Source organism: Serratia sp. GW822-FHT06D09, from assembly GCF_058799515.1.
In genome coordinates, this window is sequence record NZ_JBXALO010000005.1 from 344,071 (window position 1) to 400,923 (window position 56,853).

Here is a 56,853-nt window from a genome sequence, read left to right on the forward strand (position 1 = left end):
CGGCCGTGATTTCGGCCCGGACTGGCTGGATGCTTATACCGAATCCAAATCGGTGTGCATTCGTTACTGAACCGCGCCTTAATGGCCAGTAGCGCCCTTCAGAGCACTACTGATACTGCTGATAAACATAAAATGTTTGTCAGCAGGCGCTAAAGGTTTTGAAAATAGATCAGGAAAATCAAATTATTGATTTTCGGCTGATAACTCAAAGGGGGAAAAACCACGCTTTTATCCCCCTTTGTCAATAATCTGAGTAGCGCCTTAAGGGCGCTACTGATACTGCTTGCGGTATTCGCTGGGCGAAACGCCAAAACGGCTTTTGAAGGCGGTGGAGAAATGGCTGTGATCGGCAAAACCCCAGTCATGGCCGATAGTGACCAACTTTTGCCGCTCAGGCGCCGTGCGTAGCGCCTGAGCGCACAAATCAAGACGGCGGTGCTTGATATATTGCGCCACCACCAGTCCCTGACGGGCAAACATTCGGTACAGGCTGCGTACCGAAACACCCAGTTCAGCGGCGATCCACTCAGGCCGCAACTGCGGCGACTGGATATGCGTATCGATAAACGCCAGCGTACGGGTGAAAGCCTGCGGGAAAACCTCCGCTCCCACTTCAGGTTCCACCAGCGCCGGGCGCAACAGAGTTGCCACGGCACTGAGTATCGCCTCGCTCTCCGGTGCGCTCATCTGCGCGTCCTGCATGCAGCCCAAGACCAGTTGCCGACTGAGGCGCGCTATGCTGCTTTGCCCATCCAGCCGTCGTGCGAATTGCAGATCGCTAAAACGTGCCGACCGTTCAAAATAGCTGCGCGGCATCAGTAATGAGATTTGGCGGGAGTCCTGTTGAAAGGTAAAACTGCTGGTACGTGAAGCGTCGATCAGCGTGACGTCACCGGCGGACAAGACTGCCTGTCGGTCCCCCTGCTCCATCAATGAACTGCCGCGCAGTTGAAAGACCGTGAAAAAATGCGAGCCGTCGCTGCGGTTAATTTCTTTTTGGGTTCGATACAGGCGGGTTTGCGTCGCATCCACCACGCTCATACGTAACGCATGGGCACGAAACTCCTGCATCGCGCCGCTAAATCCCGGCCCCAGAGTTCGGGCGCAGAACCGGCCGCAGGCGGAGTTGATTTTCGCCAACCACTCTTCGAAGCCAACCTCCCTGACCGGTACGGAAATTGCCATGGATCCCCCCTTCACACATCAGCGATGGACGCGTTCGAACCGCAAGCGGCAATGAACAGAAAATCAACATAACAATCCAGTAACATACAAGCAATGCCGACAGTGGGATCTGGCGCTGGGATCACAAATTGCGCCTTATGGCTCCAGACATGAAAAACCCGGCCGTAGCCGGGTTGATAAAAACGGGAAAATCGGGAGGATTAAGGCTGGCTATCCAGCAGATAACGCACCACGGCCGCGTATTCTTTTGCATAGCCGTCAACGCTTTGGCTCGCCATTCCGGCATTATCGATTTTGTACTTGCCGGAGACATAAAACGAGGGGGTTGCCCGTACGTCCAGCGCTTTCACCGCTTCATTCTGCTTGGCAATCAAGCCCTTCACCAACAGGCTGTGGCGCGCATTTTCATAGGCCGCGGCATCTACGCCGGCGGCGGCAAACACCCGCTGAATATCCTCTTCACTGTTGATGGCGCGCTTTTTTTGCAGCTCGTCAAACAGCAGGCCTTCGATTTTATCCTCGATGCCCATCACCATCGCGATCGACCAGGCTTCAGTCAGCTCATTGCCCAATTTGCCCATCAGGCCGACATGATATTTGGTCAGCTTGGTGCCCTCAGGCAGCGCCTGGCTGACGGTGCTGCCCACATGGTAGGTTTCGGCAAACTGATAACAAGGGCCGCAATAAAAAGAGAAAAACTCCACCACCGCAGGGGCTGACGCCACCGGTTTATCCAGGCGAGAATATTGCTCGCCAGCACGGTAATCCGCCGCCACGGCGACAGCAGGAAGCAATAGCGCCAGGAGCGCACCGGCGAACAGCCGATTAACTTTAGCCAACATAACTACTCCAATTCAGATGAGAACATTGTCCCTAACGGCGGTGTTTATAATCAAATTATCGGAACAAGACCAGTTTTTATTACCTTGTGTTTATGTGGGATTGGCTCACATCAAGGGGCTATGCGGGCCGTCAGTGGCGTTCTGCGCCCCAGACGTCATGCTACACAACCGCCTCAGAAGAGGCGGCAGCGAAATGAGTATGCCGTTAATTAATAACAACATTGGTGAGTATGGATTCACTGCGGACAAGAAGACTTATGCCAAGAATACGCTGCGTCAGCCTTCACTGACGCAGCGGGATCACACTCAGTTTTTTGGCAGTTGAATACGGACTACGCTTTCCGGTTTGCCGGCTTTGGTGCTGGCTCCGTCATTCTTCACCGTCACGAACAGCACGTTGTTGCTGGTGTCCAGCGCCAGGCTGTTAGGGTGCGGCGGCAGTTCTACGGTTTGCAGGCGCTTGAGGCTGTTTGAATCAAACACCGTCAACGTACCTGCGCCATGATCGACGCGGATCCCTTTGCGGTTGGCGACGTACACACGCTGGTTGCGATCGTCCAACAGCAGGCCAATTGGCACTTCATCGGTCAGTTCGCTGGCCAACACTTTGCCGCTGTCCGCATCCAGCGCAAACACCCGGTGACCGCTGCTGCGCTTCACGTAGTCGCGCTCAAGGTGGGTGTTGCGGTAGTTGTCGCGGTCGATCCCCTGATCCACCCCTAACAGACGGTTATTCTTCCCGTCGTACACCAGGTTCAGCAGCTGATCCGCTTGAATCTCTTTGGTGGAGGTGATCGCCAGGGTATCGGCATTCAGGGTAATCAGTTGCCCCTGCATGTTAGAGACAAATACGCGCCGTCCTTTCTCATCCAGAGTGATGCCCACCGCGTTGTAGCCGAAACCGGGGATCATTTTCTCCAGCTTTTGAGTCCGGGTGTTGACCACAAACAGCACGCTGTCTACCCCAAAACCCAACCCCGGCAAGAACAGGCGGCCGCTCTGCGCGTCATACTTCATTTCGCGGATGCGGTACTGGTAGTCTTCGGTGATCTTGAAGCGCTTAAGCTCCTTGAGCAGGAACTCCAGGCGCTTGCCGCTGATGCCGGCCTCTTTGTAGGTCTGTTCCAGCATCGTTTTTTCGGTCACTGGAATGCTGTCCAGCGCACGGTTGGTGGTGGTATCCACCACGCCGACCGAGCCATTGAACCCTTGAGTCAGATACAGCCGGTGGCCGGCATCATCCAGGGCTACGCCGAACCCCTTCACCTGCAGAGGGATCTCCGCCTGCACCGCCAACGTGGTCGGATCCAGACGCAACACGCGGGATTTCGCCTCTTCCTTCCAGTCCGGTGCGCTGACGAACAGCGACTTCTGGCTTGGGCTGTAGGCCATTTCCACCAGCGCCGACGACAACGGCTGGCGCTTGATATCCTGCTGAGTGATCCCTGCGTCACGGGCCTGCGCCGCACCGGCCACCACCAACGACGTTGCAATCAACAGCGACAGTAAAGCGCGGGGTGTTCCTATTGTTCCAGACATCCGTTTATCTCCATGAAAGTAATAAAGTCAGTTAGGGTGAACAACGTTATTGCTGTGGCGCCGGCGGCAAGGCCGACAGTGGCATGTCCCCACCAGCCTGTTGGGCAAAGTGAGAGAACACGTGCTGAATAGTTGCAGCGATCAACCCCGCCTGTTGCGCGGTGTAATGATCGGTACGGTAGGTCATCATCACGCGCAGGGATTTCACGCCGTCGAGGTTTTCTTCCATCACTTCAAACTGCAAACCGAGCAGCGATTCGGTTTTCTCCGGCTCCACCTGACGATAGGCCACCGTGCTGCCGTCCTGCAGGGTAAATGCCCCGTTCAGCTTGATACGGCTGTGGATCTGAATGAACACTTCGAACATGTGGTTCTTGCGGTCGGCATGAGCGCCAAACAGCCCTTCTTCCACCAGATCGATAGGAATATCGGTGTAAGGCATAGAACCGTTGATGGTGTTTTTCACCTGGTCAATCAGCCCAGCGACCGTCAGCTGTTCGGTGAAGCGCACCCGGTGCACCACCACCGTGGTGAAGTAGCCGATGGTGTCAAAGAACTCGGCGTCGTTACGGCCGGAGGTGGAAGTCCCCACCAGCAGATCCGTCGGACCGCCCAACAGGCGCAGCGCCGTAGTGATACCGGCGTAGACCACGTTGAACAGTGAAGCGTTGTTCTTCCTGGCCTGCGCGTACAACCCCTCAGCCACCGTTGGTTCGACGTCAAATTCCAGCCATCCGCCGTTGACGTCTGCATCGGCCGGGACTGCAGGATGGTGCGAAGGTTCCTGCTGGAACAGCGGCTGACCGACCGGCGCATCGCGCAGGTTATCGAGCCAATAGTCCAGGTGTTGCTGTGCGACGCCGCCGGCCTGCTGCTGCCGGGCAAAGGCATAAAACTGCGGCACTTCACCTTTCCACTGCGGCTTCTGCCCTGCCACACGGTGGCTGTAGGCGATGCCCAGCTCGTCCATCATCAGGTTCAGCGACCATTCATCCAGCACCACATGGTGGAACAGCAGCGAAAGCAGTTGCCGGCCGGTTGCCGCGTCACGCAGGAAGGTAGCGCGCAGCGGCAGCTCGCGGGTCAGATCAAAGCGGTGGTCGCCGGCCTTGGCCAACAGTTCGCTGGCGTTACCGGCCGGTGTTTCATGAGAGAAGTGGAACCACTCGAAATCGAGCAGCTCAGCCGCAGGCACGACCTGTTGGCGAACCTCCCCCTGATGTTCGATAAACAGTGAACGCAATACGCTGTGGCGCGTCATGACGTCGATAAACGCCTGACGCAGGGCCATTTCATCCACCGGATCGAGGAAATTGATGGCGAAAGGCAGATTGAAAATCTCGTCGTGACCGAAGGCCTCGTACACTTTCCACAGGGAGTGCTGGGCCAGCGACAGCGGTGCCTGGACCACCTCATCCCGCAGCGCTGTACTGGGCGCTTGCACTGCCGGTGCCGTAACCGCCTGACGTTTGGCGTAGGCCGACAGCCCTCGGGCCGTGGCGTGACTGAACAAGTCGTTAATGTTGAGTTCGATACGGTGCAGGCTTAACAAGCGACCGATGACGCGGGTCGCGACCAGCGAATGCCCGCCGCGATCGAAGAAATCTTCATCGACGGTCATGTCCGGCGCCACCAGGGCATCGCGGAATTCCGCCAGGATCAATTGGGCGATTTCATCATTTTCTTGTTGTTGTGCATCCTCTCCCGCCAGAACAGCTTCGGGCTGGGCCAACGGTTGCTCAGTGGCAGGCAGCAGGGCTGTCGTAATCGTCCGTCCGGCGAGATAAGCGACGAACTGCTCCAGCAGGAACGGCGCGACATGCGGGGTCAGGCGCGGATCCGCCACTAGCTCCAACACCATCGAGTCCGGCTCGGGCAGGCTCAAAGCCAGCATCAGTTCAAAAGGCGTATGCAGCGGCGGTAACAGCAGGCGTTCAGCGTTAACCCCATCCAACTGCAGCGCCACCGAAGGATCCGCCAGCCAGCTCACCAGAAGCTGAGCCAATTCTGGGTTGGGCGTTTCCGCCGTTTGCTGTGCCAGCAGTCGGCTTTCCGCCTCCTGATCCGCAGGCTGCAAGGTCAGGCGTTTCAATCGGCTAGCGCCCTGCCAGCCGTCCATGCCGTTTGCCTGTTGTGCGTCGTCAAGCGGCACGCACAACTGCACCGGTTGCCCGCCGGACTGAGCGGCGATAAAGCGGCCAAAGCGAACGGCGATCGCCGCCAGTAAGGTGGTTGGGTTATCGGTTACGGGCAAAATCTTGCGTGCCACGCGGGTCGCTATACGTACCCCGGCCTGCGCCAGACGCTCGTCCTGTGCTGCCAATTGTCGGTAGTCCCGCAGCGCTGTCGCATGGCGTGGCCACGGCAGAACCAGCTCCGTCGCTTCCGGCAATGGCGTATTCAGTACAACCGGCGACAGAGTGTCCGGGACTGGCAGGGGATCATGGCGATTATACAGCGCCGACAGCATCGTCAATAATTGTCGACACGACAGCCTTTCAGCCAAAATATCGTGGGCAACGACGCCCAGCACCGAACCGGCACCGGTAAACAGCAGAAAACGAAGCGGCGCTTCGCTTGCCAACTCAAGAGGCGTCGCCTGCGCCTGCAACAGATGGCTTACCGCCTGCTGTTCGTCCGCGACAGGCTGAATGCTCACCGGATTCAGCGTTGCGTTGCCGCGCAGTTTGCGTAAGCCTTGCTCATCGTCGAAATCGTAACGAACGTCCAGTTCCGGCATCAGCCGGGTCAGGGCTTCCAGCGCGCTGGCCAGTCTGCCGATATCCGGCTCGCCGCCCAGTCGCCAGGCCATCGCCTGCTGGCAACCGCCGTCGCCGCGCTGCTGGTGCATGAACCACGCCAGTTCTTCCGCTTCGCTCAATGGCTGTGAGGCATCCGCCGCCCGCTCGCCCAGCGTCTGAAACGCCAGGTCCAGACGCTGGGCCTCGTCATCGCTGAGAATATTGTCAAAATAACCGCTCACTGCTCTATCTCCTTGTGCCCGGCCATACCGGAACCTCGGGGGGAACGCGGGTCATAAACAGGGGCGTATCCACCACAGATCGCTGACAAACTCGCGCAAGCGCCAACAATCCAAGGCGTGAATACGCCCCTGCTGCAGACCGATTGCTATCGCATCAGAATGTCAGTTCCAGCGCCGCACCGATCATGCGTGGACGCTGCTGAGTCGCGGTGTAGACGTCGTTGCCGCTGACCATCACGCGACGTTCCGAGTCAAACAGGTTCTGCGCATACAGGGTGGCGCGGCCATAGGCGAAGGTGTACGCCAGTTGAGTATTCGCCGACCAGTAAGATCCGATGCGCCCGCGAGAGTCGTTGTCGTACTGCGAGTAGTAGGAGTCCGAGAACGCCACGTTGCCGCTCAGTTCCAACCCAGCCATCAACTGGTACTTGGCGCCCATGTTGGCGGTATAAGCCGGCGCACGCGCCAGTTCATGCCCATCTACGCCGCTGCCCGAGAACTTCTTGATCTTGGTCTTCAACAGACCGACGTTCGTGAACAGTTCGAAGTCCCAACGCGGCTGCCAGGTCGCCCCCATTTCCGCGCCGTAGGTTTCTACCTTGTCGGCATTGCGGATCACCGAGGAGTTCGGCCCCAGGGAATACGGCAGCTGCATGTCCTTGTAGTCGTTGTAGAAGATGTTGCTGGTCAGGATGACGTTGGCATCTTTCAGGTGGTGACGGGTGTACAACTCATAGTTCCAGACATATTCCGAACCATAGGTGTAATTGACTACCGGCGTGCCGATGGTGATGCCTGCGCCACCGGCGTTATAGCCGCGCGCCACCTTGGCGCCGTAGGTCTGGGTATCCGTCGGTTTCCAGGCCAGATCCAGCTTCGGCAGGAATACGTCGTAGGTTTCATCGAAATCGATACGCACGGCCTTGCTGCCGCCGGTACGCTGACGGTGCTCGCGCTCCAAACGGCTGGCGGCGGTGATATCCACCTTCGGCGTGATGGCGTAGGTCAGCTCGGCAAAGGCCGAGTTGGTGTCGGTTTTATCCTTGAAGGTCGAACCGCCGAAAATGTTAACGAACTCATCCTGCTTGGAGTGGAAATAACGCAACCCTGCCAGCCCGCGCAGGCGGCTGTCTGGCCCACCAAAACGCGCCACCGGCTCCACGTGCACCTCTTTTCCGCCGATATCGGCGTACGGCAAGGCATAAGCCGTAGGACGGTTAATATTGAAGTCGGTATAAATAACGCGGTTTTCCAGCGTCAGGCTGTCGGATTGCTCCCAGGACAGATCCCAAACGCCGCTGTTGGTGTTGCTTTTAAACACCGCTCGGCGCGGATCGTGGCGCAGGCTGGTCGGGTGAACCAGCGGGTTGAGGCTCTCGTTTTGCGGCGAGGTGCTGCCAAAGTGGTTAAAGGTCAGCTTGGTGGTCAGCTCGCGCAGGCCTGCCGGATTGAACAACAGTTTGGCACGAGCGGTAGTGGCTTCAACCTCACGCGGATCGCCCACCGGCTCATAAGCAGGAAGATCGACATCGCTGCGGCGACGCTGGCGATCGACGCTGACGCGGAACGCCAGTTGATCTTCCACCAGCGGGCCTGAAACCATAGCGGACAATTGCGAAGAGTGCTGGTTGCCCGCACCGCCCTTGAAGGCACTCTCCCAATCGAAAGTGGGATCCTTACTGGCCATCACGATCGCACCGGCAATGGCGTTACGCCCCTGAATATAGCTCTGCGGGCCGAGGAACACTTCGACGCGATCCAGATCCCACAGCGACTGCGGGCCATAGGCCTGCTCGTTATAGGTCAGGGAGCGACCATCCAGAGACAAATTGAGACGCGGACGGGTGCCGCTGAGGAAGGCGTTGGCGCCGGTGTTCGGGCCGGAACCGTCGATACCGCGCACGGTGGGCAGATCGTTACCGATGCCGACATCCATGACGTTGGCCGTCATGCGTAATAAATCGGGGATCTGCAACGCATTGGGCATAGCGGCGATCCGCTCACTGTCGAACACCTGCACGCTGGAGCCGGTGTCGAAAATGCTGCGTTTTATTTTTTCGCCGGTCACCAGCAGGCTTTCGGAGTCCTGCCAATTATCGTTACGTTTGCTGTCGGCGGCTTCCTGCACCTTGTCGTCCACTGCGGCGGCGTTAACACTGCCCACAGATAAAGAACAAAGACCCAGAAAGAGTGAGGAAAATGCCCCAATGGCCTGCAAGCCTGCTTTTTCCTTGTTTCCTACGATTTTATGCCTTTGAGCCGCTGAATGCTTGCTCATAGATGTATTCTCCTTTCATCCCAGATGCACAAAAATATGTTTTATTTCACATAGGTAACGACGCTGATTCTCACACTGACAATGGCATTGCGGCCTTCCTGACCTTGCTATTGCATATCCCTGCCGCAGACAGCCGCCCCACCCCAGATAAACCGGGGGCGGACGCAGATTTTTTGTCTGGAAACGTAAAGAAATGTTAATAATGATAATATTTTACATTTTTTAATGCAAATCATTATCAACTAAACAAATAAACAGGATACAGAACGGGTAAAGTGCTGAACGATAAAACGCAGTTATTGTGGGTTCTTTAAAACCAATAATTTCAATTAAAATGAATATAAAACATAATTATATCGGTATTAATATTTTCTATAAGCGAGCGAGAACCTCCCCTTTCCACATTACCCTTACGTTTTATACCAACAAATAAAAATAGTAATAATTTTCATTCCCATTAACATTGCAATATATTCTTACAGTCTCTCAATACTGATGGAAACCCGATGAAAGCGTTGACCACGATGCAGGCCGCCTACTGGGTAGGTCGGCAATCCGAAGCGCCGCTGGGGGGCGTATCCGCCCACCTGTATGCGGAATTTAACTGCTGCGACCTGGACGTCGAACGACTGAGACAGGCCGTTGCCGCCCTTTACCTGCATCACCCTATGTTGCGCCTGTGCATCACGGCCGATGGCCAGCAGACCATCAGCCCCTGCGGCCCTGAGCATGGCCTGCATCTGGACGATTTCAGCCAGTTCGATACCCCCGAAGCGAGCCACCGGCTCACAGCCAAACGGCAGCAAAAAAGCAGCCAAAAACTGCCGCTGGAACAAGGTATCCCCTGCGATATCAGCCTCAGCCTGCTGCCGGGCGGCCACAGCAGGCTGCATGTTGATCTGGATATGATCGCCGGCGATGCCATGGGTTTCCGCGTGTTGATGGAGGATTTGGCGCGGTTTTATCACCAATGTCCGGCATCCCCCGCCGACAATGGCGTACCCTACTTTGACTATCTGGATCGTCACTATGCCGATACCGCGCAGCAGTCACGTCGCACTCGCGCTCAGGCCTGGTGGCGTGAACGCCTGCCTCAGCTGCCGCCGGCACCACACCTGTTGCGCACGCCGGATATTTGCCGCAGCGATCGGCTGGCGCTGCACCTGAGCGCGAGCGAAACCAAAGCGCTGGAAGATGCCGCCAGAGCGCACGGCATCACGCTGTCATCCCTGTTTCTGGCGCTGTTTGCCGTTACCGTCGGCCATGGCTGGAACATGTCGCGCTTCAGGCTCAACGTGCCGCTGTTCCACCGGGATGAAGCCAACCTCGCCCCGATCATTGGCGACTTCTCTAACCTGGTGCTGCTGGGCGTGGAGCTGAACCCGGCTGAAAACTTGCCGGCTTTCAGCCGCCGCCTGATGGCCCAGCTGGCGGAGTTAATAGCTCACGCCGATTACCCCGGCGTCAGCGTGATGCGCGATTTGTCGCGCCTGCAAGGCAGCATGCAGCCTTCACCCGTCGTGTTTACCGCCGGGTTTGGCATCCGTGGCAAAGCGTTGTTTTCTGACAACGTCACCCGCACCTTTGGCCCGCTGGAGTGGGTAATTTCCCAGGGGCCGCAGGTGGCGCTGGACGCTCAGGTGGCACACGCCAACGGCGGCATTCTGATCAACTGGGACGTCCGCCTGGACGCCTTCCCTGATCGGCTGTTACCGCAGCTGTTCGCCACTTACGGCGCCTTGCTGAAGCGGGCCGCCAACCGGCCGGACAGCTTTAATCAGCCACTTTCGCAGTGGTTGGCGCAATGCTCCCCAGCGGGCCAGGCACGTCAGATGCCGGTTCGCCAACTGCTGCACCGGCTGCTGGCGCGGGTCGCGCCGGACGCCAGGCTGGGTGACGATGACGATATCCGTACCCTGCAACTGCCGCAGGACGCTCTGATGGCCCTATTGGCGGTACTTAACAAATACCTGCCGGTGGCGCTGGCGCCGAAGGATATAGAGGCGAACCCGACTCCGGCCGCTCTTGCCGCAGTGATCTGCGAGCGAGCCCCCAATGCCGCCGAGGGCGCTCAACTGTTATTGCAGGTGCTGGCACCCAAAGCCTGATACCGATCCGGGCGCGTGGTCTCATGCGCCCTGCTTTCTATTTCGTGGGTTAGTGACAATCAATAGGGAAATACCATGGAGACACCATTAAGCGCACTGCAGCAGGCTTACCTGCTCGGGCGCAGCGAACAATGGCCGCTCGGCGGCGTAGCGATGCACGACTTTCGCGAATATCGCGGTCTGGGACTGGACTTGGCCCGCCTGGAAAGCCGATTGAGCGAACTGGTGCAGCACTACGCGGCGCTGCGCACCTGCATCGATACCCAGCGTTTCACCCAACACGTGCGGGCAGAGGCCGCGCTGAATCTGGATCGGCACGATCTGCGTGCGCTCGACCATCAGGCAGCGCAACGCCAATTGGTTGACTTGCGCGAGCAATATTCGCATCAGCGCCACGATCCCGCGCAGCCGTTGTGGCGTATTGCCGCCATTCAGCTCTCGGAGACGCAGGACACCACCGGCAGCCCCTACGACACCGTAATTTTCACCAGCTTCGACGCGCTGATCCTCGACGGCCAGGGTATCTCCACCGTCATCGCCCGGCTGTTCGACGACGCCCCGCTGCCGCCTGTCGTGCCGCCAAGCCCACCGGCTGCAGCCACGGCGGAACAGCGTCAGATTGATGCCGCCTACTGGCAAGCCAAGCTACAGGACGTCACCACGCCGTCGGCGTTACCGTGGCGCACCCCGCTGGCCAATATCAAATCCTCTCGCTATCGCCGCGCCAACCTGACTTTGCCGCGCGAGGTTCTAAAACAGTTCTCGCGCCTGGGTTCCGCCCATGCCTTGCTGCGCAACAGCAGCCTTTCGGCTCTGATCCTCGATACGCTGGCGCAATGGACCACCGACGGCGAACTCTGCGTCGGCGTGCCGGTGGCGTTTCCTGCAGCAAATGGTGCGCTCAGCAACGCCTCTACCTTTGTGGCGGTACGCTATTCCCGCCTGGGGGGCACCTTTATCAGCCGCGCCCAGGCCTTGCAGGACGACGTGCTGGGGGCGCTCGACCATCTGGCATTTTCCGGCGTTGACCTGGCGCGGCAGTTGCTAAACCTCAGCCAGGGCTCCCCGGCGCTGCCGGTGATCCTCACCAACTGCCTGGGGTGGGAGACGCTGCCTGGCAACGCGCCGGTTCGCTACCATGACGGCGTGACCCAGACGCCGCAGGTGGCGATCGATATCCGCCTGATGCAGGACGCCGACAAGAACCTGCTGCTGTGCGTCGACTACGCCGAGCAAGCGTTGGATGGCGAGCAAGTGCAGGCAATGCTGGACGCATTGCAACGTCGGGTAATGTTGATGTGCCGGGACGGCGATGTGGAAATTCCCCCCGCGCAATTTATCGATTACCAACATTACCGCCATAACCACAGCGAGACGTCATTCAGCGCTTACCCTTACCTTGCGCAGTTGGCCGACAGATTGTTTAACGATCCGCACCCGCGCCCCGCGTTGATCTGCGACCAACTAAGCCTGACGTACCCGGAATTGGGCCAACGGGTTAGCGCAGTGATGGCAAATCTGCAACAGCGTGGCCTGAAGCCAGGCAGCGTGCTGGCCTTGTATCTGGCGCGCAGCCCGGAGCATGTAACCATTTCACTCGCCTGTGCGCTGTTGGGCATTATCTGGGTGCCGATCGACATCAACTCACCGCCGGAACGTACCGCCTATCTGCTGACCAACTGCCGGCCGGATCTGGTGGTACACAAGGGTGAGCTGGACACCTCGTTCGGGGTTACGCCAGAGGAACTGCTTGACCCGACGGCGGGCGCCGCCAAGCTGCCGGACAGCCAGACGCTGACCGAGCGCAGCGTCAGCACCGAAGCCAGTTATTATCTGTATACCTCCGGTACCACCGGCAAACCGAAATGCGTGGTGCTCAATAACCGCGCCACCGCCAACGTTATCGGCCAAACCCTGCAGCGCTGGGCGGTCACCGCCGACGACGTGATGATTTCGGTCACGCCGCCACACCACGATATGTCGATGTTTGATCTGTTCGGCTCGCTCAGCGCCGGTGCCACGCTGGTGTTACCGGCACCACATCAGGAAAAGGACGCCATCAGTTGGAACCAGTTGGTTGAGCGCCATGGCGTCAGCCTGTGGTGTTCGGTCCCCGCCATTCTGGAAATGCTGCTTACCTGTAAAACCGACGACAGCCTGCGTTCGCTGCGACTGGTGGCTCAGGGGGGCGATTACATCAAACCGGCGACGGTACAGCAATTGCGCGGTCTGCGTCCGGACATCAGCCTGTTCTCGCTCGGTGGCCCGACCGAAACCACCATCTGGAGTATCTGGCACCCGATAGCGCCGCAGGACACCGGCACCGTGCCTTATGGTCAGCCGCTGCCGGCTAACCAATACTTTATCTGCCATGACGACGGTACCCACTGCCCGACCGGCGTGGTCGGCCGCATCCACACCTCCGGGGTGAATCTGGCGCTGGGGTATCTGGAGGACGGTGATTTAAAACAACATGATTTCGTTACGCTGGAGGGGCCCGACGGGCAACCGCTGCGGGCCTTCCGTACCGGCGATCAAGGGTACTATCGTCCGGACGGCAATATCCTGTTCGCCAGCCGGGTGAACGGCTACGTGAAAATCCGTGGCGTGCGCGTTTCGCTGCCGGAAATTGAAGATGTGTTGCGCGGACACGAGGCTATTATCGATATCGTGGTAGTGGATTACCCTGGCGGTGACAATGGCGAAGCGACGCTCGGGGCGATGTACCTCACCCACGACGGCAAACCGCTGTCGCTGGCGGCGATCCGCGCTTTTTCGACCGGCTACTTGCCTTGTACCCATATCCCAACACGCTTTATTCATACCGAGTTGCTGCCGCTGTCGGGTAACGGCAAGACCGACCGTCACCGCATCCGCGCAGCCTTCAGCGCCGATCGTGCCGCTCCGGGCCTGAATGCCTGTGCGGCACCGCTGCCGAGCGCGCCACCGGCGCACAGCGGCAAGATCCTGTCGATCTATTTACAGGCCATCGGCGCAACGCCGCGCCCGGAATGGGGAGAAGAAACGGCCTTTATCAGCATGGGATTGAAGCTGCCGCACATTCGCCAGGTGGCGGCGCAGCTTAACCAGGCCTTTGGCACCCAACTACCGCCAACGCTGTTAATCCCCTGCAAAAATGCGCGGGAAGTGGCGGCGTTGTTGGCACGTTAAACGGTTCAAACTAAAAGGGGCTGCATGCAGCCCCCTATCACCTCATTCAAACTTATATCGGGTCGAGTATGGCCCCAACCATTACGCTGACCTTTCGGCCATCAGGCGGGCACCGCCACCAGTTCGCCGAGCGCCGTCTCCAGTGCTTCTTCCCGCAACGCACGCAATAAAAACGCCTGCAGGTCACGCCCGTAGTCTTCGATCCCATCGCAGGCAAACTGCTGCACGTAAACATCGATATCCAGGTGCAGATCGCCAGCATCGGTGCGCCCGCGAAAGGTCAGGTTAGCGCCGTCGCCAGATCCTCCTGCCAGTACCCGTCGCGTACAGGTGCAGCCGCTGAAACCGGCGGGATCAAACGGCTGGACGTTGATAAACGGCGAGATAAACAAACGAGAGGCCGGCGTCACACCGCGATCTGCGGCAATGTGCCGCAGACGGTAACCTGCGTGGCTGCGCAGCTCACGCAGCATCTTCGCCATGCCCGACAGAAAATGGCCCAAAGTCTCTTCCGCACGCAGCGACACCAAAAGCGGCAGCGTATTGACCGCCAGCGCCGGCGTATTGGTGGCCTGGCTGCTGCGGCGGTTCATCACCGGCATCCACATGGTGCGCGAATCGCCCTTATCATGCGGCAACGGCGGCAAGGTAAAGAACAGCCAGGCGGCGGACAGGGAAAGCAACAGGTCGGGCCAACCGATACCGCTACGTTCCGACAGCCAACGCAACCGCTGCGGGATCTCCTCCGGCAACGGCGTGCTGGTACTCAGGGATTTCACGCCATATTCCCTGCCGCCTTTGCGCACCGTTGGCAAGGTCTGCGACGGCGGCAAATACCGCTGCCAAAAATACCGGTCTTTAGCGCAGCGTTCAGAAGCCGCATAGGCCAGTTCATGGTGCTGAAAAGCATGAATCTCGCCCAGTGCGTGCCCTGCCGCGCTGTCGTCGAGGAAATGCGCATACAGCGCGGCACAACGATGTTCAACCAACGCCATGCCAAAGCCATCAATCACAATATGGTGGGCGCGCATGTACCAAATAAAATGCGAAGGCCCCAGCCTAATCAACCACACCGCGGCCACCGGCTGGCTGCACAGATCCAGTGGTTGATCGACATCCGCCTGCATCAGCCGCATCGCGGTCTGGTAAGGATCGGGCTGTGCCTGAAGATCTAGGCGATTAAGTTGCGGTATTGCCTGGGGATCGTAACGCTGCTGCGGCAAGCTCTCGCCAGTGCCGCCGCGAAAACGCAATGCAAACGCCTGCGTTTCCGCCATCGTCTGAGTGATAGCCCGACACAGCGCCTCTTCATCTACCGCGCCGCGTAGTTCGGTGACGTGAGCGACGGTGGAAAAAGGCTGTCCGGGGTGCAAGGTAAATTCGTCCCAGAAGTCTAACTGCGCCGGTGTCAGCGGCAGCCATTCAGTAGCCAAAACAGTTTCCGACATGTTACCTACCTTTGATAAGCCATAAACAAATGTTGAAACAACGGAAGCGAAAACCCCGCTGCCGCCGATAACGGCCAAAAGCGAGGTAAATGGCGGACACGGTTGGATGACCAGCCCAAGGGCTGCCCGGCGTGATCCTTATTATTGTGTTGTGGTTGGCGTGCTTGACCTCCCTGGCGCACGTAAAGCGAGACGGCGCAGCCACCTTTTCCAAGGCCAGGGCAACGCACTGAAGATGTTTCGGTTTGGTTACAAATGAAAATGATAATAACACTTATTATCATTTTCATGAATATAGAACAACCTGTTCATGCTGCAAACTTAATTGACGGGGAGAGTGCGCTTGAGGAGTGGCCGAGGGTTAAGTGACGGAGGATGAGGGCTACAAACCAACAAAACAGGAACCTTCTGGGGCGGTAAAAACAAGTACCGCCCCGGTCTAACGGCATGCACCTGCCATTATTGGTAAATTACCGCTACGCCGTGCAGTTTATTGCCTCCGCTGGCGGAAATAATGCGGTACGAACTGGCCCCGGCCTGATCGGCTTTCTTCGCCAATTGCTTTTCCAGACCTGAGAGCGTCAGTGCTCCGCTGGCGGAGACCACGCCGAGTTTAGTCAGCCCCTGCTCGGAACTGACGCTGTTGGCCGCAAAGCTGCTGGTGGACACCACCGCCAGGATAAACGCCGCCATGACATATTTAATCGCTTTCATATAACCACCTCATTAGATTGACCAGACCAGATTCTGCCTGGTGAGGTGATTCTAAGTGGGGGTTGCTGACCCCAAAGTGACTCGTCGATAACATTTTTGTCAGACAACCGAAAAACCGGGGTTATTTACCTAAGCATACAATTTCATCGGCTATCTTGACGCCCGGCCCGTCTGCGACCGTCGAACAATCGTCATTCCTCAGTTCCCATATTCGCGATCAATCACTTATATTTAAATTGAGGGCTGCCTGAATGCCACCGCGGCGGCAGTGTCCTCAATCAACCTGAGGGAGCCATCCATTTTATGCGTTTAAAACAAAGCACTGCGGGTCTGTTGTTGGCAGGAACCGGCCTGTTGACCACGGGCAGCGCACTGGCCGCCACGGATACCCTGGTCTACTGCACCGTAGCCTCGCCCGAATCTTTCAACCCGCAGCTTTCCAGCTCCGGCACCACCTTTATCGCCACCTCGCAGGTGCTGTACAACCGCCTGCTGACGCTGCGTGAAAGCGATAAAACCCCGGTGCCCTCACTGGCGACCGAGTGGACCATCAGCCCGGATGGCAAAACCTACACCTTTACGCTGCGCAAGGGCGTGAAATTCAACAGCAACAAATACTTCACCCCGACGCGCGACTTCAACGCCGAGGACGTGGTGTTCACCGTGATGCGTCAAAAGGACCCCAATCATCCGTATCACAAGGTGTCCGGCGGCAACTACGAGTACTTCACCGACACCGGGCTGGACAAGCTGATCACCAAAGTGGAGGCGGTGGATAATGACCACGTGCGCTTTACGCTGAGCCAGCCTAACGCCGCGTTCCTCGCCGACTGGACGATGGACTTCGCCTCGATCCTTTCCGCCGAATATGCCGATGCCATGCTGAAAAAAGGCACCCCGGAATATGTCGATAACTGGCCGATCGGCACCGGTCCGTTTGCGCTGCAGCAGTACAAACAGGACTCGCTGATCCGCTACATCGCCAACCCGCATTACTGGCAGGGCGAAGTGGCCAGCAAACACCTGATTTTCTCCATTACGCCAAACCCGGAAACCCGGCTGGCCAAGCTGAAAACCAACGAGTGTCAGATTATCCCTGCCCCGCTGGCGGAGCAGTTTGACGCCATCAAGAGCGACAAAAACCTGCAGTTGCACAACATCGACGGCCTGAACGTCGGCTATCTGGCGTTCAACACCCAGAAGAAGCCGTTCGACAACGTGTTGGTACGCCAGGCTCTGAGCTATGCGGTGGACAAAAAGGCCATCGTTGCGGCGGTATTCAAAGACAGCGGCACGCCGGCCTATTCGATACTGCCGCCGGGCATGCTGGGCTATAACGACAAACTGCCCGAATACGCTTACAACCCGGAAAAGGCGCGTGAACTGCTCAAGCAGGCCGGGCTGGAGAAAGGGTTTGAGACCGATATCTGGTCGATGCCGGTAGCCCGCCCTTACAACCCGAATTCACGCCGCATCGCTCAGATGATCCAAAACGACTGGGCGAAAGTGGGCGTAAAAGCCAAAATCGTCACCTGGGAATGGGGCCAGTATCTGGCCGGGCTGCGCAAAGGGGAACAGCAGAGCGCGCTGTATGGCTGGATGTCGGATAACGGCGACCCGGACAACTTCGCTACCCTGCTCAACTGCGCCGGCGTGCAAACCGGTGCCAACGCGGCCCGTTGGTGCGACAGCAGCTACGACAAGCTGATCCAGCAGGCGATTAAGGTTAGCGTCCCGGCCGAACGTGCCAAGCTTTATCAGCAGGCACAGGTGATTTTTGCCCAGCAGGCTCCGCTGCTGCCGCTGGCTAACGGCAAGGTGTTCTACGCCACCCGCAGCAACGTCAGCGGCTATGTGGTTGACGTTAACGGCAGCGACTTTGCCAAGGCCAAGATCAACTGAGTGAAAGTGTGGCACCCGCGTTGGGTGCCACACCGGCAATCCGCCGGATGAAATTCTCATCCGGCGCTTTCCTCTCCTGTAACATTTGGTTACTCTCATCAACACTGTGATTTAACATCAAAAGGTAACCCGGTGCAGAACTCTTATATGCCGATGCAGATCCGTCTGCACTGGCTGGTGGCGATCCTGCTGGTCGTGACCTGCACGACGATTGAGCTGAGAGGGCTTGCCGTACCGGGCACCCCGGTGTGGTACGTGCTGGTGGTGACCCATTTCAGTTGCGGAGTCACGGTATTTGTTCTGATGATCGCCCGCTTGTTTCTGCGCTGGCGCCACACCAGCCCCGCTATCGAGCCGAAACCGGCAAAATGGCAAACTGGCGTAGCCCATCTGGTACACAGCCTGATTTACCTGCTGCTGCTGACGTTGCCGATTCTGGGCGTCTATTCCCGCTATTTGGGGGGGAAAGAGTGGTTTTTATTCGGCTTGCCGATGCCCTTCGCCGAGATTGCCGACCGGCCGCAGGCGCGGACGATTATCGGCTGGCATAAGACGCTGGCGGCTTTCGGCTATTGGCTGATCGGGCTGCATGCCGCCGCAGCGCTGTTCCATCACTATATCGTTAAGGACAATGCGCTGGTGCGTATGCTGCCTTGGTTGAATCGGCGTTAGCCCGAAATGACAACCCCAACATTGCAATAATAAGCATATAAATATAAGCCATTGGAAATAGTCCATTGGCTTATTAATTTCCAGGCGCCAAACGGTTAGAAAAATTTATATACGCCGAGTTGTATCTATCCCGGATCTTGACTAAGGTTATTCATACAAAATATAAGCCCATGGGCTGACAGAGTTCCGTAAGAAAAAATTTTTATCCACTCATTGCATTTATCTTAAAAAACGCCAGTTGTTTTTAAAGTCTGCTATGCCATGCCCAATGACGGCACAGGGCCACATAGTGCTACCCATGATTTCATTAATTCAATTCTATCGGCTACACACACGGAAAAGTTAATCCAACTTTTCCAAACTTAAAAGTCAGGAGAAGAGTAATGAAAATAATGACTGGCGTTATTTTACCTACGATTGCTGCCATCACGATGGTCGGCATGGCTCACGCGGCAGACACTAAACAACCGGTGACTGGCAAAGTGCAGGTGACATTGGAACACGTACACGCCGTGCAACAAAACGGCAGCCCCGCCCCGCAGCACGATGCCGCCTGTATGAAAGAACTTTCGATGCCAACTTCCAAGTATGTCGGGATGAAAGTCACCAGCGAATACACCGTCAATACCAGTTCGATGATGATGTCGGCTAAATCCATGCTGCCATCGCCGATGGCCACGCAGCCGCTGGAGCTTACGGTTGATTTATCAGCACTCGGCATAGAAGGGGTTTATGCATTTGGTGCCTTCAAACCCAATGTGTTGCCTAAGGATTATGTTTATTTCACCATCGGCAAAGATTTTAAAAACCCCGTCAGCACCTTTATGATTATTAATGAAGGTAAAGAATATAACTGCGTTATTTCCAGCTCAAACAAGGCGATGAGTAAAGAAGAGCGCAGTCATCTTATGGTTAAAAAATAATTTTTATATTTATTAGAAAATAGTGGGGGTTGTGGATAACGTTTACTACCCTACCCCCATTTTTATCTGCTGTTTTCATTCTCATTAATAATGCCAATTTCCAGTATGACCCAGCATACAAAAAGGGCGCAGCATGCTGCGCCCCTACATGAAATCTCAACGCCGTACTAAACGTTAACTGCGAACCAAATCGTCGCCGTAGCCGATCCACTTGTAGGTGGTCAGAGCGTCCAGGCCCATTGGACCGCGGGCATGCAGTTTCTGCGTGCTGACCGCCACTTCTGCACCCAGACCGAACTGGCCGCCGTCGGTGAAGCGGGTGCTGGCATTCACATATACCGCGCTGGAGTCCACCGCACGCACAAAGTGCTCGGCGCTGCTCAGTGAACGGGTGAGGATCGCGTCGGAGTGGCTGGTGCCGTGGGTACGGATATGGTCGATGGCCTGATCGATATCGTCCACCAGCGCCACGTTCAGATCCAACGACAGCCATTCGTCGTCATAATCTTCTGCTGCCACCGCCACCACCGTTGCCGGGCCGTCTTGCAGCAGCGGCATGGCATTCTCCGCCGCGTGCAGGGTAACCCCCACCGCCGCCATTCTGGCACTCAGCGCCGGCAGGAACTCTGCGGCGATGCTGCGGTTCACCAGCAGCGTTTCCAGCGAGTTACAGGCGCTTGGGCGCTGAATTTTGGCGTTCTCTATCACCGTCAGCGCCTTGTCGAAATCAACGCTGTCATCAACGTAGGTGTGGCAAACGCCGATACCGCCAGTGATCACCGGGATGGTCGACTGTTCACGACACAGCTTGTGCAGCCCCGCGCCACCGCGTGGGATCAGCATATCGACGTAGCGATCCAGGCGCAGCAGTTCATTCACCAACGCGCGATCCGGGCTGTCGATAGCCTGTACCGCAGCCGCCGGTAGGCCGCACTGTTCCAGCGCCTGCTGGATCACTTTCACCGTCGCCTGATTGGTATGGTGGGTTTCTTTACCGCCACGCAGGATCACCGCGTTGCCGGTTTTCAGGCACAGGCTGGCAACGTCGATGGTGACGTTTGGCCGTGCTTCATAAATCACGCCAATCACGCCCAACGGCACGCGACGGCGTTCCAGTTTCAGCCCGCTGTCCAGCAGGCTACCGTCCAACACGTGGCCGACCGGGTCGTTTAAACGACACACCTGGCGCACATCGTTGGCGATCGCCGCCAGTCGCGCCGGGGTCAGTAGCAGGCGATCGAGCAGCGCTTCGCTCATCCCGCTGGCGCGTGCCTGCGCCATATCCTGCTCGTTAGCCTGCAAAATCACTTCGCTTTCGGCTTCCAACCGGTCGGCGATGACCGACAACACCTGGTTTTTCTTCGCCGTGCTCAGCACCGCCAGTTGCCAGGAAGCCTGTTTGGCGGCTTTCCCCATTTGCTCTAGCATGCTCACTCCTTAACTGACTATCATATCGTCGCGGTGCACTGCCACCGGGCCGTATTCATAACCGAGAATTTCGCTGATTTCCTGCGAGTGATGACCGGCAATCATACGCATCGCGTCGCTGTTATAGCGGCTGACACCGTGGGCCAAATCGCGCCCCGCAAGATTGCGGATGCGGATCACTTCACCGCGGGAGAAATCACCTTTCACTTCGCGAATGCCCTTCGGCAGCAGCGAACTGCCGCGCGCCATAATCGCATCGACCGCACCGTCGTCGACGGTGATCTCACCGGCCGGCGGTGCGCCAAAGATCCAGCGTTTGCGGTTTTCCAACGGGGTTTCCAGCGCGTGGAAACGCGTGCCCACCGGTTTACCTTCAATAACGTCCGCCACCACGCCCGGCTTGCTGCCAGCGGCAATGATCACGTCGATGCCGGCGCGACAAGCCACGTCGGCAGCTTGCAGCTTGGTGCCCATGCCGCCGGTGCCCAGGCCGGAAACGCTGTCGCCAGCGATGGCACGCAGCGCATCATCGATGCCGTGCACTTCACGGATCAGTTCCGCCTGCGGGTTATTACGTGGATCGGCGGTGTACAAGCCTTGCTGATCGGTCAGCAACAGCAATTTGTCGGCCCCGGCCAGGATCGCCGCCAGCGCCGACAGGTTGTCGTTGTCGCCCACCTTGATTTCTGCGGTCGCTACCGCGTCGTTCTCATTGATTACCGGCACGATACGGTTGTCCAGCAGCGCGGTCATGGTGTCACGCGCGTTGAGGAAGCGTTCACGGTCTTCCAGATCGGCGCGCGTCAGCAACATCTGCCCGACGTGGATGCCGTAAATGGAAAACAGTTGCTCCCACAGTTGGATCAGCCGGCTCTGCCCGACCGCCGCCAGCAGCTGTTTGGAGGCGATGGTGGCGGGGAGTTCGGGGTAACCCAAATGTTCGCGCCCGGCGGCAATCGCGCCGGAGGTGACGATAACGATGCGGTGACCCGCTGCATGCTGTTGTGCGCACTGGCGTACCAGTTCGACAATGTGAGCACGGTTAAGACGCAGCGATCCGCCGGTCAACACGCTGGTGCCCAATTTCACAACCAGTGTCTGGCTGCCGTTCATAGTATTTCTGCCGTGTATGATGAGAATAAGAGTGCAAAGGACTTTGTAGCAGGAGAGACGCGTTATGCCAACAGGCACAACGCGAAATCAGCAGAATACTTGTGGTCTAACGGGGTCAGGCGGAAAGTTTAATCAGTTTCTCTTTGAAATTCTCGGCCGGTTCAAGCGTCAGTTCCATGGTGGTCAGCAGCTCGCCCAGACGACGGTGGAAATCACGCAGGGTGGTTTCCAACTTGGTTTTCACTTCAGCATCTTTAATCTTTTCCGGCGTCCAGTGCCCATCTTTATCAAACAGGCCAAACTGATAGGCGTAGGTGAAACGCGTATCTTCGGCATGCAGTTCGATCCACCAACCCCAGAACTCGCGCTTCTCTGGAGCGGGCTTAACATTGACGCACACGGCTAAACAATCAAAGAAAAAACGGTCGTTCTCACACTGCCCTTCACGCAGGTACGGCCCCAAGCTGGCGAAACGTTTCATTAGTCGGCTTTTAGGGTGACCACTCGGTAACGTCATTCTTTAACCTCCTCAATGTAGACCACTCTTTTTAACAAACTGTTAAAATTTAGCAACTAATTAACGCATTTTATCTTTCATCCAGTGGGTCATTTGCAGCAACGCCTTGTGGAAACTGCTGTAGACAGGGGCGCGCGGTATGGCGATCAGTTTGCCGTCCAGCGAGGATGATGCGATCAGCTGCGCTTCTTCTTTCGGGCTGAGCGGATCCTGATCCCAGTAACCGGCCAGCATTGGTGTCGGGCAACGGCGGCCCAACAGCCCTTGGGTTTTCAGCGAATAGCTGTTCAGTTCCACCTTCAGCACGTTATCCGACGCGTTGGCCATCCCCATCCGGCTGGCCAGCACATCCATGTACATGTCCGGCACATGCTGTTGCGTTTTGCTGTCGCACAGCAGGCGATGCACCACCGGCCCCAGACAAGCCACGCCACGCAGCCGCTGTGGCTCCAGATAGGCCAGACGTACCGCCACGTTGGCACCAAAACGGAAGCCAAACGCGGTGACGCGCTGATGATCGACCCACGGCACCGAGGCCAGCTGGATCAGCACCTGCTGATGCAGGAAGCTGGAATCTTGCGTCAGCTTCCACTTGTATGAGGAGCCGATGGAGGGCATATCGATGGTCAGCATGGCGATGCCGTGCGGTGCCAGATAATCGCGGAACAGGCGGTGATAGTCAGTTTGCAGCGTGTCCAGGCTGCCGCACATCAACACCGTCGGGAACGGGGCCTCACCCTTGTCCGGCAGGTGCAGGAAGCCATTGATGCTGCTGCCGCCCTCAATGCGGAACTCCAGCTCTTTCAACTGATAAGGCAGCAACAGCGCGGCTTCTTCGTAAGCCCGACAGGAGAGTGCTTCGGCCTGCTCGGCCAGTTCGTCCCCTTTCAGGTGCGGGTAGCCGGCGATGCTGTAAAAATTGGCGGCGTTGAGCCAGTGCTGACCGCCGATCAAAGGATCCTGCTGTTCCAACGCGCTCTGTTGCCAGCGCATGCCCTGGTGAACCCATTCGTAAATCCAGTTGCCGTTACGGTAACCGACCACGGTATCCAGCCATTTGTCGTTGGTGTGCTCCACATCGGCGACTGCGATGCGCGCCAGCACTTCGTTGATTTCGATCGGATCAACGCCGCGCCAGGCCCACAACAGCGGGTTAAGCATGCGATACCAGTTGCTGACGGTGTTGCCTTCCAGCGTGGAATGCAGATCGGCGCTGACTTTGTTGCGCGCGCGCATCACCAGCGTCGAGGTCTCAGGATGTTTAAATGAGGGTTTGAACAGAATTTCAGAAAGGTTGGCTTGTGCCATGGTAACAACAGCCTCCGTAAATCTGGCTATAGGCCGCAAACAGCCTAATCAACTGGAGGTAGTGTACCTAACTCTGGGGCGATAAACCAAAATAACGAAAACGCCCGGCGAAACCGGGCGTTTTAATGGAACAGCCTGTCGAACTTAACGACCGCCGATCGGTGGTACGAAGGTCACCGCCATGTCCCATGGCTGTTCGATCCAGGTATCCTGTGGGATATCAACCACATAATCGTCAACCAGCGGGCGACCTGCCGGCTTGGCGAAGATGGTGACGAAATGCGCTTTCGGGTACATCTCGCGGATGGCTTTTGCAGTACCACCGGTATCCACCAGATCGTCGATGACGATAAAGCCTTCACCGTCGCCTTCAGCGCGCTTGAGCACTTTCATTTCGCGTTGGTTGTCATGGTCATAGCTGGAAATGCATACGGTATCCACATGGCGAATACCCAGTTCACGCGCCAGTAAGGCTGCCGGCACCAGGCCGCCGCGGCTTACGGCAATAATGCCTGTCCATTGGTCTACGGGCAGCAGGCGGTGAGCCAGTTTGCGCGCTTGCATTTGCAGCATGTCCCAGGTAACAACGTATTTTTCGCTCATAGAATGGTGTCCCAGCCAGCCAGGGTGTGGCTTATTCAGTAATCAGGGGAAAAAAGGTTGCGCGAGATTATAGAGACTGGGCGCGCCGAATACCAGTTGTACCGTGGAAATCATAAGTATTTCCTCTGGTGATTGATGCTGAAAAAATGAACTGCAGCGCAGCAAACTAGTGTGATCAAGCGCTTAAACAGCACAATTCGGGACGGGCACCGCCCGGTAGAAAGTGATATTCTCTGGAGATCGTGCCAAAACCGCACAGATGCCCCTAACCCTAACCGAGCGGTATTCCCGCTATGCCGTGAATGCCGTTACAGGAGACTTATTGTGTCTGAATTGTCTCAACTTTCGCCACAGCCGCTGTGGGATATTTTTGCCAAAATCTGCTCTATTCCACACCCTTCTTATCATGAAGAAGCGCTGGCGCAGCACATCCTCGAATGGGCCAAAGAGAAAAACCTGCACGCCGAGCGTGACCAGGTAGGCAATATCCTGCTGCGCAAGCCAGCCACCAAAGGCATGGAAAACCGCAAGCCGGTTGCCCTGCAGGCGCACCTGGACATGGTGCCGCAGAAGAATAACGACACCGTGCACGACTTCACCAAGGATCCGATTCAGCCGTATATCGACGGTGAGTGGATCAAAGCGCGCGGCACCACGCTGGGCGCCGACAACGGCATCGGCATGGCCTCCGCGCTGGCTGTGCTGGCAGACGACAGCGTCGAGCACGGTCCGCTGGAAGTGCTGCTGACCATGACCGAAGAAGCCGGCATGGACGGTGCATTCGGGCTGCAGGCTAACTGGCTGCAGGCCGATATCCTGATCAACACCGATTCCGAAGAAGAAGGCGAGATCTACATGGGTTGCGCCGGCGGTATTGATTTCATCACCACCCTGCCGCTGCAGCGTGAAGTCGTACCGGCCGGTTACCAGACCCTGAAGCTGACGATCAAAGGCCTGAAAGGCGGCCACTCCGGCGCGGATATTCACGTCGGCCTGGGCAACGCCAACAAACTGCTGGCGCGCTTCCTGTTTGATAATGCCGCGGCGTTGAATCTGCGCGTGCTGGACCTGAACGGCGGCACCCTGCGCAACGCCATCCCGCGTGAAGCTTCTGCCGTGGTTGCCGTACCGGCAGCTAAGGCCGATGAGCTCAAAGCACTGAGCCAGGCGTTCCTGGCCACCCTGCAAAATGAGCTGTCCGCTAAAGAAAAGAACATCACCGTTCTGCTGGAGCCAACCACCAGCACGTCTCAGGCGATGACCGCAGACAGCCAACAGCGTTTCCTGGCACTGCTCAACGGCACGCCAAACGGTGTGATCCGCATGAGCGACGCGGTGAAAGGCGTGGTGGAAACCTCACTGAACGTGGGCGTAGTGACCACCAGCGACAGCGAAGCAGAAATCATCTGCCTGATCCGTTCGTTGATCGACAGCGGTAAAGATTACGTGGTCGGCATGCTGACCGCGCTGGGCCAGTTGGCCAACGCCAAAGTGGCCCCGAAAGGCGGCTACCCTGGCTGGCAACCGGACGCTGACTCACCGGTCATGCATTTGGTACGCGAGATCTATCAGGATCTGTTCAACAAGACGCCAAACATCATGGTGATCCACGCGGGGCTGGAATGCGGCCTGTTTAAAAAGCCGTACCCGAATATGGATATGGTGTCGATTGGGCCGACCATCACCGGGCCACACTCACCGGATGAGCAGGTGCATATCGAAAGCGTGGGCCTGTACTGGAAACTGCTGACGGCACTGCTGAAGGCTATCCCAGAGCGCGCGTAATTTGCCGGGTTCGGTGTACTGAACCCTAAAAAATACCGTGCTGTGCAAGCAAGGGCGCAATATTGCATTGCGCCCTTGTTATTCCCACGGCAGCAACAGCTGGCGCTCTAGCTGCGGATCCAGCAGCGTCACGTGCAAACCTACCAGCCGCACCCCACGCCCTTCACGTCTTTCGCTCCATGCCTGACGCGCTACATTGATCAAATCGTCTTTATTCAGTACTGGCCAAACGTGTTCCTGCGTTGTTTGCTGGAAATCCTGAAACTTCAGCTTTACGCCTTGGCGGGCGATATGCAGATCCGGTTTTACCTTGCGCAAGCGCATTTCCAGTTCCGGATACAGTTTGTCGACGATCAGCGCTTCGCACTCTTCCCAGGCATGAATGTCCTCCGCCAGCGTGCGTTCTACCCCCACCGACTTGCGCAGCCGCTCAGGCGAAACCTCACGCAGATCGATGCCCTGACAGCGTTCCCAAAGTACGCGGCCAAATTTGCCAAAGCGCTTTAACAACGCCGCCAGATCGTACTGCTGCACGTCGGCGCAGGTGATCAACCCCACTTCTTCCAACCGTTTGGCGGTCACTTTTCCCACGCCCGGGATTTTACTCAACGGCAGTTGCTGTAAAAATGCGGGTACCTGCGCCGGGGTAATGACGTATTGGCCATTCGGCTTATTCAGCTCCGAGGCGATTTTGGCGAGGAATTTGATGGGCGCGACACCGGCAGACGCGGTGAGGTTCAGTTCATCGGCTATCGCCTGGCGGATTTGTTCGGCGATCAGCGTCGCCGAGCCGTTGCACTGGCTGCAGTCAGTGACGTCCAGATAGGCTTCATCCAGAGACAGCGGTTCGATCAACGGGGTGTAGCGGGCAAAAATTTCACGGATATGCAGCGAGGCTTCCTTGTACGCCGCCATGCGGCCGGGCAGCAGCTTAAGGTGCGGGCAAAGCTTGAGCGCCATCGCCGTCGACATGGCACTGTGTACGCCATAGCGACGTGCAGGATAGTTGGCGGTGCTGATCACCCCACGCCGGTCGGCGCTGCCGCCAATCGCCAACGGAATATCGCGCAGGCTGGGATCGTCGCGCATTTCTACCGCCGCGAAGAAGCAGTCCATATCGACATGAATGATTTTACGCATCGCCCCTCCAATAACACTGTATAAGTATACAGCCAATAATGGAAAGCTCAAGCCTCGGCAAAACTCGGATCAGCTCGGATAAAACAGGGTTTCACCCAATTATCTTCGACTTGTTAAAAAAGCGTAATTTTTGAATAGTACGCTGTGGCAAATTAATCGCCTCAGTTATTGATAACAATAAACCTTGCACAGGAAGGTGCCCTACATGAAAGCATTATCGGTCTATTTATTCGCTTCAGCATTATCCCTGATATCCCTTGCCGCGAGCGCAGCCCCTGCCATTATTGCGCACCGCGGTGGCACTGCCGACGCACCTGAAAACACTCGCGTCGCAATTGAAACCGCACTGAAAAACGGCGCGGACGCCATTTGGATCACGCTGCAGGAATCCAAAGACGGCGTTATCGTGCTATACCGTCCCTCAGACTTGAAAGCGCTGACCAACCAACAGGGCCTGGTCTCCGCTTACACCGCCGAACAACTGGCGAAAGTTGACGCCGGCTGGTCATTCGCCAAAGGGGAAATGCACCCGTTCCGGGGGAAAGGCATTGGCATTCCTCGACTGGATGAAATACTCAACGACTTCCCCAAGGTCAATTTCTATCTGGACATCAAGTCACCGGATGCCAATCCGGCCCAGTTCGGTAAAACCTTGCTGGCAACCCTGGAAAAAACCGACAGCCTGAACCGCACCCGCGTTTACTCCACCGATGCCAAATATTTGCAGGCGCTACCGCCGACTATCAAGCGTTTCGAAACCCGCGATGAAACCCGCGACCTGCTGGCGAATATCAGCCTGTCACACCTGTGCGAACTGAAGCCGGATAACCAGAAGCCACGCTGGTACGGGTTGGAACTGAAACGGGAAGTGGAAGTGGTGGAGAAATTTACCCTGGGCGAGGGGCGCTCCAAGGCGTTTCTGACCTGGGATAAAGAATCGATCGACTGCTTCCGTTCGCAAGGCCCAGCACACATCATTCTGTTTGGTATTAACACCCCGGCAGACTACCAGCAGGCGCTGGCGCTTGGGGTAGACGGGGTGATGGTCAACTCACCGGCCGATGCGAAAAACTTTCGCCAGGCCAAATAACCGATAAAAAAAGGGGCGCTGCATGCGCCCCTTGTAGTCAGATAATCCGGTGCTTTTCCAGCTGCTGCTGGCGCAACGCCTCTTTCTCCAGGCGTTTTTTACGCGCATCGCAAGGTTCCGGACAGTCGCAGACCTTATCCATCCCCAGCGCCGTAATGCCGCCGCAGCTGCCCTGCAGGCTTTTACGTTTAAACACGTAGCCCAGGGACATACCGCCGACAATCAGCAGAAACAACACGAAGGTGGCGACAAATACCGTCAACATAGCGACCTCACGAGTGCTTGTTCAAATAGGGTTTAAACGCCTCAGAGTAGCGCTCTTCAAAACCGGTGGCAGTTTTCACAATCATGAACACCGGGATCCCCATCAGGTTCGCCAATGCCATGCCGCGTTCCGGCCCCAGTACGTTTAATCCGGTCGACAAACCGTCTGCCGCCATGCAGGTTGGGCTCAACACCGTGACCGACACCAGGTGGTGATGGATCGGCCGGCCGGTGATCGGATCTATAGTATGCGAATACCGCACGCCATCCTGTTCGAAATAGTTACGGTAATCCCCCGAGGTAGCTATCGACATCTCACCGGGTTGGATCACCAATTGCGCTTTCTGCTCCATGCCGGCGGTCGGCCGCTCAATGGCGATACGCCACGGTTTATTCTCACCGTTGTGGCCGCGAGTGCGCACCTCACCGCCAATATCGACCATGTAATTTTTCACCTGCTGCGACTGCAGGTACTGGGCAATCACATCCACCCCGTAGCCCTTGGCGATCGAGGAAAGATCGACATACAGCTCCGGAATGCGTTTGACCAACGCGTTACCCTGTACCGACAGCTTGTCGATGCCAGTCCAGGCGCGGCGCTGCTCCAGTGCGGCGGCGCTCGGCACCTTGTCCGGCCGCCCTTCCGGCCCGAAGCCCCACAGGTTAACCAACGGCCCGACGGTCACGTCCAGCGCGCCGTCGGTAACGCGGTTGATACGCAGCGCCTCCAGCACCACTTCTGCCGTCGCGGCCGACACCGGGAAGGGTTTATCCACTGCGCGACTGGCGTTGAAGCGGCTCAGTTCCGAGCCAGGACGATAGGTGGACATTTGGTCGTTCACCAACTCCAACCGCTTGTCGATCTCCGCCTGTATCTTGGCGGCGGACGGCGTGTCGTCGCCGGTGACGTAGCGGATCGAATAGGAGGTCCCCATGGTTTTACCCTCGAGATTCACCTGCTCCGGCCCGCAACCGGTCAATAACAGGGTGGAGCTCAGTACCACCGTCGTCATCCAGCCCTTCATTGCCCCTACGCGCATTTAGCCACCAAAGTCATCCAGCATGATATTTTCGTCTTCGACGCCCAGATCTTTCAGCATCTTGATCACCGCCGCGTTCATCATTGGCGGACCGCACATGTAGAATTCGCAGTCTTCCGGCGCCGGGTGGTTGCGCAGATAGTTTTCCAACAGAACATTATGGATAAAGCCGGTGTAACCCGTCCAGTTATCCTCTGGCTGCGGATCGGAAAGCGCCACGTGCCAGGTAAAGTTTTCATTCTCTTCCTGCAACCGATTGAAATCGTCCTCGTAGAACATCTCACGCAGCGAACGCGCGCCGTACCAGAAGGTGATTTTGCGCTTGGACTTCAGGCGATTGAGCTGGTCAAAGATGTGTGAACGCATCGGTGCCATGCCGGCACCACCGCCGATAAAGATCATTTCGGCGTCGGTATCCTTGGCAAAGAACTCGCCGAATGGCCCGGAGATGGTCACCTTGTCACCGGCCTTCAGCGACCAGATATAGGAAGACATAATGCCCGGCGGCACGTCAGGATCGCGCGGCGGTGGCGTAGCGATACGCACGTTGAGCATGATAATGCCCTTTTCATCCGGATAGTTCGCCATGGAATAAGCGCGCACCGTGGTGTCATTCACCACTGAGCGATAGCGGAACAGGTTGAATTTGTCCCAGTCGCCGCGGTACTCCTCCGGCACATCGAAATCGGCATAGCTGATGTCGTGCGCCGGCGCCTCGATCTGAATAAAACCACCGGCACGGAACGGCACGTCTTCACCGTCAGGAATTTTGAGCTTCAGCTCTTTGATAAAGGTGGCTTTGTTATCGTTGGAGATAACTTCGCACTCCCACTTCTTCACGCCAAAGATTTCTTCCGGCAGCTCGATTTTCAGGTTTTGCTTCACGTTCACCTGACAGGCCAGGCGGCAACCCTCTTTCGCTTCACGCTTGTTGATGTGCGACAGTTCAGTCGGCAGGATATCGCCGCCGCCCTCTTTGATCACCACCCGGCATTGCCCGCAGGAACCGCCGCCGCCACAGGCGGACGAAACGAAGATCCCCTGGCTGGAGAGCATATTCAGCAGCTTGTCGCCCGCCGGAGCGGTAAAGCTTTTGTCCAAATCGCCATTCACTTCCACCGCAATATCGCCGGTGTTCACCAGCTTCGATTTGGCGAACAAGATCAGCAATACCAGCACCATAACGATGGCGGTAAACATCGCGACGCCTAAAATAATTTCCATAAATTCTTCCCGCCTTTACAACTGAACACCGGAGAAGGACATAAAGCCCAACGCCATCAGCCCGGTGGTGATAAAGGTAATGCCCAGGCCGCGCAACCCTGCGGGGACATTGGCATACTTGAGTTTTTCGCGGATCCCCGCCATCGCGACTATCGCCAACATCCAGCCCGTGCCGGAACCGAAGCCGTACACCACCGACTCGGCGAAGTTGTAGTCACGTTGCACCATGAAGGACACACCGCCGAAGATGGCGCAGTTCACGGTGATCAGCGGCAGGAAAATGCCGAGTGCGTTGTACAGCGACGGGAAGAAGCGATCGAGGATCATCTCCAGAATCTGCACCAGCGCAGCAATCACGCCGATAAAGGTGATGAAGTTGAGGAAGCTCAGATCAACGCCTTCCACCAGCGCGCCATCACGCAGGATCAGGTTGTAGACCAGGTTGTTCACCGGCACGGAGATGCCGAGCACCAGGGTAACCGCAATCCCCAAACCAAAGGCGGTCGAGACCTTCTTCGATACCGCCAGGAAGGTACACATCCCCAGGAAGAACGCCAACGCCATGTTCTCTACGAACACTGCGCGTACAAACAGGCTGATATAATGTTCCATCGGCCATTACTCCTTTTCGATCTGCGCTGGTTTCAGGGTGCGGAGCGCCCAGATCAGCAGGCCGATGATAAAGAACGCGCTCGGTGCCAACAGGAACAAACCGTTTGGCTGATACCAACCGCCGTTCTGTACCGTTTCCAGCACCGGGATGCCGAACAGCTTGCCGGAACCGAACAGCTCACGCAGGAAGCCAACCAGCACCAGGATCACCCCGTACCCCAGCCCATTGCCGATACCGTCCATGAAACTCTCGATGGGCGGCGATTTCATGGCATAGGCTTCGGCGCGCCCCATCACGATACAGTTGGTGATGATCAGGCCAACGAACACCGACAGCTGTTTGGAAATCTCGAACGCATAGGCGCGCAGCAGCTGATCGACCACGATCACCAGCGAGGCGATAATCGCCATCTGCACGATAATGCGCACGCTGTTCGGAATATGGTGACGGATCAACGAAATAAAGAAGCTGGAAAACGCCGTAACCAGCGTCACCGCGATGGTCATCACCACCGCCGTTTCCAGCTTGGTGGTCACCGCCAGCGCGGAGCAGACGCCCAACACCTGCAGGGCAATCGGGTTGTTGTCGAACAGAGGCCCTAAAAGGACCCGTTTAATCTCTTTGGAATCAGCCATTTTTCAGCGCTCCTTCACGAACTTTTTTCAGGAACGGGCCAAAGCCGTGCTCGCCCAACCAGAAGTCAAAAGTATGCTGCACGCCGTTGGAGGTCAGCGTGGCGCCGGACAAGCCGTCCACCCCGTGTTCATCTCCCTGACGCGCCCCGCCTTTCACTACGCGGATCGCCGGTTGCCCGTTATCGTCAAACAGCTTTTTACCGACCCACTGCTGGCGCCAGCTGGCATTCTCAACCTCACCACCCAGACCCGGGGTTTCCCCTTGCTGGTAGTAAGTAATGCCTTTCACCGTGTTACCGTCATTATCCAGCGCAACAAAGGCGTACATCATTGACCACAGGCCCGTGCCGTAAACCGGCAGCACAATTTTGTTCACCGCGCCGCTGTCGTCACGCACCAGATAGATTTCCGCCTGGTTACTGCGGCGTTTGATGCCCGCCGGATCGTCAGCCGCCGGCAACGCCGCACTTTTGCTGTCATCACGCAATGCCGCAGCCAGATCGAACGCCGCTGCCTTGCCGGTAACAAACTCACCGCTGTTTAAATCCAGCAACCGGGGTTCGATGCGTTGGGTGAACAGCGTTTTGACCTGCTCACCCTCCATTTTCGGTTGCAGCAGGCCAGCCACATCGAGGATATTGCGCTGCTTGTCGAGCAGCTTTTGTTCCTGCTGTTTGGACTTCAGACCGACGGCGGAACCCGCCACCACCACAGAACACACCAGGCACAACAGCAGTACCACCAGCAGCGTTTTACCGATGCTGTCGTTTTTAGATTCATTCGCCACGGGCTTTTCTCCGCTTGATGTTGGCCTGCACCACCAGATAATCGAACAGCGGCGCGAACAGGTTGGCGAACAGGATCGCCAGCATCATGCCTTCCGGATAGGCCGGATTGACCACCCGGATCAGCACGCACATCACGCCAATCAGGATGCCGTACCACCATTTCCCCTTATTGGTGAACGAGGCGGAAACCGGATCGGTGGCCATAAAGATCATGCCGAAGGCGAAACCACCTAACACCAGGTGCCAGTACCACGGCATGGCGAACAGCGGGTTAGTAGTAGAACCGATGGAATTAAACAGGAAGGCGGTAGCCATCATGCCCAGCATCACGCCGGCGACGATGCGCCAGGATGCCACACGACCGAACAGGATTATCGCCCCGCCAAGCAGGATCATCAGCGTGGAAACTTCGCCGACGGAGCCGGGAATGTTGCCGAGAAACGCGTCCATCCAGCTGATTGACTGGCCGGTAGCGACGTTGCTCAGACTGTGCGCCCCACCCGCGCTCCATTGCGCCAGCGGCGTTGCGCCGGAGAAACCGTCGGCGGAGGTCCACACCAGGTCACCGGAAATCTGCGCCGGATAAGCGAAGAACAGGAAAGCGCGCCCCGCCAATGCCGGGTTAAGGAAGTTGCGCCCGGTGCCGCCGAAAATCTCTTTCGCCACCACCACGCCGAAGGTAATCCCCAGCGCGGCCTGCCACAGCGGCAGCGTGGGCGGCACAATCAGCGCAAACAGAATCGAGGTAACAAAGAAACCTTCGTTAATCTCGTGCTTGCGAATGATAGCGAACAATACTTCCCAAAATCCGCCGACCAGAAACACCACGGCGTATATCGGCAGGAAGTAGCAGGCACCCAGCACCATTTTGCTGACCCAGCCGGCGTCCGCCGCCAAAGAAGCCCCCAACCATTGCGCCAGCCGGTAGTGCCAGTCGCCCGCCAATACCTGTTGCAGCTGATCGCCGCTGTAGAGGTGATGCAGCGCCGGAATGGCCTGTTGGCCAACGTTGTACATACCCCAGAACATCGCCGGGAAAACGGCCAGCCATACCAGGATCATCATGCGTTTCAGATCGATGGCGTCGCGCACGTGCGAAGCGCCGCGTGTCACCAAACCCGGGGTGTAAAACACCGTCGTCGTGGCTTCAAACAGCGGGTACCACTTTTCCAGCTTGCCGCCCGGAGTGAAGTGATGCTCGATTTTGTCAAAAAAGTTCTTCAGGCCCATCGGTTATCCTTCCTGCTCAATCTTGGTCAGCACGTCGCGCAGCACCGGAGCGTATTCATACTTGCCGGGGCAGACGAAGGTGCAAAGCGCCAGATCTTCTTCATCCAGCTCCAGACAGCCCAGCGCCTGTGCACTGTCGCTGTCACCCGCCAGCAGGTCACGCAGCAGCAGCGTCGGCAGAATGTCCAGCGGCATCACCCGCTCATAGTTGCCGATCGGTACCATGGCGCGTTCGCCACCGTGGGTGGTGGTCGAGAAGGCGAACAGCTTGTTTTTCAGGAAATGGCCCAGCGTGGTGCGGGTGATAGAGAATTTATCCGGCGACGGCGCGATCCAGCCGAACAGCTGTTTATCACGCCCTTCTTCCAGCACGGAAACCTGCGAGTGGAAACGGCCAAGATAGGCGTTAGGGCCGGCGACGTGGGTGCCGCTCAGCACCGAGCCGGAAATCACCCGGTTTTCACCGGCTTTAAGACGATCGGCGGTCAGTTCATCGAGGCTGGCCCCCAGGCGGGTACGCAGCAGCTGCGGCTGTTCCACCTGCGGGCCGGCCAGCGCCACCACCCGATCGGTATCGAGCTTGCCGGTAGTGAACAGCGTCCCTATAGCGATCACGTCCTGATAACCGATATGCCAGACGGTTTTTTTCAAACTGACCGGTTCGAGGAAGTGGATATGGGTCCCCACCAACCCGGCAGGATGCGGGCCGGCAAACTCGTTATAGGTCACCTGTGCATCCGGCTGCTTGCCCAGGTTCGCACCTGATGCGTGACAGACGTGGACTTTACCGTCGGTCAAGCGTGCCAATACCGATAACCCGGCGTTAAATGCCGCCAGTTGTTCGGTAATGATCACCAACGGATCGGCAGCCAGCGGCTGGCTGTCCATGGCGGTAACGAAAATGGCACGCGGCGTCGTTCCCGGTACAGGGGTTTTGCTGAAAGGGCGGGTGCGCAACGCCGTCCACAAGCCGCTGGCGATCAGTTCGCTTTCGACCTGCTCGCGCGGCAACATGGCCAGTTCCGCCATCGGGTAATGGGCAAACTCCAGCTGTTCGTCACCGCCATTTTCGATGGCGATCACCACCGACTGCAAAACGCGCCGTTCACCACGGTTGATGGCTACGATGCGGCCGCTGGCTGGCGCAGTGAAGAATACGCCGGGGGTCTTTTTATCTTCGAACAGCGCCTGACCTTTCTTAACGCTATCGCCTTCCTGCACCAGCATGGACGGGCGCATTCCGACGTATTCTTCCCCAAGCAGGGCGACATGCTGAATGATTGGGCCGTCATGAATTGCCTGAACCGGTGTTCCGGCAATGGGCAGATCTAACCCTTTTCTGATTTTAATCATAAGATTTATACGATGTTGGTTAGTTTCACACGTCTTACCGGCCCCAGAGGCTGGTGCTGACGATGCCTGGATGATGAGACTGCATCAGCAGCCTCTGGGTTAAGCGCAACGGCATCACGCTCAACATGAAATCTTTCGCACTGACAAAATGGGGTCGCGAACATTCCGTTGATAACTCCTGGATCCATTTTTGCGCGCTAAAAACGCTGTTAATACTTTGTTGCCGCAGGGGTGATTCAATCCCCCCGAGAAGTAAGCTCAACACCTCATTCTGCGGACGTAACAGCAGATTAATTCGAGCCGGGATATTAACATTTTTCACAACATTTTTCTGCGCTGGGCAGTGACCTGAGTCAAGCAAACGCAATTAAATTTTCGCTGTTTTACTCCACCAATCGTTAAAATCTGCCTGTCGATTCACTTTTATCGAAGTTTGTAGTTTTTTTATACACATCGCATATTGCTAAAAAAGAACACGCTGGTAATCTGACGGTGTTTTAAGACCGTAAAACAATAATCAGTGGCATGTTGGCCATGTCTACATTGAGCCAGCAGATAAATATAAGCAGGAATAATAATGAGCAAAATCGCGTTGTTGTTTGCGATGCTTTTTTCTATGCCGATGATCACGGCCTGCAGCGCCAGCGAGCAGGTTCCCGAGGCGCCGGTGGTTAAGCAGCAATTAGTGGGTTCACCGGTTTATATTCAGATATTCAAAGAAGAACGCACGCTGGAGTTGTATGCCAAAATGGGCAATGAATTCCGCCTGGTGAACTCTTTCCCTATCTGCAATTTCTCCGGCGGCCTCGGCCCGAAACGTCGTGAAGGTGACTTTAAAAGTCCGGAAGGCTTTTATAGCGTCGACTCGCGCCATCTGAAACCCGACAGTAAGTATTATCGGGCAATAAATATCGGCTTCCCTAATGATTACGATAAATCACAGGGGTATTCCGGCGCTTATCTGATGATCCACGGTGAATGCAAATCAATTGGGTGTTACGCGATGACCAACACCTATATGGATGAGATTTATCGTTATGTCGAAGCCGCGTTCGCTTATGGTCAGAGCCGGATTGATATCAGTATCTACCCGTTCCGCATGACCGATCAAAACCTGAAGCGACACAGTTCGTCTAACTACATCGCTTTTTGGCGCCAGTTGAAGCCGGGTTATGACTACTTCGCCAAAAACCATCAACCGCCAATGGTGGGGGTATCCAACGGTCAGTACGTGCTGGGCCAACCGTTGATGAGCAGCAGCCAGATGACGCAGTATGCGTCAACCACGGCTCCCGCTGTCAGCACCAATCCCTTCGCTCAGACCAAGCCGCTCACCGAAGTGAAATAACGCGAATTCGCCTGGTGCGATCTTGTGCCAGGTTTCATTCGCCGTCAGCGGTTGGGTGGCAATCACCGTGACCACATCGTTAGGTGTGGTCTGCTGCTGGAAATCAATCTCCACGTCCTGATCGAGTAACGTCGCTTTCCCGAATGGCGCACGACGCGTGATCCAATACAAATTGGTGGAACAGTACGCCATCACAAAGCGCCCGTCCGACAGCAGCATGTTGAATACCCCTTTCTGACGCAGTTGATCCGCCAACAGCGCGATATAGCGGAATACCGGCGGCCAACGGCTCGGGGTACGAGGGTATTTCAGGGAAAGCTGGTGCAGCAACCAGCAGAAAGCATATTCGCTGTCAGTCTGGCCGACCGGGCGGAAGTTGCCGGTTTCCAACTGGCGATAGCCTTTCAATTGGCCATTGTGCGCGTAGGTCCAGTTACGGCCCCACAGCTCACGGGTAAAAGGGTGGGTATTCTCCAGCGCCACTTCACCGCGATTAGCCTGGCGGATATGCGAAACCACCGCACAGGACTTAATCGGATATTCTTGCACCAGACGGGCGATCGGCGAGTCGAAACTCGGCTGGGGATCTTTAAACGTGCGGCAACCGTTCCCTTCATAGAAGGTAATGCCCCAACCATCTTTATGTGGCCCGGTACGGCCACCGCGCTGAACCAGCCCGGTAAAGCTAAAGCAAATATCGGTCGGTACGTTTGCGCTCATCCCGAGCAGTTCACACATCGCTTGCCACTCCTTAACCACCCTGACGCCGTCTATTGGAGCGCGACAGGCGCACCCCAATACAATATTAGCGGGGGCAGTGCGCCCCCTAAAGCCGTTAAGCCTTAACCATCTCTTTTTCGATCAGCTGAATCAAGATGTGGATCGCTTTGATATGAATTTCCTGGATGCGATCGGCGTAACCGAAGTGCGGTACGCGGATTTCCACGTCTGCGGAACCGGCCATTTTGCCACCGTCTTTGCCGGTCAGGGTGATCACTTTCATCCCTTTGGCACGTGCCGCTTCGATAGCTTTAATGATGTTGCCGGAGTTGCCTGAGGTGGAAATGCCCAACAGTACGTCACCTTCGCGGCCTACCGCTTCCACATAGCGCGAAAACACATACTCGTAGCCGAAGTCGTTGCTGACGCAAGACAGGTGGCTAACGTCGGAAATGGCAATCGCCGGATAGCCTGGGCGGTTTTCACGGTAGCGGCCGGTCAGCTCTTCGGCAAAGTGCATGGCGTCACAGTGGGAGCCACCGTTACCGCAGGAAATGACTTTCCCACCGGCTTTGAAGGAATCGGCCAGCAGCACTGCCGCGCGTTGAATGGCGTCGATATTGGCATCGTCATTGATAAATTTCGCCAGGGTATCGGCCGCTTCGTTCAGTTCACTGCGAATAAGGTCGTGGTACATGAGGAACCTCTTGTTATCGTCAATCTTCCGCTCCGCAGTGTACCGGATCGGGGAAAAACCGAGAAGCACTCTGAGTCAAACAGCGCCTTCGTTGAGGTGCCGCTGAGGTTTTTGATGATTGGTGCGGTCAGATTGTGACTTAAGTTGTAATTAAACTGTAAATGCATTGATAAAAATATGGGCTTGTACTAAAACCTATTACATACACACAACAGGTCAGACCTCTTGCCACTTTGGAGCTTCTTATGATGGTTCTTAGTATTGTTGTTTTACTGGCACTCATTGGTGTGGTGTTCTATCACCGAGTGAACCTCACCCTCAGTAGCCTTATCCTGCTGGCATACACCGCCGCCATGGGCGCCATTGGTCTTTGGACCTTCTGGATGCTGCTGCCGCTGGCGATTATCCTGCTGCCGCTGAACATCACGTCACTGCGCCGTTCGATGCTGTCTGCACCGGCGCTGCGTGCGTTCCGCAAGGTAATGCCGCCTATGTCCACCACCGAAAAGGAAGCGATCGAAGCCGGTACCACCTGGTGGGAAGGCGATCTGTTCCGCGGGACGCCGGACTGGAACAAGCTGCATAATTACCCGAAACCGCAACTGACCGCCGAAGAGCAGGCGTTTATTGACGGCCCGGTGGAAGAAGCTTGCCGCATGGCCAACGACTTCCAGATCACCCACGAACTGGCCGATTTGCCGCCGGAACTGTGGGCGTACCTGAAAGAACACCGCTTCTTCGCAATGATCATCAAGAAAGAGTACGGCGGCCTGGAATTCTCTCCTTATGCTCAGGCACGCGTGCTGCAAAAACTGGCTGGCGTTTCCGGCATCCTGGCGATCACCGTTGGTGTGCCGAACTCCCTCGGTCCGGGCGAACTGCTGCAGCATTACGGGACTGACGAGCAGAAAAATCATTACTTGCCGGGCCTGGCGCGCGGCGACGAGATCCCTTGTTTCGCCCTGACCAGCCCGGAAGCGGGTTCCGATGCCGGCGCTATTCCGGATGTCGGTACCGTCTGCATGGGTGAGTGGCAAGGCGAGCAGGTGTTGGGCATGCGCCTGACCTGGAACAAGCGCTACATCACGCTGGCACCGGTGGCGACCGTGCTGGGCCTGGCGTTCAAACTTTATGACCCGAACCACCTGCTGGGCAATAACGAATCACCGGGCATCACCTGTGCGCTGATCCCAACCAGCACTCCGGGCGTTGAAATCGGTAACCGTCACTTCCCGCTGAACGTGCCGTTCCAAAACGGCCCTACCCGCGGTAACGACGTGTTCGTACCTATCGATTACATCATTGGCGGGCCAAAAATGGCCGGTCAGGGCTGGCGCATGCTGGTTGAATGTCTGTCGGTAGGCCGTGGCATCACCTTGCCTTCCAACTCCACCGGTAGCGTGAAATCCATGGCGTTGGGCATTGGCGCTTACGCCCATATCCGCCGTCAGTTCAAAATCTCGATCGGCAAAATGGAAGGCATCGAAGAGCCACTGGCGCGTATCGCCGGTAACACCTATGTGATGGATGCCGCGGCTACGCTTATCACCAGCGGCCTGATGCTGGGCGAGAAACCGGCGGTGCTGTCGGCCATCGTGAAATACCACTGTACCCACAGAGGCCAGCAGGCAATCATCGATGCAATGGATATTGCCGGCGGTAAAGGCATCATGCTGGGCAAATCCAACTTCCTGGCCCGTGCCTATCAGGGCGCGCCTATCGCCATCACGGTGGAAGGCGCGAATATCCTGACCCGTACCATGATGATCTTCGGCCAGGGCGCTATCCGTTGCCATCCTTATGTACTGGATGAAATGGCGGCAGCGCAAAATAACGACCTGAGCGCCTTCGATAAATCGCTGTTCGGCCATCTGGGCCACGTAGGCAGCAACAAGGTGCGCAGCTTCTGGCTGGGCCTGACCAACGGCCGCACCAGTGGCACACCGACCAAAGACGCGACTCGTCGCTATTATCAGCAGTTGAACCGCCTGAGCGCTAACCTGGCGCTGCTGTCGGACGTTTCTATGGGGGTGCTGGGCGGCAGCCTGAAGCGCCGCGAGCGTATCTCGGCCCGTCTCGGGGATATTCTCAGCCAAATGTACCTGGCTTCCGCTACGCTGAAACGTTTTGAAGATGAAGGCCGTCAGAAAGAAGATTTACCGCTGGTCCACTGGGGCGTGCAGGACAGTCTGCACCAGGCGGAACAAGCGTTGGACGATCTGCTGCGCAACTTCCCGAACCGCTTTATCGCCGGTGCGATGCGCTTCGTGATCTTCCCGTTCGGCCGCGTGCATACTGCACCTTCTGACCGTCTGGATCACCAATTGGCCAAGATCCTCCAACAGCCGTCTGCCACCCGCAGCCGTCTGGGGCGCGGTCAGTATCTGACGCCGAGCGAGCATAACCCGGTAGGCCTGTTGGAAGCCGCATTGGCGGACGTGATTGCCGCAGAGCCGATTCACCTGCGTCTGTGTAAGGAGAGTGGTAAAAACCTGCCATTCACCCGACTGGATCGTTTGGCACAACGGGCGCTGGAAGAAGGCAAAATCAGCGCCGATGAAGCGAAGATCCTGGTGAAAGCCGAAGAGAGCCGTCTGCGTTCCATCAACGTGGATGATTTCGAGCCGGATGCGCTGGCGGCCAGCAAGCCGGAAAAGCCGCTAAAGCAGGATAAGCGCCAGAAGCATACCGAAGCCGCGTAACGGCAATAAACACGTGCACTCAGGGGCGATAATCATCGCCCCTTTTTTATTTCCACTGAGAAATGCGCAGCCGTTCGCAACGTTACCAGAACGGCTAATTTAACCCTGGGGATTATCGGATAGACTGCCGGTGGGTGCTCTGGATCTTTCTGTCCGGAGCTTGAGTTTAGTCGAGGATAGAAATAGAAAGAGAAAGGCCCCGAGTCGATACATCAACCCGAGGCCACTCTGAACGTCCAAGCAACGTCAGGTTAGCCTCTTACCCGCCGGAAGGCAAGGATAAGAAGGTCAAAAATGCAGCAGGAACGGGTCGTTCTTAGGCTGATGATTATCTGCATAACGCTTGTCGCGCTGATGTGGATCACTCGCGGTTCACTGTGTGAATTGCGCATCAAACTGGGGGACACGGAGGTTGCAGCCATTTTGGCTTACGAACCCGAACGGTAAGGCAACCCAACGGCGGGGCTCGCCCCGCCTGTTGGTTGTTACGACAGATCCATGAGCACCCTTCCTCGCCGCATCCGTCAGGCTGCTAGCCGTTTTGGCGAATGCGCGCCAGCAGTGCATCGATATGTTCGATCTGCGACGCATTAACGATCAGCGCTCGGCCAAGGCTCAATGCGTGGCGCTGGCATTCTGCACGCATCTCGGCATCGCTAATACTGTCCAGATCGGCCACGTGTGCCAGACCGATAGTGCGGCGAATCAGTTCGCTGCCACAATAACCTACCGCATCCGTCCACACCTGCTGCAGGAACTGCTCGGCGTAACCTGGCACCGCCAGCGCCGGCTCACGAGTGTATTGGTGGCACAGCGCCAGGAAGCGATCGGCAAAAATCAGCCAGAGTTCACGCACATCCTGCAGGCGTTGTTCTCGCCCGGCGGCGGCGTCCCGCGGCCCTAACAACCCCGGCAGACCGCAGTAGTTCAACAACAGATTGCCCAAGGCGCTGCCGACGTCAAACCCGATCGGCCCATAGAAACCAAACTCGGCGTCTATCGCCTTCAACTTGCCTTCCGCAACAAAAATTGAGCCGCTGTGGATATCGCCGTGCAGCAACGCTTCCGCCTTGCTCAGAAAGCGATGTTTCAGTCCAGCCACCGCCAGTTTCAACGCGGAATCGCTACGCAGCTCTAGCACCTGGGGCAGCAGCACCGGGTCAAACTGATTACGCTCATGATCGATATAGGGATCGGTAAAGAAAAGATCTTCGGTGATCTGGCACAGTTCAGGGTTGGTGAAGCGACTAACTTCGGCCTTTTTTGCCTGTGCCGTCTGATAAAAGTCGGAGGTATGGAACAGGGTCTGCGCCAAATATTCCGCCAATTGCCCGGCCGCCAGCGGGTAATAGTGGCCCTTGAGCAATTCACTGCGCCAGATATGGTGGTCGGAAAGATCTTCCTGCACCATCACCGCCAGCTCGGGATCATGATGCAACACTTTTACCGTATGTCTTGGGCAAAAACCGCCGTGGATCAACAGAGTTTCCGCTTCGATCCGTGCCCGATCCAGGGTCAGTGGCCAGGATTCGCCCACGCAGCGTACATACGGCAGCGCCTGTTTAACGATCACCCTGCTCACGCCATCGCGATCGCGGATCTTGAACACCAGGTTCAGATTGCCGTCACCAATCTCGTCAGCGCTCACCAGCGCCTGCGGATCGGCTAACTGCCCGTATTGGCGAGCATACTCAACGGCATCGGCAGCAGTAAACGTACGATAATGCGACATTCCCAACCCCTCTTTCCTGTCTCTCTGACACAACGATTATTATTTTTTAGACGTAAAAGCATTTGGACGTCTATACATCTGGAAGTCATGTTGGCAGAATAGCTTTCCAGATGCAATAACTACGCAACAAGGAATTAACCGCCGATGCAAGCGCTTAACACCACCAGTTTGACCCTGCGTGACAACCGACTTTGGATCCTCGATCAGCAGGCTTTGCCGCAGGAAAAACAGTGGCGAACCTGCGACAGCGTAGAGGAACTGGTTGATCATATTCATACCTTGCGGGTGCGGGGCGCACCGCTGATCGGCCTGTCCGCCAGCCTGCTGTTGGCCCTGTTGGCAGAACGTGGGCTGCCGCGTGAACAGCTTGAGCAGGCACTCATCACTCTGCGTGCTTCAAGGCCGACGGCGGTCAATCTGATGAACAATCTGGACCGCATGAAGCTGGCGCTGGCGCAACCGCACTGGGTGGCGGCGATGGTGGAAGAAGCCTTGCGGCTAGTGGAAGAAGACCGCAAATTGTGCGATCGCATTGCCGACCACGGGGCCGAACTGGTCAAACCCGGCAGTCGCCTGCTGACCCATTGCAATACCGGTGGCTTGGCGACCGCTGGCGTCGGTACTGCCATTGGCGTGCTACTACGCGCCCATCAGCAGGGCAAAGTGCAGCAGGTGTGGGTGGATGAAACCCGGCCGCTACTGCAGGGTGGCCGCTTGACCGCCTGGGAGCTGGGCGAACTGGGTATTCCTTATCGGTTGATTTGCGACTCCATGGCTGCCAGCCTGATGGCGCAGGGCCAGGTCGACGCCGTATGGGTGGGTGCCGATCGCATCGCCGCCAACGGTGACGTTGCCAATAAAATAGGCACCTACAGCCTGGCAGTCCTGGCGCATTACCACAACATCCCCTTCTACGTTGCCGCCCCGCATACAACGCACGACCCCCACTGTCCGAACGGCGCCGCCATCCCTATCGAGCAGCGCGCCGCAGCTGAGGTGACCGGTGTGTCGGGCAGTTTTGGCTCATGCCAATGGGCGCCAACCGATGCGCAGGTTTACAACCCGGCATTTGACGTCACGCCGGCGAAGCTTATCAGCGGTTGGGTGTTTGACAGCGGCGTGATTACGCCACAGCAGGTCAATGATGGGATCTTCCAGCGGGCGTTAGGCTAACGCCCGCGCAGTATCAGTTGAGACGCGGATAAGCATCGGCGATTTTATCGCCGGTGAAATGTGCCACCCAGCCTTCCGGGTTATCGAACACGCGGATCGCCGTGAAATTCGGCGCCGATCCCATGTCAAACCAATGGCGAGTGTCTGCCGGCACGGAAATCAGATCGTTCTTCTCGCACAGGATCTGGTAGATCTTGCCGTTCAGATGCAGACAGAACAGCCCCGCGCCTTCGACAAAAAACCGCACTTCATCTTCACCATGGGTGTGTTCGGAAAGAAACTTCTCGCGCAGCACTTCGCGCTGGGCGTTGTCCGGACGCATGCTGATCACATCCCAACTCTGGTAGCCTTTTTCCGCCACCAGACGATCAATTTCATGCTGGTAAGCGGCAATCACCGCCGCCGGTTCCGGGTTGTCACCCAGTTCACGATCGGCCTGCCAGCGTTCAAAACGCACGCCGATTTGTGCCAGTTTCTGCTGAATAGCTTCGGCGTCGCGGCTCTGCCACAGCGGCTGCTGCGGCTCTTTATCGCTGAAAATCGTCAATCCACTCATGAGGCAAACTCCCCTAAATCGATGTGATCAAAACGGTTAACCTGCGGGTGCTGGCTCTGCGCATCGGCGTCGTCGCGGATCAGCTGACAGGTGTGCCAACCGGCGGCTCGCGCGGCATCCAGCTCTTGATGAATATCGGAAAGGAACAGCAGCTCGTCGGTGGCGATACCGATTTCATTGGCAATATTGCGGTACGAAGCGGTTTCACGCTTGGCCCCGACGTGGGTATCGAAATACCCGCTGAACAATGGCTGCAGATCGCCGGCATCACTGTTGCCGAACAGCAGTTTCTGCGCTTCCACCGAGCCGGAAGAGTAAACGTATAGCTTCAGCCCCTGCTGCTGCCAGGCGCTCAGCTGCCCGGCCACTTCAGGGTATAAATGCCCGCGGAAATCACCGTTGTGGTAGCCACTGCGCCAGATGATGCCTTGCAGTGCCTTCAGCGCGGTGGATTTGCGATCTTCGTCCATAAAACGGTAGAGCGCGGCAATAAGCTGCTCAATATCCGCCTGCGGTTGATCAATCTCATGACGCAGGGCAGCCAGCGGCGCAGCCACCTCAGCCTCTGCCTGGTGCTGACGGATAAACGGTGCCAAACGTTCACGCGCATAGGGAAACAGCACCTGATGAACAAAGCGGATATCGCTGGTGGTACCTTCAATGTCAGTGACGATGGCGCGGATCATTTTGCCTCCAGTAAACGGCGTTGCAGTTCGCACTGGAACAGGAATTCCAGCCCTTCAAGGTGACGACGAGCCTCCGCAACCTGGCGGCCCCAGCAATACAGGCCGTGACCCCGCACCAGAAAACCGTACTGCAATGGCGTCACTTCGGCATAGGCCGCGACGCGCGCGGCCAAGCGCGGAATGTCCTGATCGTTGTCGAAAATGGGGATCGCTACGGTATCCAGATGAGAGCTCTGCCCGGCGAGAGATTTTTGCATCTCATAGCCCTGCAACACCAAACGCTCACTGGATTCAACGCGTGACAACACTGTCGCATTCACCGAATGCGTATGCAACACCGCGCCAATCTGCGGGTACAGCCGGTAAATCAAGGTATGCAGGCCGGTTTCCGCCGAGGGTGTGCGGCCACTCGGCACATGGTTGGTGGCGGTTTCCACCAGCAGGAAATCCGATTCGCTCAGGCTGCCTTTATCCTTGCCGGATTCGCTCACCAGACAGTGTCGGTCATCAAGACGCAGCGACATGTTGCCGCCGGTCGCCGGGCACCAGCCCTTTTCGCCAATCCAGTGACAGGCAGACAACAGCGCTGTAAGTTGCGGATTTTCGGTCATTATCGTTTCCCGGTCAGTAAGGTCGTCCAGCAGGTGAAGCTTAGAATGATTTGATTAATGATTAGATTTTTTCTTCATTTAGCCATCTAAGCGTCTTGATTGCCAAATACTAACATCGTGTTATATTGACGGCAACATAAGCGCCAGGAGTATTAGCCTGCTATGAGCACTTCAGCATTGATTCCCGAAAGCAAACTGCCCGCTCTGGGCACCACCATTTTCACCCAGATGAGCGCGCTGGCAGCGCAGCATCAGGCAATCAACCTGTCTCAGGGTTTCCCCGATTTCGATGGCCCGGACTACCTGAAAGAGCGTCTGGCCTGGCATGTCAGCCAGGGCGCAAACCAATATGCGCCGATGACCGGCATCGCGCCCCTGCGCGAAGCCATCGCCGAGAAAACGGCGGCGCTGTATGGCTGGCTGCCGGACGCGACCACCGAAGTTACCGTCACGGCTGGGGCTACCGAAGCGCTGTTCGCCGCCATCAGCGCGTTGGTGCGTCCGGGAGATGAAGTAATTTGCTTCGATCCCAGCTATGACAGCTATGCGCCGGCGGTCACCTTGTCCGGCGGTACGCTGAAACGCATTGCGCTGCAGCCACCGGCCTTTAGCGTCGATTGGCGACAGTTCGAAGAATTATTGTCGCCCCGCACCCGCCTGGTGATCCTCAATACGCCGCACAACCCTTCCGCCACCGCCTGGCAGGCGGAAGATATGCAACAGCTGTGGCATGCCATTAGCGAGCGTGAAATCTATGTGCTCAGCGATGAAGTCTATGAGCATATTTGTTTCGCCAAAGGGGGACATGCCAGCGTGCTGGCCCACCCGCAGCTGCGTCAACGCGCCATTGCGGTGTCATCCTTCGGCAAAACCTTCCACATGACCGGCTGGAAAGTGGGTTATTGCGTCGCCCCGGCAGCGCTGAGTGCGGAAGTGCGCAAGGTACACCAGTACCTGACCTTCTCGGTTAACACCCCGGCACAGTTGGCGCTGGCCGATATGCTGCGCAGCGAACCGGAACACTGGCAGCAGCTATCTGCGTTTTATCGCGCCAAGCGCGACCGTTTCGTGCAGGCGCTGTCCAGTAGCCGACTGGAAATTTTACCCTGCGAAGGGACATACTTCTTACTGGCGGATTACAGCGCGGTCTCGGATCTGGACGACGTGGCATTCTGTCATTGGTTAACCGAGCACGTAGGCGTGGCGGCGATCCCGCTGTCGGTCTTCTGTGCCGATCCTTTCCCTCATAAATTGATCCGGCTGTGCTTCGCTAAACAGGATGCCACGCTGGATGCAGCTGCGGAGCGGTTATGTCGACTTTAAAAATTACCCTGTTGCAGCAACCCCTGGTGTGGCGAGATGGCCAAGCCAATCTGCAACATTTTGACGCCTTGCTGGCCCCCTTAAGCGGCCGCGATCTGATCGTATTGCCGGAGATGTTTACTACCGGTTTTGCCATGGATGCCGGGGAAAGTGCGCTGCCGGAACAGCAGGTGATTGACTGGCTGCACGGCTGGGCGAACAAAAACAACGCGCTGGTTGGCGGCAGTGTGGCGCTGAAAACCGCCGAGGGCGCGGTTAACCGTTTCCTGCTGGTGGAGCCTAACGGCCGGGTGCATGCCTACGATAAGCGCCACCTGTTCCGCATGGCGGGTGAACACCTGCACTATCAGGCAGGCAAACGGCGTGAAATCTTCGAATGGCGCGGCTGGCGCATCCTGCCGCAAATTTGTTACGACCTGCGTTTTCCGGTCTGGTCTCGCTACCAGCAGGATTACGATCTGGCGCTGTACGTCGCCAACTGGCCGGCACCGCGCAGCAAACACTGGCAAACGCTGCTGGCGGCACGGGCCATTGAGAATCAGGTCTATGTGGCCGGTTGCAACCGCGTCGGCGAAGACGGCAACGGTTTGAACTACAGCGGTGACAGCCTGATCCTTAGCCCGCAGGGCGAAACGCTGGCGCAGGCGGAACCCGGCATTGCCGCACGGCTTGACGCGGAACTGTCGCTGGAAACCCTGCAAAGCTATCGCAGTGCCTTCCCGGCCTGGCGGGATGCCGACAGTTTCCTGCGCCACGATTAAGCATTTCGGGCGCGGTACCGGTACACCGCGCCCGTTGCTTCAGGAAAGCTCTTCTTCCGCCGCTTTTTCTTCTGTCCCCCCAATGCGGTTAAACAACAGGTTCAGCAACAACGCCACCAGGCACGAGGCACTGATGCCCGAATGCAGCAAAGTACGCACCCAGTTCGGAAACTGATCGTAAAAGGTCGGCATCACGATAGGGATCATGCCGAAGGCAATCGCCGTCGCTACCACCACCAGATTCATGTTGTCCTTATACTCAACCTTGGCCAGAGTGCGGATGCCGCTGGCGGCCACCGAGCCGAACAGCACCACACCCGCGCCGCCCAAGACCGGCAGCGGAATGCAGGCCACCAGTCGCCCCAGGACCGGCAACAGCCCCAGCAGCACCAGAATCGCCCCGCCGGCGCTGACCACAAAGCGGCTCTTCACGCCGGTGATCGCCACCAGCCCGATATTCTGGGCAAACGAGCTTTGCGGAAACGAGTTGAATACCGGCGACAGGGCACTGGACAACATATCGGCACGCAACCCGTTGGCGATACGGCGCGCATTCACCGGCGAACCGACAATTTCGCCGACGGCCATCAGCCCGGCGGTGGTTTCCGTGAGTAATACCAGTACGATCAACAGCATGGATAGCACTGCGCTCAGTTCGAAGGTTGGCCAACCGTAGGCAAAAGGCGCGGGGAATGCCAGCCAAGGCCCGTGGCCTACGGCAGCGAAGCTCAGCTTACCCACCCACGCGGCCGCCACACAGCCGACAGCCATCGCCAGCAGCACCGATAACCGTTTTAACGCCGGGGAACCCACCTTGTTCAGCAACAAAATAACCGCAAGTGTGAAAGCCGCCAGGCCAATATTTCCGGTTGATCCCCAATCTGCGGCCTTGGCGTTGCCCCCCATCGCCCAGCGTACCGCCACCGGCATCAGCGACAGCCCAATCACCGTCACCACGGTGCCGGTCACCACCGGCGGGAAATAGCGAATAATCTGCGAGAAAAACGGCGCGATCAGTAACCCAATCAACGACGCCGCGATCACCGCACCAAACACCGCAGGCAACCCGCCGTCGCCAGTGACTATGGTCACCATAGTCGCGACTCCCGCAAAGGAAACGCCCTGCACCAACGGCAAACGAGAGCCGAAACCCGGCGCACCAAGCGTTTGCAATAACGTCGCCAAACCGCTGACAAACAGCGCTGCCGTCACCAGCAGGCCAATTTGCGCGGCGTCTAACCCTGCGGCAGAACCTATGATCAAGGGCGGCGCTATGATGCCGCCATACATGGTCAGAATATGCTGCAGGCCGTAGGCGAAGGTTTTTGCCAGCGGCAATTTTTCATCTTCCGGGCAGCACGAAGCCGCGCCCTTATCCTGAGACAGAGCCATAGATACCTCGTCAATGCGGGTTAACCGCTAAGGGCGTCTAGCTGCCCCGGTAGGTTGAATAGGAATACGGGCTGATTAGCAGCGGTAAATGGTAATGCTGCGCCGCATCCTTGATGACAAAATCGATGATCGCCGTGGCGTATAACGTTTCACGATTGTCTGCGGTAAAGTAACCGCCCACGTCGGCATGCAGGCGGTAATGCCCCGCGGGCAGCTCATCCGGCGTTAACTCACGGGCGCGGCCATCGGCATCGGTGGTGCCTTCGGCTATCGCCCGCCATTGCCCCTGCTGTTCCCGCTCCAGCCAGACTCGCACCTTTGCCGCCGGTTTACCCAAGGAGGTATCCAAAATATGGGTGCTGATATTACTCATCGCTCAGTAACTCCTTAAAACGCAGCATCACGATTTCGCGCAGCTGTTCGGCGGTTTCCTGCCGCTCCTGCTCCACGTCGTTGTTCAAGCGTCGTTCCAGCTCACTCAGAATGGCTCGCCCATCTCGACCGGCGGCACGGATCAAAAACACCTGGCCAAATTGCTGTTCATAACGCCGGTTGCCCACCAGCAGCGCTTGGGCCAATTCCGGATCCCGGTCATTGACCGCCGACTGTTCACGCTTGGAGAACTGCGCCTCTTTCCCCTGGCCTGCGGCACGTTCGCCAATGCGCGGGTGCTGTGCCAATGCCTGGCTGACCTCTTCATGCCGCCAACGCTGCGCCGCCTGCCAGGCCACCGCCAACGCGGCATCGCTGCTGCTGTACGGCCGGGCCGCAATCACTGAAGCTATCCAGCTCGCAATGTTCACGCAGGGCCGCAGCAATCGCTCGGCTTCCGCCACGGGCAATTGATTAAACTGCTGCAGGTTCATCGGTGTTCTCCCAACTGGTCACCGTCTGGCAGTAGGCCTGAATAGCCAGCGCCACGTCGGTCTGGCTTACGGCTTCGGCCGGATGATGGCTGATGCCACGATCGCAACGGACAAACAGCATGCCCACCGGCCAGCAAGCCGCCACGGCAATCGCGTCATGCCCGGCACCGCTGGGCAAAGCCATGCTGCGCCCCTGCACCGCCGCCACGCTCTGCTGCCAACGTTGCTGCAAATCTGCATCACATTCCGTTGCGTTTATGCGATAAAACTCCTCGCTGGCAAAACCTAATCCGCGACGTGCGCAGATCTCCTGTGCCCGTTCCAACAGCTGCGTAAGCAATGCCGCCAGCGGGCCATCTTGCGGGCCGCGAACGTCCAGCGACAGTTTCACCTCACCAGGAATGACGTTGACCGCCCCCGGAAGACTTTCGATACAGCCGACAGTCGCCACCAAATGTTCATCGCGGGTACGGGTTATCGCTTCAACCGCCACCATCCACTCCGCCGCGGCCGCCAAGGCGTCTTTGCGTTGCCCCATCGGCACGGTGCCTGCATGGCCTGCCTCGCCGCTAAAGGTGCAATGGAGTCGACGCGCGCCGTTAATCGCCGTCACCACGCCCAGGGCCAGATCGGCGGCCTCCAGACAAGGCCCTTGTTCAATGTGCAATTCCAGATAAGCGCAGATATCACCTGGTGCTCGCCGCGCCTCAACCACCGCCGCCGGATCCAGGCCAAACTCGCGCAACGCCTGCGCCACGCTGATGCCCTCGGCATCAGTACGCGCCAGCCACTCGGCTGGCCACTGGCCGGTAATGCCCCGGCTGCCCAGCAGGGCGACGCTAAATCGCGTCCCTTCTTCATCGGCAAAGCCAATCACTTCAACCGCCACCGGCAGACGCCGCTGCTGCTGATGCAAATGCGCCACCACCTCCAAGGCGGTCAATACGCCGAGCATGCCGTCATAACGGCCGGCATTGCGCACCGTATCCAAATGCGAACCGAGTAACAGCGCGGGCGCACTTGGCGTTTGACCTTCGTAGCGGCCACAAACATTGCCAACGGCGTCCTGCCAGACCCGCATACCGATACTGCGCATCCAGTCGCCTACCAACAGGTTGGCGCGCCGATGCTCCGGCGACAGATAAACCCGCGTCAGTTGGTCTGGCGTAGCGCTGATCGCCGCCAGCGCGTCGCAACGCGCCATCACCCGTGCGGCCGCCTGTTCCGCCTCCTGGACGGTTAACCGCAACGCCATCACCGGCTCCCGTCGTCGTAGGTGTTCCAGGCTGCCTGCAGCGCTTCCCCCTGCTTGCTGGCAAAACCCAGACGGTTCAGCACAGCTTCCAGCGCAGTCAAGGTTTGCAGCACACAGTCTTTACGCGCGTTGTAGCCCATGGTACCGATGCGCCAAATCTTGCCCTGCAGCGGGCCAAACGAAGTGCCAATCTCGATGGCAAAATCATTGAGCATCATCTGCCGCACCTGCTCGCCATGCACCTGCGGCGGGATCACCACCCCCAACACGTTGTTCATGCGGTTATCGAGATCGCCGAACACCTCAAGCCCCATGCCCTGAATGCCGGCCAGCATCGCCGCGCCGTGCAGCCTGTGGCGAGTGATGGTGTTATCCAGCCCCTCTTCCAGGATCACCCGGGCACATTCGCGCGCGGCAAACAACATGCTGGTGGCTTCGGTGTGGTGATTCAGACGCTCGGGGCCCCAGTAATCCATGATCATGCCGAGATCAAAATAGTTGGAGTAGATCATCTCATCGTCGCCGTCGGCATGGTCGGCTGTGCGGATCCCCTGCTCCACGCACTTGCGACGGCGGACGATCTCTTCGAACTGCGGGCTTAGGGTGACCGGCGAACTGCCGGACGGACCACCCAGACATTTCTGCAGGCCTGCGGATACCGCGTCCAGCCCCCAGGCATCGGTTTCCAGCGGGTTACCGGCGAAGGATGCGGTCGCGTCGGTATAGAACAATACGCCGTGGCGGCGGCAGATATCCCCCAGTTGATCCAGCGGCTGCAGCATGGTGGTCGAAGTGTCTCCCTGCACCGTCAACAGCAGACGCGGACGTACCTTCTTGATCGCATCTTCAATCTGATCGGCACTGAACACTTCCCCCCATGGCGCCTCGAGGGTGTGCACTTCGGCACGACAGCGGCGGGCAATTTCACACAGCAAATGGCCAAAGCGGCCAAACACCGGCACCAGCACTTTGTCGCCGGGGCGGATGGAGGAGACCAGCATCGCTTCGATGCCCGAACGGGAGGTGCCGTCGATCAGCATCGTCCAGCGGTTTTCGGTACGAAACAGCGCGCGATACAGCTCCATAACCTGATTCATGTAGCCGGTCATCGCCGGATCATACTGCCCAATCAACTGGCTAGACATGGCACGCAGCACGCGCGGATCGGCGTTGATCGGCCCTGGCCCCATCAGCAGACGGGCAGGTGGGTTAATCTGATCGAACTGGGTAATATCCAACATGTTAATTCCTTACCAGCTTAATAACTCAGTAAACTCAGAACTCAGCACGCGCCCCATGGCATATCACGCCTCGGACAGGCCGCGAACTGAAGCAATAAACTGTTTTAATTCCTGCGTTTGCGGATTGGCGAACAGCGTGCGGCTGTCGCCTTGCTCCCACACTTTGCCCTGGTGCATAAACACCACCCGGTCACCGACCTCACGGGCAAAGTTCATTTCATGGGTCACCAGAATCAGCGTCATACCCTCTTTGGCCAACTGCTCCAGGACTTTCAACACCTCGCCCACCAGCTCAGGATCCAGCGCCGAGGTGATTTCGTCACACAGCAACACCTTCGGGTTCATCGCCAGCGCCCGGGCAATCGCTACCCGCTGCTGCTGCCCCCCGGAAAGGTTAGCCGGGGAATAATGCATCCGCTCACCCAGCCCAACCTTGTTCAGCATCTCTTCCGCCAGCTCGCGGCATTCCGCCGGGCTTTTCTTCAGCACCCGACGCGGTGCCAACATCACGTTTTCCAACGCGGTCATGTGGGGAAATAGATTGAAGTTCTGGAACACCATGCCAATGGAACGACTGATCTCACGCGCCTGCGAATCACGGTCGGTGATGGTCATGCCACCCAGTTTGATGCTGCCTTCCTGGTAACCCTCGAGCCCGTTGATGCAGCGCAACAGGGTGCTCTTGCCCGACCCGCTACGGCCGATAATCGAAATCACCTGGCCCATATCGATATCCAGATCCACGCCCTTCAGCACGTGGTTCTGGCCGTAATATTTTTGAACCTGATTAATTGTGATGAGCGGCATGGAACTTCCTCTCCAGATAATGGCTGTAGCGCGACAGCGGGTAACACATCAGGAAATAGCCCAGCGCGACCAGGCCGAACACTTTAAAGGGTTGATAAGTGACGTTGTTTAACATGGTGCCTGCCTTGGTCAGTTCGACAAAACCAATGATCGACGCCAACGCGGTGCCCTTGATCACCTGAACTGAAAAACCGACGGTCGGCGCAATGGCAATGCGAACCGCCTGTGGCACCACTACCCGCACCAGGGTCTGGCCGAAGCTCAGCCCAAGACAGCGCGACGCTTCCCATTGGCCTTTGGGCAACGCGGCGATGCTGCCGGACCAGATATCCACCAGAAAAGCGCTGGTAAACAGCGTCAGTGCCAGTGCCGCAGCGGCCCAGGGGCTAACATCAATGCCGAACAGCGCCAGCCCAAAGAAGGCCAGGAACAGCTGCATCAGCAGTGGCGTGCCTTGAAACAGCTCTGAATAACAGCGGACAAAACGCAGCGCCCACCGGCGCTTGCTCAGGCGCAGCAATAACAGCGGCAGCGTCACCAGTGTGCCGCCAAAGAACGCCGTCAGCGACAGCAACAGCGTCCAGCGCGCGGCCAGCAGCAGGTTGCGCACAATGTCCCAGTCGGTAAAAGTCAGCATCAGTTCTGGCTCCCTAAAAAGCGGCGGCCGGCGGCCAGCAACAGTTGGCGCATCAGTATCGATAGCAGCAGGTAGAACAACGCCGTCACTAAATACACCTCAAAACTGAGGAAGGTGCGCGACTGGATCAGGTTGGCGGCAAAGGTCAATTCTTCGAACGACACCTGCGACACCACCGACGAGCCCAGCATGACGATAATGCACTGGCTGACCAACGCCGGGTAAATGCGCTGCAGCGAAGGCGGTAACACGATGCGCAAAAATGTCTGGCTGCGGCTAAAGCCCAGCACCCGCCCGGCCTCCCACTGCCCTTTCGGCGTCACCTGAATGCCTGCGCGTATAATTTCGGTGCTGTAGGCGCCCAGATTAATCACCATCGCCAACAGAGCCGCCTGCCCGGCGGTCAGCTTCCACCCCAGGCTCGGCAGACCAAAGACAATGAAGAACAGCTGCACCACGAACGGCGTGTTGCGCACCACCTCGACGTAAATCCCCCAGGCACGGCTAAACAGGTTGGCTTTGCCGCTGCGGATCGCCGCCCCGAAAATCCCCAGCGCAACGCCCATCAGGGTGGCCAGTGCCGTCAACTCAATCGTGGTTAGCAAACCGGCCAACAGCTCCGGCAGATAGGGCCACAGCGCGGGAAAATTTAGCTGATAGGTCATCGGGTGCTCCCATTACGCGCCAAGATGGGCGGGCAGCGGCGCTTTCAGCCATTTTTCCGACAGCCCATTCAGGGTGTTGTCTTTCAGCGCTTGTTCAATCAATTCATCCACTTTGGCTTTCAGCGCCGGTTCGCCCAGACGCAGGCCGACGAAGCATGGCGAATCCTTCAACATAAACTTGGCCACCGGCGCTTTGGTCGGGTTCTGTCGCGCCAGAGCGCTCACCACCAGATTGCCGGTAGCAATGTATTGCACCTGACCGGACAGGTAGGCCGACAGCGTGGTGTTGTTGTCTTCGTAGCGTTTGATCTGCGCGCCCTTCGGCGCAGTGTCGCTCAACACCATGTCTTCTACCGCCCCGCGCGTCACGCCAACGGTCTTGCCTTCCAATTGAGTGGCATCGCTCAACGCGGTGTCTTTAGGGCCAAACACCCCCAGGAAGAACGGCGCATAGGCACGGCTGAAAGCGATAGCCTTTTCGCGTTCAGGATTTTTGCCCAGGCTGGAAATCACCAGATCCACTTTGTTAGTCTGTAGATAAGGGACGCGGTTGGCACTGGTGACCGGCACCAGCTGCAACTTAAGTTTCATCTTGTCGGCCAGATACTGCGCCATATCGATGTCATAACCCTGCGGCTGCAGATCGGTGCCTACCGAGCCAAACGGCGGGAAGTCTTGCGGTACCGCTACCCGCAGCACGCCGCGCTGCTGGATTTCTTGTAGTTGATCCGCCATCACCGACGTGGCCTGCGCCATCAACAGCACCGCCCCTAACGCCGCTATCCCGATTTTCTTGAAGTTCATAGACTATCCCCGATGGTGAAATGATGAAACAAAAGATTCTTTGATTATCACTTTGCAACTAATGTGCCAATCGAGAGCGTTAACCAGCTTAACCTTTGCTGTCTTTGAGTTAGGGGGCTAAGAGGAAACTCCCCTGCCATGACTGTGGCAGGAGGAAGGGATATCACGGAGAAAAATGCGCACCATCAAAGTGCGAAGGCACCAAAATGGCGCGGAAATTAGCGCTGTTCCAACTCATCCAGATCGCCATACAGATCGGCGATCTGATGGATCCGTTGGCGTCCTTGCGTCAGCGTCTCATGCAGCAAGGCATTGCTGAGCAGATTGGCCAGGCTCATGGCGGCGGAATAGCTGTCAAAGGCGGAAACGCTATCCAGCGGTGCCGCCAGGTGCCAGTTCGCCAGTGGGATCAGCGACTGCGCCTGCGGTTCGCACACCAGCAGCGTCGGAACCTGCTGAATCTGCAACTGCGTCAGCAAGGCCCGCAACTGACGCGGCCGGCGGCGAAAAGCCACAACTACGGCCACGTCCCCGTGGTCCAAATCGACCAGCTCTTCCGCCAGCGTTTGCCCGGGCTGCGGCATCAATAACACCTGCTCACGTACCTGCATCAGTTGCTGGCGCAGGTGCATGGCAATCGGATAACTGTTGCGAAACCCCATCAGTACCACACGCCGAGCCTGCACCAGGGCGGCGATCACCGCATTGAACTGGCCGGCGTCAATATGGTTCACCCACTGAGTAAGGTTGGCCATTTCCTGCTTGTAGTGCCGCGCCAACAGGGTGTTGCCCTGCACCGCATCACGATTATCGGTCAGCGGCATACCGCTCTGGCGCAGGGTGCGCAGTTCATCACGCATTGCACGGTAGCTTGGGTAGCCCAGGCGTTTGAACAGGCGGCTGACGGTAGCTTTGGATACGCCGCTCAGGCGCGCCAACTCGGCGCTGTTGTAGCTGATCAGGTCGTCAAAGTGATCGAAA

The 56,853-nt window shown here is 57.4% G+C and carries 52 protein-coding genes (2 of these 52 cut by a window edge); 14 read left to right on the top strand and 38 right to left on the bottom strand.

Translation table 11 applies throughout. The features are described from left to right. Window positions 1-70, top strand: partial view of an aldehyde dehydrogenase family protein gene (locus tag AC1RKG_RS14870; protein ID WP_493183340.1) — the 3' end only. 1,430 nt of this gene lie to the left of the window's left edge; the window shows 70 of its 1,500 coding nt (coding positions 1,431-1,500); its start codon lies beyond the left edge, outside the window; its stop codon occupies window positions 68-70. A gap of 200 nt (window positions 71-270) precedes the next feature. Here AC1RKG_RS14870 and feaR read toward each other — a convergent pair whose 3' ends face one another. From feaR to AC1RKG_RS14895, 5 genes are all read right to left on the bottom strand, one after another. Then, window positions 271-1,185: a transcriptional regulator FeaR gene (feaR, locus tag AC1RKG_RS14875; protein ID WP_142815821.1), complete on the bottom strand. Its 915-nt coding sequence runs from the start codon at window positions 1,183-1,185 to the stop codon at window positions 271-273. A gap of 200 nt (window positions 1,186-1,385) precedes the next feature. Continuing rightward, window positions 1,386-2,027, bottom strand: a complete 642-nt coding sequence (locus tag AC1RKG_RS14880; RefSeq protein WP_046374409.1) for a DsbA family protein — start codon at window positions 2,025-2,027, stop codon at window positions 1,386-1,388. Window positions 2,028-2,333: 306 nt separating this feature from the next. After that, complete coding sequence (locus tag AC1RKG_RS14885) at window positions 2,334-3,566, bottom strand: YncE family protein (protein ID WP_046374410.1); 1,233 nt, start codon at window positions 3,564-3,566, stop codon at window positions 2,334-2,336. 46 nt (window positions 3,567-3,612) lie between these two features. Next, window positions 3,613-6,549 carry a condensation domain-containing protein gene (locus AC1RKG_RS14890; RefSeq protein ID WP_493183343.1) on the bottom strand — a complete coding sequence of 979 codons (2,937 nt, stop codon included), beginning with the start codon at window positions 6,547-6,549 and terminating at the stop codon, window positions 3,613-3,615. A gap of 154 nt (window positions 6,550-6,703) precedes the next feature. Continuing rightward, window positions 6,704-8,827, bottom strand: a complete 2,124-nt coding sequence (locus AC1RKG_RS14895; protein WP_048759690.1) for a TonB-dependent receptor — start codon at window positions 8,825-8,827, stop codon at window positions 6,704-6,706. Window positions 8,828-9,333: 506 nt separating this feature from the next. Here AC1RKG_RS14895 and AC1RKG_RS14900 point away from each other — a divergent pair. Further along, complete coding sequence (locus AC1RKG_RS14900; RefSeq protein WP_493183345.1) at window positions 9,334-10,935, top strand: condensation domain-containing protein; 1,602 nt, start codon at window positions 9,334-9,336, stop codon at window positions 10,933-10,935. A 75-nt stretch (window positions 10,936-11,010) separates the two neighbouring features. Next, entirely contained in the window at window positions 11,011-14,106 is a 3,096-nt protein-coding gene (locus tag AC1RKG_RS14905; RefSeq protein ID WP_493183346.1) for an amino acid adenylation domain-containing protein, read from the top strand. A gap of 101 nt (window positions 14,107-14,207) precedes the next feature. On the opposite strand, the gene AC1RKG_RS14910 is transcribed toward AC1RKG_RS14905, so the two are convergent. Together AC1RKG_RS14910 and bhsA are read right to left on the bottom strand one after the other, a co-directional pair. Next, entirely contained in the window at window positions 14,208-15,554 is a 1,347-nt protein-coding gene (locus tag AC1RKG_RS14910) for a condensation domain-containing protein (protein ID WP_493183348.1), read from the bottom strand. Window positions 15,555-16,013: 459 nt separating this feature from the next. Beyond that, a complete protein-coding gene (gene bhsA, locus AC1RKG_RS14915) occupies window positions 16,014-16,268 on the bottom strand; it encodes a multiple stress resistance protein BhsA (RefSeq protein WP_020825385.1) in 255 nt (84 codons plus the stop codon). Window positions 16,269-16,571: 303 nt separating this feature from the next. Between bhsA and AC1RKG_RS14920 the strand changes: the two genes are divergently transcribed. From AC1RKG_RS14920 to AC1RKG_RS14930, 3 genes are all read left to right on the top strand, one after another. Continuing rightward, on the top strand, window positions 16,572-18,170 hold the full coding sequence (locus AC1RKG_RS14920; protein WP_493183350.1) for an ABC transporter substrate-binding protein: 1,599 nt from the start codon (window positions 16,572-16,574) through the stop codon (window positions 18,168-18,170). A gap of 147 nt (window positions 18,171-18,317) precedes the next feature. Then, window positions 18,318-18,842 (top strand): cytochrome b561, encoded by a 525-nt coding sequence (gene cybB / locus AC1RKG_RS14925; protein ID WP_081667723.1) that lies wholly within the window; start codon window positions 18,318-18,320, stop codon window positions 18,840-18,842. Between the two features lie 383 nt (window positions 18,843-19,225). Further along, entirely contained in the window at window positions 19,226-19,765 is a 540-nt protein-coding gene (locus AC1RKG_RS14930; protein ID WP_115059946.1) for a hypothetical protein, read from the top strand. A 174-nt stretch (window positions 19,766-19,939) separates the two neighbouring features. On the opposite strand, the gene proA is transcribed toward AC1RKG_RS14930, so the two are convergent. The 5 genes from proA to gpt all read right to left on the bottom strand — a co-directional run bounded on the left by proA (window position 19,940) and on the right by gpt (window position 24,734). Then, window positions 19,940-21,193 (bottom strand): glutamate-5-semialdehyde dehydrogenase, encoded by a 1,254-nt coding sequence (gene proA / locus AC1RKG_RS14935; protein WP_048759703.1) that lies wholly within the window; start codon window positions 21,191-21,193, stop codon window positions 19,940-19,942. 9 nt (window positions 21,194-21,202) lie between these two features. Then, on the bottom strand, window positions 21,203-22,306 hold the full coding sequence (proB, locus tag AC1RKG_RS14940; RefSeq protein WP_020825379.1) for a glutamate 5-kinase: 1,104 nt from the start codon (window positions 22,304-22,306) through the stop codon (window positions 21,203-21,205). Between the two features lie 115 nt (window positions 22,307-22,421). Beyond that, entirely contained in the window at window positions 22,422-22,823 is a 402-nt protein-coding gene (gene crl / locus AC1RKG_RS14945; protein WP_041414255.1) for a sigma factor-binding protein Crl, read from the bottom strand. 60 nt (window positions 22,824-22,883) lie between these two features. After that, a complete protein-coding gene (gene frsA / locus AC1RKG_RS14950) occupies window positions 22,884-24,131 on the bottom strand; it encodes an esterase FrsA (protein ID WP_116691219.1) in 1,248 nt (415 codons plus the stop codon). 144 nt (window positions 24,132-24,275) lie between these two features. After that, window positions 24,276-24,734, bottom strand: coding sequence for a xanthine phosphoribosyltransferase (gpt, locus tag AC1RKG_RS14955; RefSeq protein WP_044548512.1), 459 nt, complete (start codon window positions 24,732-24,734; stop codon window positions 24,276-24,278). A gap of 324 nt (window positions 24,735-25,058) precedes the next feature. Between gpt and pepD the strand changes: the two genes are divergently transcribed. Next, window positions 25,059-26,519 (top strand): beta-Ala-His dipeptidase, encoded by a 1,461-nt coding sequence (pepD, locus tag AC1RKG_RS14960; protein WP_493183354.1) that lies wholly within the window; start codon window positions 25,059-25,061, stop codon window positions 26,517-26,519. Window positions 26,520-26,597: 78 nt separating this feature from the next. Here the strand turns inward: pepD and dinB are convergent, their stop codons facing one another. Continuing rightward, on the bottom strand, window positions 26,598-27,659 hold the full coding sequence (gene dinB / locus AC1RKG_RS14965) for a DNA polymerase IV (RefSeq protein ID WP_046374422.1): 1,062 nt from the start codon (window positions 27,657-27,659) through the stop codon (window positions 26,598-26,600). A gap of 205 nt (window positions 27,660-27,864) precedes the next feature. Between dinB and AC1RKG_RS14970 the strand changes: the two genes are divergently transcribed. Beyond that, window positions 27,865-28,749, top strand: a complete 885-nt coding sequence (locus tag AC1RKG_RS14970; protein ID WP_493183356.1) for a glycerophosphodiester phosphodiesterase family protein — start codon at window positions 27,865-27,867, stop codon at window positions 28,747-28,749. Between the two features lie 37 nt (window positions 28,750-28,786). On the opposite strand, the gene nqrM is transcribed toward AC1RKG_RS14970, so the two are convergent. From nqrM to AC1RKG_RS15015, 9 genes are read right to left on the bottom strand one after another with little or no spacing between them, the layout of a single operon-like run. Further along, window positions 28,787-29,014 carry a (Na+)-NQR maturation NqrM gene (gene nqrM, locus AC1RKG_RS14975; protein WP_020825372.1) on the bottom strand — a complete coding sequence of 76 codons (228 nt, stop codon included), beginning with the start codon at window positions 29,012-29,014 and terminating at the stop codon, window positions 28,787-28,789. Between the two features lie 7 nt (window positions 29,015-29,021). Then, window positions 29,022-30,053, bottom strand: coding sequence for an FAD:protein FMN transferase (locus tag AC1RKG_RS14980; protein WP_493183358.1), 1,032 nt, complete (start codon window positions 30,051-30,053; stop codon window positions 29,022-29,024). Next, window positions 30,054-31,277: an NADH:ubiquinone reductase (Na(+)-transporting) subunit F gene (nqrF, locus tag AC1RKG_RS14985; RefSeq protein ID WP_044548498.1), complete on the bottom strand. Its 1,224-nt coding sequence runs from the start codon at window positions 31,275-31,277 to the stop codon at window positions 30,054-30,056. It abuts the gene before it with no gap. Between the two features lie 15 nt (window positions 31,278-31,292). Further along, entirely contained in the window at window positions 31,293-31,889 is a 597-nt protein-coding gene (gene nqrE, locus AC1RKG_RS14990) for an NADH:ubiquinone reductase (Na(+)-transporting) subunit E (RefSeq protein WP_012005400.1), read from the bottom strand. A gap of 6 nt (window positions 31,890-31,895) precedes the next feature. Beyond that, window positions 31,896-32,525 (bottom strand): NADH:ubiquinone reductase (Na(+)-transporting) subunit D, encoded by a 630-nt coding sequence (locus tag AC1RKG_RS14995; protein WP_020825369.1) that lies wholly within the window; start codon window positions 32,523-32,525, stop codon window positions 31,896-31,898. Continuing rightward, entirely contained in the window at window positions 32,518-33,312 is a 795-nt protein-coding gene (locus AC1RKG_RS15000; protein WP_020825368.1) for a Na(+)-translocating NADH-quinone reductase subunit C, read from the bottom strand. Before AC1RKG_RS15000 ends, AC1RKG_RS14995 begins: the two co-directional genes overlap by 8 nt. Beyond that, the gene (locus AC1RKG_RS15005; RefSeq protein ID WP_020825367.1) at window positions 33,302-34,543 is read right to left on the bottom strand and encodes an NADH:ubiquinone reductase (Na(+)-transporting) subunit B; all 1,242 of its coding nucleotides are present in this window, start codon (window positions 34,541-34,543) and stop codon (window positions 33,302-33,304) included. Before AC1RKG_RS15005 ends, AC1RKG_RS15000 begins: the two co-directional genes overlap by 11 nt. Before the next feature lie 3 nt (window positions 34,544-34,546). Further along, entirely contained in the window at window positions 34,547-35,896 is a 1,350-nt protein-coding gene (locus AC1RKG_RS15010; RefSeq protein WP_493183360.1) for a Na(+)-translocating NADH-quinone reductase subunit A, read from the bottom strand. A 34-nt stretch (window positions 35,897-35,930) separates the two neighbouring features. Then, complete coding sequence (locus AC1RKG_RS15015; protein ID WP_128864373.1) at window positions 35,931-36,218, bottom strand: hypothetical protein; 288 nt, start codon at window positions 36,216-36,218, stop codon at window positions 35,931-35,933. Window positions 36,219-36,473: 255 nt separating this feature from the next. Here AC1RKG_RS15015 and dpaA point away from each other — a divergent pair, with 255 nt between their 5' ends. Then, a complete protein-coding gene (gene dpaA / locus AC1RKG_RS15020; RefSeq protein ID WP_493183362.1) occupies window positions 36,474-37,244 on the top strand; it encodes a peptidoglycan meso-diaminopimelic acid protein amidase in 771 nt (256 codons plus the stop codon). On the opposite strand, the gene AC1RKG_RS15025 is transcribed toward dpaA, so the two are convergent. Then, on the bottom strand, window positions 37,176-37,982 hold the full coding sequence (locus AC1RKG_RS15025) for a class II glutamine amidotransferase (RefSeq protein WP_020825364.1): 807 nt from the start codon (window positions 37,980-37,982) through the stop codon (window positions 37,176-37,178). The two genes, dpaA and AC1RKG_RS15025, sit on opposite strands and share 69 nt — an antisense overlap. 97 nt (window positions 37,983-38,079) lie before the next feature. Further along, on the bottom strand, window positions 38,080-38,661 hold the full coding sequence (gene lpcA / locus AC1RKG_RS15030) for a D-sedoheptulose 7-phosphate isomerase (protein WP_004949058.1): 582 nt from the start codon (window positions 38,659-38,661) through the stop codon (window positions 38,080-38,082). A gap of 245 nt (window positions 38,662-38,906) precedes the next feature. Here lpcA and fadE point away from each other — a divergent pair, with 245 nt between their 5' ends. Both fadE and AC1RKG_RS15040 read left to right on the top strand, forming a co-directional pair. Beyond that, the gene (fadE, locus tag AC1RKG_RS15035) at window positions 38,907-41,363 is read left to right on the top strand and encodes an acyl-CoA dehydrogenase FadE (RefSeq protein WP_187962322.1); all 2,457 of its coding nucleotides are present in this window, start codon (window positions 38,907-38,909) and stop codon (window positions 41,361-41,363) included. 294 nt (window positions 41,364-41,657) lie between these two features. Further along, on the top strand, window positions 41,658-41,810 hold the full coding sequence (locus tag AC1RKG_RS15040; RefSeq protein ID WP_048759719.1) for a Hok/Gef family protein: 153 nt from the start codon (window positions 41,658-41,660) through the stop codon (window positions 41,808-41,810). Between the two features lie 85 nt (window positions 41,811-41,895). On the opposite strand, the gene mtnK is transcribed toward AC1RKG_RS15040, so the two are convergent. Continuing rightward, entirely contained in the window at window positions 41,896-43,095 is a 1,200-nt protein-coding gene (gene mtnK, locus AC1RKG_RS15045; protein WP_020825362.1) for an S-methyl-5-thioribose kinase, read from the bottom strand. A gap of 144 nt (window positions 43,096-43,239) precedes the next feature. Here mtnK and mtnA point away from each other — a divergent pair, with 144 nt between their 5' ends. Beyond that, entirely contained in the window at window positions 43,240-44,268 is a 1,029-nt protein-coding gene (gene mtnA, locus AC1RKG_RS15050) for an S-methyl-5-thioribose-1-phosphate isomerase (protein ID WP_020825361.1), read from the top strand. 13 nt (window positions 44,269-44,281) lie between these two features. Here the strand turns inward: mtnA and AC1RKG_RS15055 are convergent, their stop codons facing one another. The 3 genes from AC1RKG_RS15055 to AC1RKG_RS15065 are packed head-to-tail and all read right to left on the bottom strand — an operon-like array spanning window position 44,282 to window position 46,121. Continuing rightward, entirely contained in the window at window positions 44,282-44,824 is a 543-nt protein-coding gene (locus tag AC1RKG_RS15055) for a 1,2-dihydroxy-3-keto-5-methylthiopentene dioxygenase (protein WP_493183365.1), read from the bottom strand. After that, a complete protein-coding gene (gene mtnC / locus AC1RKG_RS15060) occupies window positions 44,821-45,510 on the bottom strand; it encodes an acireductone synthase (protein ID WP_187962318.1) in 690 nt (229 codons plus the stop codon). Before mtnC ends, AC1RKG_RS15055 begins: the two co-directional genes overlap by 4 nt. Further along, window positions 45,507-46,121: a methylthioribulose 1-phosphate dehydratase gene (locus AC1RKG_RS15065; protein ID WP_020825358.1), complete on the bottom strand. Its 615-nt coding sequence runs from the start codon at window positions 46,119-46,121 to the stop codon at window positions 45,507-45,509. The genes mtnC and AC1RKG_RS15065 overlap by 4 nt, the downstream gene beginning before the upstream one ends. A 162-nt stretch (window positions 46,122-46,283) precedes the next feature. On the opposite strand from AC1RKG_RS15065, the gene AC1RKG_RS15070 reads away from it, so the two are divergent. Further along, window positions 46,284-47,444, top strand: a complete 1,161-nt coding sequence (locus AC1RKG_RS15070) for a pyridoxal phosphate-dependent aminotransferase (RefSeq protein ID WP_493183367.1) — start codon at window positions 46,284-46,286, stop codon at window positions 47,442-47,444. After that, on the top strand, window positions 47,432-48,205 hold the full coding sequence (locus tag AC1RKG_RS15075; protein ID WP_115059976.1) for an amidohydrolase: 774 nt from the start codon (window positions 47,432-47,434) through the stop codon (window positions 48,203-48,205). Before AC1RKG_RS15070 ends, AC1RKG_RS15075 begins: the two co-directional genes overlap by 13 nt. 39 nt (window positions 48,206-48,244) lie before the next feature. On the opposite strand, the gene AC1RKG_RS15080 is transcribed toward AC1RKG_RS15075, so the two are convergent. From AC1RKG_RS15080 to AC1RKG_RS15125, 10 genes are all read right to left on the bottom strand, one after another. Next, window positions 48,245-49,597, bottom strand: a complete 1,353-nt coding sequence (locus tag AC1RKG_RS15080) for a nucleobase:cation symporter-2 family protein (RefSeq protein WP_020825355.1) — start codon at window positions 49,595-49,597, stop codon at window positions 48,245-48,247. A gap of 37 nt (window positions 49,598-49,634) precedes the next feature. Continuing rightward, the gene (gene uraH, locus AC1RKG_RS15085; protein WP_046374433.1) at window positions 49,635-49,970 is read right to left on the bottom strand and encodes a hydroxyisourate hydrolase; all 336 of its coding nucleotides are present in this window, start codon (window positions 49,968-49,970) and stop codon (window positions 49,635-49,637) included. Beyond that, window positions 49,963-50,463: a 2-oxo-4-hydroxy-4-carboxy-5-ureidoimidazoline decarboxylase gene (gene uraD, locus AC1RKG_RS15090; protein WP_493183370.1), complete on the bottom strand. Its 501-nt coding sequence runs from the start codon at window positions 50,461-50,463 to the stop codon at window positions 49,963-49,965. Before uraD ends, uraH begins: the two co-directional genes overlap by 8 nt. After that, the gene (gene hpxK, locus AC1RKG_RS15095; RefSeq protein WP_493183372.1) at window positions 50,444-51,718 is read right to left on the bottom strand and encodes an allantoate amidohydrolase; all 1,275 of its coding nucleotides are present in this window, start codon (window positions 51,716-51,718) and stop codon (window positions 50,444-50,446) included. Before hpxK ends, uraD begins: the two co-directional genes overlap by 20 nt. Then, the gene (locus tag AC1RKG_RS15100; protein WP_493183374.1) at window positions 51,718-52,959 is read right to left on the bottom strand and encodes a pyridoxal-phosphate-dependent aminotransferase family protein; all 1,242 of its coding nucleotides are present in this window, start codon (window positions 52,957-52,959) and stop codon (window positions 51,718-51,720) included. Before AC1RKG_RS15100 ends, hpxK begins: the two co-directional genes overlap by 1 nt. 63 nt (window positions 52,960-53,022) lie before the next feature. Continuing rightward, window positions 53,023-53,766: an amino acid ABC transporter ATP-binding protein gene (locus tag AC1RKG_RS15105; RefSeq protein ID WP_044548464.1), complete on the bottom strand. Its 744-nt coding sequence runs from the start codon at window positions 53,764-53,766 to the stop codon at window positions 53,023-53,025. After that, entirely contained in the window at window positions 53,747-54,403 is a 657-nt protein-coding gene (locus AC1RKG_RS15110; protein ID WP_046374437.1) for an amino acid ABC transporter permease, read from the bottom strand. The genes AC1RKG_RS15105 and AC1RKG_RS15110 overlap by 20 nt, the downstream gene beginning before the upstream one ends. Then, complete coding sequence (locus AC1RKG_RS15115; RefSeq protein ID WP_020825348.1) at window positions 54,403-55,068, bottom strand: amino acid ABC transporter permease; 666 nt, start codon at window positions 55,066-55,068, stop codon at window positions 54,403-54,405. Before AC1RKG_RS15115 ends, AC1RKG_RS15110 begins: the two co-directional genes overlap by 1 nt. 12 nt (window positions 55,069-55,080) lie before the next feature. Then, window positions 55,081-55,872: a transporter substrate-binding domain-containing protein gene (locus tag AC1RKG_RS15120; RefSeq protein WP_493183376.1), complete on the bottom strand. Its 792-nt coding sequence runs from the start codon at window positions 55,870-55,872 to the stop codon at window positions 55,081-55,083. A 218-nt stretch (window positions 55,873-56,090) separates the two neighbouring features. After that, window positions 56,091-56,853 carry the 3' portion of a MurR/RpiR family transcriptional regulator gene (locus AC1RKG_RS15125; protein WP_020825346.1) on the bottom strand. Its footprint extends 77 nt past the window's final position, so only the last 763 of its 840 coding nucleotides appear in the window; the start codon falls outside the window, past its right edge; its stop codon occupies window positions 56,091-56,093.

What these genes read in the sequence shown, in the direction of transcription:
- AC1RKG_RS14905 (WP_493183346.1), top strand. Translation starts at nt 11,011, where the DNA reads ATGGAGACACCATTAAGCGCACTGCAGCAGGCTTACCTGCTCGGGCGC.
- cybB (WP_081667723.1), top strand. Translation starts at nt 18,318, where the DNA reads ATGCCGATGCAGATCCGTCTGCACTGGCTGGTGGCGATCCTGCTGGTC.
- gpt (WP_044548512.1), bottom strand. Translation starts at nt 24,734, where the DNA reads ATGAGCGAAAAATACGTTGTTACCTGGGACATGCTGCAAATGCAAGCG.
- nqrM (WP_020825372.1), bottom strand. Translation starts at nt 29,014, where the DNA reads ATGTTGACGGTATTTGTCGCCACCTTCGTGTTGTTTCTGCTGATTGTC.
- bhsA (WP_020825385.1), bottom strand. Translation starts at nt 16,268, where the DNA reads ATGAAAGCGATTAAATATGTCATGGCGGCGTTTATCCTGGCGGTGGTG.
- AC1RKG_RS15080 (WP_020825355.1), bottom strand. Translation starts at nt 49,597, where the DNA reads ATGGCTCTGTCTCAGGATAAGGGCGCGGCTTCGTGCTGCCCGGAAGAT.
- AC1RKG_RS15010 (WP_493183360.1), bottom strand. Translation starts at nt 35,896, where the DNA reads ATGATTAAAATCAGAAAAGGGTTAGATCTGCCCATTGCCGGAACACCG.
- AC1RKG_RS14995 (WP_020825369.1), bottom strand. Translation starts at nt 32,525, where the DNA reads ATGGCTGATTCCAAAGAGATTAAACGGGTCCTTTTAGGGCCTCTGTTC.
- mtnA (WP_020825361.1), top strand. Translation starts at nt 43,240, where the DNA reads ATGCAAGCGCTTAACACCACCAGTTTGACCCTGCGTGACAACCGACTT.
- AC1RKG_RS14980 (WP_493183358.1), bottom strand. Translation starts at nt 30,053, where the DNA reads ATGCGCGTAGGGGCAATGAAGGGCTGGATGACGACGGTGGTACTGAGC.
- AC1RKG_RS15110 (WP_046374437.1), bottom strand. Translation starts at nt 54,403, where the DNA reads ATGCTGACTTTTACCGACTGGGACATTGTGCGCAACCTGCTGCTGGCC.
- AC1RKG_RS15115 (WP_020825348.1), bottom strand. Translation starts at nt 55,068, where the DNA reads ATGACCTATCAGCTAAATTTTCCCGCGCTGTGGCCCTATCTGCCGGAG.
- feaR (WP_142815821.1), bottom strand. Translation starts at nt 1,185, where the DNA reads ATGGCAATTTCCGTACCGGTCAGGGAGGTTGGCTTCGAAGAGTGGTTG.
- hpxK (WP_493183372.1), bottom strand. Translation starts at nt 51,718, where the DNA reads ATGGCGTTGCGGTTAACCGTCCAGGAGGCGGAACAGGCGGCCGCACGG.
- AC1RKG_RS15065 (WP_020825358.1), bottom strand. Translation starts at nt 46,121, where the DNA reads ATGACCGAAAATCCGCAACTTACAGCGCTGTTGTCTGCCTGTCACTGG.
- crl (WP_041414255.1), bottom strand. Translation starts at nt 22,823, where the DNA reads ATGACGTTACCGAGTGGTCACCCTAAAAGCCGACTAATGAAACGTTTC.
- AC1RKG_RS15105 (WP_044548464.1), bottom strand. Translation starts at nt 53,766, where the DNA reads ATGCCGCTCATCACAATTAATCAGGTTCAAAAATATTACGGCCAGAAC.
- AC1RKG_RS15040 (WP_048759719.1), top strand. Translation starts at nt 41,658, where the DNA reads ATGCAGCAGGAACGGGTCGTTCTTAGGCTGATGATTATCTGCATAACG.
- AC1RKG_RS14900 (WP_493183345.1), top strand. Translation starts at nt 9,334, where the DNA reads ATGAAAGCGTTGACCACGATGCAGGCCGCCTACTGGGTAGGTCGGCAA.
- AC1RKG_RS14885 (WP_046374410.1), bottom strand. Translation starts at nt 3,566, where the DNA reads ATGTCTGGAACAATAGGAACACCCCGCGCTTTACTGTCGCTGTTGATT.
- AC1RKG_RS14970 (WP_493183356.1), top strand. Translation starts at nt 27,865, where the DNA reads ATGAAAGCATTATCGGTCTATTTATTCGCTTCAGCATTATCCCTGATA.
- AC1RKG_RS14920 (WP_493183350.1), top strand. Translation starts at nt 16,572, where the DNA reads ATGCGTTTAAAACAAAGCACTGCGGGTCTGTTGTTGGCAGGAACCGGC.
- fadE (WP_187962322.1), top strand. Translation starts at nt 38,907, where the DNA reads ATGATGGTTCTTAGTATTGTTGTTTTACTGGCACTCATTGGTGTGGTG.
- AC1RKG_RS15100 (WP_493183374.1), bottom strand. Translation starts at nt 52,959, where the DNA reads ATGTTGGATATTACCCAGTTCGATCAGATTAACCCACCTGCCCGTCTG.
- AC1RKG_RS15070 (WP_493183367.1), top strand. Translation starts at nt 46,284, where the DNA reads ATGAGCACTTCAGCATTGATTCCCGAAAGCAAACTGCCCGCTCTGGGC.
- lpcA (WP_004949058.1), bottom strand. Translation starts at nt 38,661, where the DNA reads ATGTACCACGACCTTATTCGCAGTGAACTGAACGAAGCGGCCGATACC.
- AC1RKG_RS15075 (WP_115059976.1), top strand. Translation starts at nt 47,432, where the DNA reads ATGTCGACTTTAAAAATTACCCTGTTGCAGCAACCCCTGGTGTGGCGA.
- frsA (WP_116691219.1), bottom strand. Translation starts at nt 24,131, where the DNA reads ATGGCACAAGCCAACCTTTCTGAAATTCTGTTCAAACCCTCATTTAAA.
- nqrE (WP_012005400.1), bottom strand. Translation starts at nt 31,889, where the DNA reads ATGGAACATTATATCAGCCTGTTTGTACGCGCAGTGTTCGTAGAGAAC.
- AC1RKG_RS14910 (WP_493183348.1), bottom strand. Translation starts at nt 15,554, where the DNA reads ATGTCGGAAACTGTTTTGGCTACTGAATGGCTGCCGCTGACACCGGCG.
- AC1RKG_RS15025 (WP_020825364.1), bottom strand. Translation starts at nt 37,982, where the DNA reads ATGTGTGAACTGCTCGGGATGAGCGCAAACGTACCGACCGATATTTGC.
- AC1RKG_RS15055 (WP_493183365.1), bottom strand. Translation starts at nt 44,824, where the DNA reads ATGAGTGGATTGACGATTTTCAGCGATAAAGAGCCGCAGCAGCCGCTG.
- mtnK (WP_020825362.1), bottom strand. Translation starts at nt 43,095, where the DNA reads ATGTCGCATTATCGTACGTTTACTGCTGCCGATGCCGTTGAGTATGCT.
- AC1RKG_RS15120 (WP_493183376.1), bottom strand. Translation starts at nt 55,872, where the DNA reads ATGAACTTCAAGAAAATCGGGATAGCGGCGTTAGGGGCGGTGCTGTTG.
- proB (WP_020825379.1), bottom strand. Translation starts at nt 22,306, where the DNA reads ATGAACGGCAGCCAGACACTGGTTGTGAAATTGGGCACCAGCGTGTTG.
- mtnC (WP_187962318.1), bottom strand. Translation starts at nt 45,510, where the DNA reads ATGATCCGCGCCATCGTCACTGACATTGAAGGTACCACCAGCGATATC.
- dpaA (WP_493183362.1), top strand. Translation starts at nt 36,474, where the DNA reads ATGAGCAAAATCGCGTTGTTGTTTGCGATGCTTTTTTCTATGCCGATG.
- AC1RKG_RS14895 (WP_048759690.1), bottom strand. Translation starts at nt 8,827, where the DNA reads ATGAGCAAGCATTCAGCGGCTCAAAGGCATAAAATCGTAGGAAACAAG.
- dinB (WP_046374422.1), bottom strand. Translation starts at nt 27,659, where the DNA reads ATGCGTAAAATCATTCATGTCGATATGGACTGCTTCTTCGCGGCGGTA.
- uraD (WP_493183370.1), bottom strand. Translation starts at nt 50,463, where the DNA reads ATGAACCTGCAGCAGTTTAATCAATTGCCCGTGGCGGAAGCCGAGCGA.
- uraH (WP_046374433.1), bottom strand. Translation starts at nt 49,970, where the DNA reads ATGAGTAATATCAGCACCCATATTTTGGATACCTCCTTGGGTAAACCG.
- AC1RKG_RS15005 (WP_020825367.1), bottom strand. Translation starts at nt 34,543, where the DNA reads ATGGGCCTGAAGAACTTTTTTGACAAAATCGAGCATCACTTCACTCCG.
- AC1RKG_RS14930 (WP_115059946.1), top strand. Translation starts at nt 19,226, where the DNA reads ATGAAAATAATGACTGGCGTTATTTTACCTACGATTGCTGCCATCACG.
- nqrF (WP_044548498.1), bottom strand. Translation starts at nt 31,277, where the DNA reads ATGGAAATTATTTTAGGCGTCGCGATGTTTACCGCCATCGTTATGGTG.
- AC1RKG_RS14880 (WP_046374409.1), bottom strand. Translation starts at nt 2,027, where the DNA reads ATGTTGGCTAAAGTTAATCGGCTGTTCGCCGGTGCGCTCCTGGCGCTA.
- proA (WP_048759703.1), bottom strand. Translation starts at nt 21,193, where the DNA reads ATGCTAGAGCAAATGGGGAAAGCCGCCAAACAGGCTTCCTGGCAACTG.